The sequence below is a fragment of the Agrobacterium sp. DKPNP3 genome, from assembly GCF_052686535.1.
On record NZ_JBQYSN010000033.1, the window covers coordinates 1 to 45434 of the forward strand.

Here is a 45434-nt window from a genome sequence, read left to right on the forward strand (position 1 = left end):
CATCTATCCCGCCGGTTACGAGACCTTCGCAGACGTCGCCGAGAGATTGCCCAGGTTCATTGAAGATGTTTACAATGCCAAGAGGCTGCATTCAGCCCTTGGCTATCGATCGCCAGCAGAATTTGAAACCCAACTTGCCCAGCAGGCGGCTTAGTTTGAAGTGCGTCGCTGGTCCAGCCCGAAGGGTTCACTCCATTAGGCGTATAATTTCCATTGAGAATTGAGCCATGTGACCTTCCCCCCAACGCGGCAAGCGAGGGGGGCAACGGAGTGATCCACATGGGACTTTTAAACATAATCCGTCTGATGAAGCTGCGCGAGAAGCAGTCGATCCGCGAGATCAGTCGGCATACCGGTTTGTCGCGTAACACGATCGCGAAGTATTTGAACGCCGGTACGATCGAGCGGACGTTCACGGTACCGGAGCGGCCGAGCAAGCTTGCGCTTTTCGGCAAACGCCAGATCAGGCCTACTTCACCGCGCTGGCACCGATGATGGTGGGTGCATAAACGAGGTGGAAATCCACTTAGCGAAACGCCCAAAACTGCTCAATCAAACAGAGCCACCTCTGCCCGTGTTCAAAGCCGAAAGAGCGGGTGTTTCTATGCACGCCGTTCGAGAGAAGTTCGCAGCAATTCGATCAGGGGTGAGCGTTGTTCCTGCTTCAGTTTGTCGAGATTATACTGCCGCCAGCGGATGGCGGGAAGCTCAACAACGTGACCAATCTTCAGCAAGGACCAGTCCGGTTCTCCGCGCTCGAAGCCGATCAAAAATTCACGGTGATGATCCGGCATGCCGCCGATCAGCATCTCGATCATTTTATGCTGGGTTTGGACCAGTTCATCGATTGCGACAGTCTCCTCGGTCATGCCATCGAAGCCATTGCTGTATTCGTTTGCGAGGTCCTTGACGCGGCCTGATAGCACCTCGCCCATAGGGCGGTTGTGACTAAGCAGATAGACGATGAAGGCTTCACGGAGGTCGTCGCTCAGCCCTTCATGGGCGAGCAGACCTCGCACGTCGAAGAGATCGCGCGGATGCTGCCGGTCCAGTGCTGCAACCAGCTTGCCCGCAAACAGGTCCTCGAAGGAAACAACGCTGGTTTCCGCAAAGCCGAACGCCTCTTCGACCACCTCAGTGACAGGAATGGTGGAAGGTTCATGAACCACGCCACGCAATACGGGTGAGACTTCGATCTTGACCTGCGTGCCCTCCGCAATCACGAGAAGACGAAGGATGGCGCCTTCGTGGATATTTTCGGCGACGCGAGCGCCGGGCAGCTCCGCCAGAGCTGCCGCCTTGATGCGCTTCATTGAGGCATCAATCCCAGCCAAAGCCTCGGGCCTGTCATGTATCGGAAGATACATTAGATCGATATCGACCGAGAGGCGCGGTAGGTTGCGAACAAAGAGATTGATAGCCGTCCCGCCCTTGAGCGCGAAACAGGATTCGCGCGCCACGATGGGAAGAAGGCGCATGAGCAGCCGAACCTGAGCCTGGTACTGGTCACGAAACGGCATCAAGGTCCTCCGGCACGGTTATCAGATAGACCGGATCGAGCCTGCCTCCGGGAACAAGCATGCGTTTGCCCTTGCCCAGATCGATCGCATCCTTGTCTAGACGCTTGAGCCACGCATGACGGTGACGATCCGCGAAGAGGAAAAACAGGCGTTTCACCTTGACGCTGTCACAGTCCACTAGCAGCTTTCGCAGCCGCCTTGGGCTGAAATTTGCGGCACTCTGCATAATCATGTCGGCCTGATGGAAACTCTCATGCCGCGGCAATTCATCAAGCATTTCAAGATAGGCGCGCTCAGGCTGGGAAAGCGTCAATGGCCAATCCCATTGCCCCCAAACAAGTGAGGTCAGGCTATCGCCCTGAAAGCGGGTGAGATCCCGGCCTGTTCCGTCCGTAATACTCCAGGCAAGGCTGCCAAGCCCCTTTGTTGTGGGATCATTACGGAAGAGGGTCGCGCTGTTGTGATAGACAAAGCGCTGAGGAAGTTTCAGCTTGTCCAACCATGTCGGCGGCTTCTCCGGCCCGTAGATATGAATGGTCTTCGTCTCTTGCGAGAGGTAATGTGCAAAGCCCTGTAGCTCCAGTGCCGTGCGCCCACCAACGTAGAAAGGCGATCGCAAGAGCAGGGTCTGAAGAGAGATGACGACTTGCTGCCAGCTCAGCGTGCCGCGCGGCCTTTTGTAGACGCTACGCACCGGCTGTTCCAGCCAGCCGGCCTTGACGTAATAGGCCCGCAGATTGCTGGCGATGCCGCGCTCTTCCAGCCAAGCGGCATCCACGACCAGCCCTTCAGGAAGGTCTCTCTCAAGTTGGTTTAACAGTGAAGTAAATTGCTCAGCCATACTGAGCATATTAAACGACTATCAAACTCGTTTCAAGTTTGATAGTCGTTTAATATGCTCAACTGAACTGATTATATTCCATCATATTCAAACCACACGTACCTAGCGCCCGTGTTAGGAGGGCGCAACTTTTCCCCGGAACAAAGAAACCGCTCCTTAGGAGGCAGCTTCTTACTTGGTGCCAGCAACGCTCTGTAACCGCACCGGAAACTGGCGGCGGGCTGAGGGTGCGCGGCGGCGTGAGACTTCGCGCTTGTATTCCCCCAGCACCTCAAGTGATCAGCGGAAGCCCATAATGTGAGGGAGTTCAACCAAATTGCCTCGACTCAAGCGTTTCTAGCCAAATACGTCCGCATTAATTCACAGCGTGTTGGAGCATCCGCGACAGAGTAGCGGTTCAAAATGCAATCACTTCAATTTTGTCGAACGGCCAGACAGAGGGCCAGATCACCAAGCTGAAACTCATCAAGCGCCAGATGTACGGGCGCGGGAAACTCGATTTGCTTGAGGCACGTATCGTCGGAGCACCCTGATGTCATCGAAATTGCGTCAGACTTAAAATTGGACGCCGATCACCCCGCCAGAGGGGTCAATATTCCACACGATGGCGTAATTGCTAACCGCGTTTCCCAGCCTCCTGGTTGGTGGCAAACTGGTCCCATTAACAACGGGAGGACATCACAATGAAACAGTATGTCGGATTGGACGTCTCACAAAAGGAGACTGCCGTTTGTGTCGTTGACGAGACCGGTCGCCTGCTCTTCGAGGGCCGGGCGAAGTCGAATCCTGGCGCTCTGGCGGCGCTACTGGCGAAGAAAGCCCCTGATGCCGAACGCGTTGGCTTTGAGACTGGTGCCATGTCGAGCTGGCTCTGGCATGAACTGAAAAGGATCGGTATGCCGGTTGTCTGTATCGACGCGCGACACGCACATGCGGTTCTGTCCGTCCGGATGAACAATAGCGATGAGAACGACGCGCGCGGCTTGGCCGAGCTGGTTCGAATTGGATGGTATCGCGAGGTTGCGGTGAAGAGTGAGGCCAGCCAACAGGTGCGCTCGCTACTGATCGCACGGTCTCGGCTCGTGACGATGCGACGAGATCTCGAAAATCAGATCCGATCAATGTTGAAAGAATGCGGACTGATCTTTCCTCGCGCCATCGCCGGACAATTCCAGCGCTGCGTCATCGACTTGACCGGAGAGGGTCATGTGCTTTGGACTGTCTTGCTACCGCTCCTCTCCGTCCATGGCCATGTCTGTCGAGAACTTGAAGGGTTGGATCGCCAGATCCGGCAGATGGCTCGAACAGACGAGACGACAAGGCGGTTGATGACCGTGCCGGGCATCGGTGTGGTAACGGCATTGACCTTCCGCCATACCATCGACGACCCGTCGCGCTTTCGAAGTGCAACATCCGTAGGTGCCTATCTGGGCCTGACGCCGCGACGCAAGCAATCCGGCGAAACGGACACCGTCGGTCAAGTCTCGCGATGGGGAGATCGTTTGTTGCGAACCTATCTCTTCGAGGCGGCCAGTGTTTTGCTACATCGCACGAAGCGTTGGTGCTCCCTGAAGGCTTGGGGCCTTCGGCTGGCCAAACGTAATGGAATGAAAAAGGCGCAGGTTGCTGTTGCTCGCAAACTGGCCGTCATCCTGTACTGCATATGGGTTGATGGCACCTCATTCCAGTGGGGCAACGAACCGGCCTGATATCGAACTCAATCTGGAATCGCAGGGCTCCCTTGGGCCTGTGATGTCCCGCCGGGACGGTGGTTGCGGTGACCTCGTTGTTTCGGCTGCTGGCGAGTTTGATCGCACAGCGCTCCACACGTTGAGGCATCCGACCCGAACATCATCATGAGGCAGTGACCTCGAAAAGGACCATGACCTCGGCACGGACAAAACAGACTTGACTAAGTCCCGCAATTAAAGGGCCGAAACACAATTTAACGACGTTGGGGAAAAACTCCGCAGATTTTTCTCGCGCAACCACGACAGCCTTCAGTTGCCTTGAGGGAAGAGCTACGGTTTGTTCTTACGAATCGACAATGCCAAGACAGGCTAAATGATGGACGGACAGCTTATCAACATTCGAAATCTGTCGAACGCGATGCGCCGCGACTTCAATCCATCAAAAGATACGGGAATCGGCAGGACTGTACTTCTTACCGGGGCTGGCTGCTCTGTCAGTGCAAATATCCCATTGGCAAAGGATATCGCCCAAAACCTCGTTCGCAAACTGGCGAGTGACTACGGACTGACCGGTGAACGTGCAACACCCGAGGAAGCGCTTTCCAGGTTGGTGGATGGAGGCCATTTCGAGAAAACCGAGGTCTATCAGACAACGAATTCCGGGACGCCCAACCCGGTCTGGTCCGCCGTTTATGACCAGTTGTTTTCAAACCATTACAACTCACCGAAGGAAGTTCATCGCATCTTCGCCGACATCTTCGAGAAGAATGGCAAGGCGATCAATTGGACACATATTTGCATCGGTGAGCTGGTGCGGGTGGGGTTCATTTCCACAGTTTTGACAACCAACTTCGACCAGCTTGCACTGGAGGGGATTGCTAGGACTGGACGACTGCCCGTTGTTGCCGATGGCCTAGAATATCTTGGCCGAATTACCGGCGACGCCTTGCATCCCCAGCTTATTCAGATCCATGGCTCTCGCCACACTTACCACCTTCGCAATTCTATCGAAGACACCGAAGAGCTATCTCGGGATCATTCGGCTCGGCATGCAATCGACGAACTTTTTCGTACGGCACGAGTGTTTCTCGCGGTTGGCTACGGTGGACGCGAAAAAGGCATCATGGAGCTTCTGATCGAAGCCGGAAAACGCTATCCGGACACCCGAATATACTGGTGCACCTACGCGGAACCCGAAGATGAACTCCCGCCGCTGGTGAAGGCCTTCCTGGGCACCAGCAAGCACTCCAAAGTCATACATGGGTTCGATTCAGACCAGTTGTTCGATGAACTACTTGGACAGCTGAACATCAAAGCTCCGAAAGTCATAGACGACCCGCTCTACATCTTGCGGGAATTGACCGACAACATCGCAATCTCCGCAGACTCCGCGATATCGCTAAAAATCGGAGATCTGAAGAGCAAGACGTTGGAGTTGCGAACTGCCGAGGCACATGTTGGTGCACTTGACCCAAACCGCCAGCTCAAAGCCATGGAGCAACTAACTGCGGGAGTTGCTCACGATTTTAACAACGTGCTAACCTCGGTTCTGCTGTCAATCGACCACTTGCTTTTATTGCCGGAAAAAACAAACCAGCTCTCCACGGAGCTTCTCGAGATGAAACGGAACGCCAATCGCGCGGCTGTTCTTGTTCGCCAAATGCTTGCAATTACGCGAAAGCAGACTTTCAAGCCTGCAGTCCTTGACCTCGTCGAGGTTATAAGTGACCTGCGAATGCTGATTGATCGATTATTTTCCGGAACACATGTGAAATTACGACTGGACCACCAAGCACACATTTGGCCGGTAAAAGTCGATCTTGCCCAGTTCGAGCAAGTCCTTATCAACCTTGCAGTCAACGCCCGTGATGCGATTCCTGGAGAAGGTTTCCTCACCTTTCGTGCGAGTAACGTTCCTTCCGATCATCTAGCCGATCCATCTTTCGCCAGCGTGCCGAAGAAGGACTACGTCCTTCTGGAAGTCGAGGACACGGGCATCGGAATTCCTGCCGATCAGCTGGACAAGATCTTCGATCCCTACTTTACCACAAAGGATAACCACACTGGCCTAGGTCTTGCCATGGTCTATGGCATCGTCCGGCAATCCAAAGGACATATCTTTGTTGAATCAGAGACCGGTAGAGGGACAACATTCAAGATATTGGTGCCCAGAACGTCCGATTTACCGTCACAGCCGGCGGTGCAGCCTGACCTGATGCCGAAAGAAAACAGGAGCGAAGCTACCGGTACGGAGTTGATCGTCCTCGCCGATGATGAAGAGTCCATCCGCATTGGTATCACGAGGACTCTTCAGACCCGAGGATATATAGTTCACGATGCCGCCTCTGGGGCCGAAGCACTCGAAAAAGTCACGAGCCTGGAGAAGGCAGGTAAAAAGGTCGATCTCGTCCTATCCAACGTAACGATGCCCAAAATGGACGGTCCAACGCTCATGAACGAGGTTAAGAAGGCTCACCCCCACATCCGGTTCTTATTTATCTCCGGTTACGCGGAAGCGGCGTTTGCGCGGAAGCTTCCAGAACATAGTTTCGGATTTCTTCCAAAGCCGTTCTCTCTTAAACAATTAGCGACTGCTGTCCGAGAAGTTCTTGATGAACCAGCCACTGAAACAAAAGGGAAAACGAGACCCTAGGAAAATAGTCAGGGATCATAAGTGGTAAATTCCAGTTCAATATGGCTAAATTTATCGGGAGCGCGTCACAAAAGTCGAATGATGATTTGCAGTCCAAATTTTATTTTGACGAAATCGACCACCTGTCGAAAACGGAGCGCTGAATGTCAGTTCCCTTTCTGTAATCGGAAGAGTAGGAAATGGTGTGATGCCTGCGGTTGAGGGCGCTAGAGTATAAGTTGGTCCGGCGCGTAGATGGGCACAACGATTGGCTGGCCGGACTCGAAGCCGTCCTGTGTGCGGGCTTTGTGCAGCGGATCATAGTTCTCGATACCGTTAAAGTCGAAGCCCGTCGCATCTGCGAGATCACTAATAGAAATCTGGAACGTCCTGTAAGGGCCGAGAACAAATCCCTCTACTGCCTCCGCCCGGTGGCGCCTCTCAAGCAGATCGCGGATCAATTGTCCTTGGCTTAAGAGATAGGCCGTCGCATGCAGCGACTGTCCGGTCTCATCAAGAGTCACGACAACCTTCCAGAATTCGAGCGGAACCTTGACGCCTGCATCAAGCTGTGGATCGTTCTCCCGGTAGACGGGTGCGGTAAAAACGCAGGCTCGGAAGCCGTGTGTGCGCGAACTGTCGAGGATATAGTTTTCCAAGCCCTGCCACAAAGCCTTGCCCTGGTTAAGACTGGAGTGCTGCGGCGCGCAGTTGGTAAAATGGAATGTGTCATCATTGGCTTGGCGACTCTCAGCCTCGTTGCCCTCATCGCTCCAATTTGGATCTTCACGACGCACCATATGTCCCCGATCAATGGAAGCGTCGGCATAGGCGGGTTCACCCATCTGCTGCGTCGTGGGAATTCGGCCATCGAAAGCCCACTTATCTTTGCCGCGTTTGATACGAACCGACCTACTGCCGTCTATATTGACTGCTGTCAGCACCGGCAGTTTCTTTGCTGCCGACACGAGAACCCCAAAATGTGTATAACGGAGCTCATGCGGATTGGCTGGCTGCGAATCCGAAGGTATTGCGAGCTCTGCCTGCAGTTCTTCTGGTAGGCGAGGCCAGACAACAGTTCCCTTTTCGAGGAACGCAGGGTTATAGCCGGCGCGACCGACAAAGCTTGTAGCAGCGCTTACTGCCTCATTTACACTGATCTGGTCTACTATGGATGAGCCCGGCACGACGATACGGCCGTTCAGCAGCTTTTGCAGCGTTGGCGCGCTGACAGCACTGTTATGGCTGCCGTAAACCCCGGCAAAATGAAGGCCGATCGCTCCATCCTCTTCGAGGCTCAGCAATACCGATCCGGAGTTGCCGCCAAGTGTTGTTGCATCATGACCAAGGACGGCGTTGACAGCTGGTTTGATAACGTAACCCGGGGCTAAGCGTTTGACGTCGTAGATATCTCGGAAGTAGCGCGACATGGCCGCAGTATCATTGCGTGTATCGTAGGCGGGGTAGCCGACAAGAGCGATCCGTTCCCTGTCTCGTGCATTACGGTCGAGGAGATTGATCGCTGCCGGCATTTTGAGGTTGCCGCGATCGATGGTCAATTCAATGAGAGCCACGTCGGCGGCGGTATCATCAGCGAGGTATTTGATTTTCGTCACATGCACTTCGCGGCTGTCCTGCGCGCGTGCACCGGCTTCCTCGTTAAAATCGACGATCATCCCCATTAGAATGCCGGTCGGCGAACGCATGAACACGCCCGCGCCGGTCTCGGCACGGCGAGCAACAAGCTTGGCCACATGTCTGTTCGTCACGACGATGGCTTCCCCATCCGATACTCGGTGCACCACCCATCCTGTACCACCCCAGCGCATGTCGTGGTTGATGAATTCTACCCGACCGACGGAAGGCAACCACTTTTCAGCCGCTCTAATCCTTGCATCAGTATCCGACGGAAAATCCTCAAGGGGTTCCAGGACGACAGTATTGTTCTGAACGAGGAGTGGGGGGCGGCCGATCAAGCGCACTATCGCCTCCAAATCCCCTGCCACCGGAAAGTTGCTTTCCAGCACTTGACCAGGCTTTTTCAGAGCTTCAGCAACTTTGTCAACATTCAGTGTCCCGGCCAGTTTCGGTACGTTCCCCTTATCGATAGCGCGGAGCGCAGCCCGAACCATGTCAGGATTGCGCGCGGAAAACTCTTCGAATGTCTGCGTTCGTGTGTCGACCATGCTGATTACCCCGGGGCAAATTAGTGAAACAGAAGCGTGAGTGACAAGATCAGGACTCCCCACCCCGACCAAACTACAAATCAACGTTGGCAAAGAGAAGGATGGCAAGCGGCGGTATAAGCGCCGTAGGTACATTCATTTGCGAAAGAAGCCTGGCAGCAGCAAAGGCGTCGCCGCCTTTCTGTTGAAGGTTTGCACGCACTCGTTCCGTCTTCTCCGCCAAATGCCCGAACAGCAAGAAATCATGGGCATGATCTACAGAGAGCCAAGCGACGAGGCAGGCTTTGCTTGCACTGATCGGGTCCGCATGGTCTTCAAGTTCTCTGATACGATGCCAAAGCGTTGCGTCGACGCCATAGCGCCAGCCTCGCAGCCTAAAATTGCTTTTTTCAGGATCTGTCGGATACCGCCCTGCAGCGAATTTGCGCCAATATTCCGCACCTCTCGCAATGAGCTTTATATCACGGTTGCCAAAAAATGCGATCATGCCAAGCGCCTCAGCAAGAAGCCCGGCTTCGCTAAGGATAGATACTGGATTGAGTCGTTCGAGACTTCGTGGATCGAGGCTCTCCAGCCCGCCATTAATGGGCAGAGGCAATTGTTGGAGGGCTTTAATCAAGGCTCTTAACTCAGACATAGCCGGCCGGTCGGAACGTTCGCCAGGCATATCTCTTAGAGGTTCACTGTAAGGCGTCAACGCAGCGCATGCCCTCGCCGACGCCGCGGGATTATAAGGGTCCTCGAACGCACGCGGCAACAGTTGCTGGATGCGCTGCCAGCCGATCTGAGGGACTTTTGGACTTTTCGGCTCTTCCCAGCACAGATTGATATCTAGCAATTGGCCCCTCGGTGTATCGGCGCTCGTGAAGTTCAATGCCAGACCAAGACCTCCGAACGTCATTTCTGCCCCTCTTAACCTGTATACGGTCTCGGTCACGCGAGATCGAAACTCGGGCTCATTTATTACGCGAACCGCAAACGAGCTGACGCCGAACTCTGCCCGCATCTCCAAGTATACTAGCGCCTCAATCGGCCTGTAGTGGCCCCACTCGATATCGGTCCCGATCATACGATCCTGGCGACGAAGCGATCTCAGTGCAGTAGCCCAGCGTCCGGTTTTCCACTCGAACGTTCGCACCGCTCGACCCAGATCACCGGTTGGATCGAGCCGATCTCGGTCACCGATTTTGCTATAGATGTCGAAGGCCTCTCCCCAGTCACCCCGTTCCATCATCAAACTGAGGTCGACCGCAAACCGTTCGGTTCCGAATGCGGCGCTACGGCTGCTTTCGCTTCTTTCATGCCGCGTCAGTCGCAACATGTCCTGACCTATGACAGGAAGCTCGGATATCGTTTCCTCATCGAGACGATAGGCAGTCTCGGCCTTAATGGCTGGCGGCTTACCGCGACCACGCAGAGCCTGCAAGCCGTGATAAAGCGCATCAACGTCGCTCTCCGCAGTTCTCCTGCGTCCGAACCAAGTCGCAGACATGCGGTCGGACTTGGGAGCGCTGCGGGCGAAGGCGGTGTAATACTTTGGCAGGAGCAGCCGGCGAAACTCCGCCCGCATGCGCAAACCGTGGTCACTTGGCGTGCGGTTGAAAAGCCAGGTCATCTCCGCGAGTTCTTGATAGGCTTGTTGCGCCTCGGAACTTGTGGGTGCTGGCGCATTTGCTAGCTTCGGCCAAAGGGTCGCGATCGCGTCGACGGAAATTTCCCGTAGAAACAAACCATGTTCCGCCATTCGTCGTATGTTGGGGTCATGAAGACGGGCAAAGAGCCATCTGTTCAAGAAAGCCCGTGCGCTTTGTCCACCTTTTTCGTACAGACTAGATGGGTCATCCTTGGCCATTTCGGCGATAATCCGCAACATCATTGGATTGCCATCAGCTTGATTGCGGATCTCGGACCAAAGGTTAGGATTGACATCCGACTTAGAAAGTATTTCATCCATTTCGTTGTCGAGAAGGCCGGACAGGTCCGCGTCTTTGCCAATTCGATCGGGGATTTCCTGAAGCGGCTCGCCACGCCCAGCGGCGATAACCCGGATATTGGTGGAGACACCACGCGCCAGACGATCAATCCACTCGAAGAGTTGGTAAGGGTGGCTCAGGCCCCGCCCCCGCAGGGCCTCCAGCGTATCGAGAACTATTAGCAAGGTCGCGGAAGCACCGCCAAGCGCGTCTTGCAAAAGATCGCTGAGCTGTGTCTCCTGCAAATCGAAACGCGTGTCGCGGCTGCCTTTAATTCGCTGTTCACTCGCAATCGCCAGCCGCTTAGCTTTCAGATCGCCAGCGCGTTCCGGGGTTTGGATCGCAACTTGGCGGGCGAGCTCAAGGGTCAGGCCGACAGGGTCAAGCACATCGAGAACCGGCCGATCGAAGTCGAATCGCACCATGACGATGTTCAGCCCCTGGGAACGAAGACGCTGGTACGCAGCTTCCAGCAGTGCGGATTTGCCGATTCCAGGCAGACCACGAATAAGCAGGCATTGGGTCGGAAACCGCGAAGGATTTGTTGTTTTGATCCAATCAACGATGTCATCGATCTGAACCGCTCGACCTTGGAAGCGATCAGTAAGGATGGTATCGCGGCGCGTGTCATCGGCTTCACGATTTAACAGACCATAAAACCTCGGTAACATCTTATGACCCGGTGCTAATTCACCGAGACGTTCGAGTGTTGTAGCAATGCGTTCGATCGGTTCAACGTCGGCTTCACTGAGGCGAGTTGACCGCTCAAGGCGAGCCGCCAGGGTTTCAAGAGCATCGATCGCGAAGTCCTGCACGCCAGAAAGCGCAGATCCGAGATATTTCGCCTCTTGGTTGAATCCGATTTGTGACCGACGCATGTACATGGCGTTGATCAGTCCGTGCCGCTTGCTAAGCGAATTGAGAATCCATTGTCTCTCATTGCGCTTAAGCAACCACTGTTCTTTTCCGTCGAAATGAATAACGTCGCACAATTCGGACAACCTAGAAGCGATCTCGGACACTTCTGTAGGACGAAGATTCAGAAGATCGGCGGCATGAAGTGCCGTTGCGGGGGAAAATGCCCCCGACAGCGCCGCAAATTGCATCATTTTGCTGAAATCGCCGTCATCAGTCATCGTGACGCTGTCTCCGGTGCCTTCAAAAACTTCAGTCGAACTCGCGCTCGATCAGTGACCAGCTCGATGACTTGCATGTCATATCGGCCGTTCGTTTCTACAAGCCCCGCCACGGCATCAGCCGCTTCATCATCCGTCCACCCAGGCGCACGTTCAATTTTAAGATCTTCACCTGCGCGCCGGAAGAGCGTAGCCACATCGCTTTTTGTGAACTCGCCCATGTAGTCAATAACCACGTGCACAGGGCCGGCCTCAACGTATCGAGTCGTACTCTCCTCAAGAACCGGAGTGGAAATCGTTTCAAAGCCAGCAATGATTATTCGAAGATTGGGTTGATTGACGGTAGCTGCAAAGAATGCTTCAAACTGATAGCGTAGGATGTCCCTTATGCCACCCGGCGCATTCTCAAACAAAAACCAAAACGTCCGGCTACCGTCCTCGCTCAAGCTTTCTATATTGGCAGCGAGCATGCGCGCCGTCTCATTGATGGTTGCTTCGAGTGTGGTATCGATATGATCGGCACCGGGCATGGCCGGAGGAGATACGACAGGATGGCTGGCTGCTTCGAGCGCGCGTATGATGAGCGGAAAGAGCGCCTCGTCGCGGCCTTCAAATGAGATCCGAATGACGACGTTCCGTTTGGGATCTCGCGCAAGGATGGCACTGATCGCATCAAGAGAGAAATTGAGACCAACTTCTGAATTGAGGTTCGTACGCTTGATTCGAATACCACGTGTCCAAGAACGAGGCCGATTGGCAGCAGCCAATGCTTCAAAGAGTTGGTCGCGTGCTATTACAAGGCGCCCATCAAGCGTATCGTCAAGTGACCAAAGTGCCGTCGGGGCGAGGTCGTTGGCGACTGCGTCGGCCAGTCTTGCGAGGAAAAGGTGAGTGGGAACAAGTCTCTTTTCCCGTCCCCAGTTGCCCTGATGAATGCCTGCCAGAACGAACTTCGTGTTTACACAAGGGCCGCCAGATGAACCTGGCATTGCTCCTGCACCATACTTCCATCTCGCGGTGATCCTCCGGATCTTGCGCACAGAACTAAAGCTGACGCCAACATCCTCGCCTTGGGGATAATGCATTAAGCAAACACTATCATTGGGTCGAAGGACATGGTCAGGTCCTGGCAGATCCAAGAATCCCACTCGCTTTCCCTCTGCCGAGTCGAGCCGTATGACGGCAACATCGTTGAACCCGTGATAGCCGGCGTCGTCTAAAGGTGGCTTCCCATCAAGTTCCTCTGGACTACATTGCGACGTAAGGTCATCGACTACAGATCCGCCGATCGTTGCATTGAGCCGCCCGGCGCCGTCGGATTGTCGAAAGCGGACTTGGACGCGCCCATCATCAGCGTTGCGTATCACGTGCCAGGCAGTGAGTACGAGTGAAGGGCCGATTAGGCATCCAGAGCCCGCAGCCATGCCCATAACATCAATTCTACATTTTTGCCGCCCGGCGCGGCTCAAAAATGAACCAAGCTGGTTGTGGTCAAAATTAGTTTGTTGGACGATATCGGCTGGATCCATAGGACCGATCGAAACACCGCGAGCCCTCATCGCGTCAATGAACACGATGTCTAGGCCTAAGTTGGCAATTTGCTCTTCGGCAAATTCGTAGGGATCAGGCGCTGCAGAGTATTCGGCGGCAGCCAAGAGGCCGCCAATTGTTAGTCGCTGACGCCCACCTCGCACAGCAAGCAACGCTGACTCACTTTGAGGACGATAGAACTCGATCGCATCAGCAACGCTGCCGCAAGATTCAGTATTCACTGTGGTTTTCAGCTCCCCCAACACCCCAAGCCACCGTTGCGCAATTTAACCCCTTCGTACCGAAAGGGTTACGCACTAGTAAACTGGTCCCCTGCAAACCGGATCCCTCATAAAAGTGAATGTAGCAACTTATAAGGGTACCTACAACAATTAAACCGACCAGCAGCCGTTGCCTCGAAGAGAGTGTTCCAAGCCTTATTTGTATGCCTCAGATGCCTGGCGCATCTTATTGAATAGATGCCAAAGAACCTTTTCCATTCATTGGGCCGACCGGACATAGAGTCCATATCTCCCCTCGGGCTTAGAGATTAAAGTTAAGGTCACACTGTTGATTTCCACTGAGAGCTGACCCGGCGCACCCCCGCCGGGTCAGCTCTCAGTGGAAATCAACAGCCTGATCAACACGCTGCCGAATGCTGATATCATCTCCTCGCATCGCTGCGTCTTCTCTCTCGAGAGAAAACATGCGTTGGCGCCAGATCTATCGATTGACCTTTCTACTATTTGGTTTGTGGTCGAAGGAGAGGACGACGGATTTTCAGTTCGCCAATTTGAGGCCGTCCAAAGTTGCCGCCTCGACGGCCTGAATGCAATGGTGTCAAAGCGAACCAGGGTCCACTTTCTGAATGAAAACGAAGTGGTCTTGCCTCGCTCCATTTGACATCTGACACCATAGTTACAATGTTTTTGCAAATTCATTATAACTGGATCGGGCGATGAAACAGATTGACCTCGTTTATAGAACGGCGTTCGCTGAACTAGCCCAGCGGATATTCGATGCTCAGTTTCAGGCAGACTTTCCCCTCGAAGGCCGGTTTGTTTCCGTTCCGGTCAAGGGGCGCAATTACTGGTATTTTGATCTCCCTATCCCCGAGGGCAAGGACAAGAGACGGTATGTCGGCCCGCAGGATGACGCCGACATCACTGCCCGGGTGAAAGCCCACAGGCAAGTCAAAGACGACATCCGGGAGCGGCGCAAGTTCGTCGGCATGCTGCTGCGAAGCGGCGGCATGTCCGCCCCGGATCGCTTCGCGGGTGAAGTAACCAAAGTACTCGCTGACGCGGGCCTCTTTCGTCTGAGGGCACTCCTCGTCGGTTCTGTGGCTTTCAGCTGTTACTCAGGCCTCCTTGGCGTTCGTCTCCCTGGTACCTCTATGCAAACAGGCGACGCGGACTTCGCGCAGGACTTTGCGATCTCGGCGGAAGTCGAGGACAGCCTGCCTCCAATCCTCGATCTCCTGAGATCGATAGACAGCACGTTCAGGGCGGTCCCGCACCAGGCCGACAAGGCAAAGGTGTTGGCCTTTTCGAATTCGGTAAACTACCGCGTCGAATTCCTGACGACCAACCGTGGATCGGATGACTATACGGGCAAGCCATCCCCAATGCCTGCCCTTGGAGGCGCGTCTGCCGAAAACCTGCGGTTCCTGGACTTCCTGATCTACGAACCCATAAGGACCGTACTGCTGCACCGGGAAGGCGTAAGCGTGAATATCCCTGCTCCCGAGCGGTATGCTGTCCACAAGCTGATCGTTGCATCCAGGAGGCGCACGGATGCCCTCGGGCGAGCCAAGAGGGATAAGGACCTCGTACAGGCCTCGCTGCTGTCCGAGGCGCGCGTGGAGACGCGACAGAGTTATTTACTTGCCGATGCCTACCGCGAAGCGTGGGCGCGCGGAGATCGACATAGCGATTGTAAGAGGAGATTGGATCCTGTGGTCCGGCTCAGCCGGTGGCGTTCGCGGCCTGTTTGAGCTCTTCGATATGCTCGCGGCAAAGCGTCTCAACCAGCTTATGGAGTTCCGCCGTCCGCTCCTGAAGCCAGATGAGCGCATCTTCGGAAACCTCGAAACGCTTCGAATAGCGTGCCTTGACGTAGGCCTCATTCAGGATGTTGTACCACGTGGTAAATCGCTGACGGTCGCGCGGCCAGATGTCGATCAAGCGATGATCGCGACCTTCGGAAAGTCCTCGCAGGAATTTGAGATTGTGAGACGCGGGCGAATAGTTGGTCAGTGTGAGGAGGTAGCAGTTGTAAGCGGTCTCCACTGCTTGGTGGAGTGTAAAGGCTGCTAGATTGAGGTACCCTGACTTTAGGTAAAAACCGACACCTTCGAGGAATCCCGTTGCATTTTTGAACTGCTTTCCAAAATGCTCCTCTGCCACCCTTAGTGCATCGGCAGGCCTGAGCGGTTTCGGGTCGGCCAGCTGCCTATCGTCGAATTCGTAGAGGACGATCCCTTCACGGGCGAGATCAACAAAAAATGGCTGGCCGTCATTTAGGAAATTACTGATCTCGCGAGCGCCGTGCACGATCAGGCTAACCGGCGTCTCGATCTCCTTGTCCCACATCAGCCGGTCTGTTGTCTTATCCCAGTATTTGGGATCGGCAAGTTCCTTGTTGCTGACGATGACAAGAATGTCGAAATCCGATCGGTAGCCTTTCGACGTATGCGGTTCATCCACCCAGTTGCCACGCGCGTAAGAACCGAACAGAATGATTTTGAAAATCCGTCCATCCTTCTTGGCGTCAGACTTCGAGCGCTCGACCAGATCAGCAAACTCTTCCTGGATAATTCCGACGACGCGCGCGAGCTCGCGTTGCTTTCGTTCCGGCAAATGTTCAAGGCTGGTCTTCATGTCTGCTCCGTTTCTGACGGTATCCTGTATGGTCCATTGTAAACTTCTTTGAAACTCCGATTTTTGGCCGCCGCCAATCGAATGCCTGTCTTACGAGACCATCCGCTGCGCGTTACCTGCGCCCGCTCCTGTTCGCCCAATCGCGCCAGCAATCCTAATCGTCGTATCGTCCACCTTTCCTGTCCCTTATCCCCCGTCACTGATCAATCGTGCGATCGGTTTGCGAATATCGCCCTGCCCCGATTGATGCGTTTTGTCTCCCTATTCAAACACGAGCAATTGCCACTTGGCGACTACTACTTTTAGTAGTCGAAATCGCCGTTTGATGTTGCTAGCCTCGCCAGCGGTAAACAGACAAGGGCGCACTTACGACTTGCCGCGCATCAGAGCGCTGAATTTCCCCGTTTGCGGATCGGAGATTTCGGTTGGCGATTTATCATCTCAGCACCAAACCTGTCTCGCGCTCATCCGGCCGAAGTGCTGTGGCATCTGCCGCCTATCGTTGCGCGGTTCTCCTCACCAATCAGCGCGACGGCCTTGTTCATGACTTCACCCGTAAAGAGGGCGTGGAGCATAAAGAGATCGTATTGCCGGACGGTCTTTCTGCCGATTGGGCTTTGGATCGTTCGGCTTTGTGGAACGCCGCCGAGTTTGCAGAAAAGCGCAGGGATGCCCGCGTCGCCCGCGAATTCGAAATCGCGCTTCCGCATGAGCTGTCGCCAGAAGGGCGGCTGAAGGCTGCACGCGCCTTTGCCCAGGATCTGGCAAACCGCTATGGCGCAGCCGTGGATTTTGCCATCCATTCGCCCAGTGAGAATAGTGATATCAGGAACCACCATGCGCATGTGCTGATGACGACGCGACAGCTTGGCAAAACCCGTCTTGGCGAGAAAACTTATCTTGAGCACAAGAACGCACGGCTGCTGGCAAATGGTATGGCGACAACCGACATGCAGCTTCGCGATATCAGGCAGGCATGGGAAGGCATTGCCAACCGTCAGCTTCAGCGCGAAGGCCTGGATGTTCGCATCGATCATCGCTCGCATGTGGAGCGCGGTCTCGAATTGTCGCCGACCGAGCACATGGGCGTGCATGCCTCGCAGATGCAGCAGCAAGGATTGACGGTCGAGCGCGGCCGGCTGGATGACAAGGCGGCACGGCAAAATGCGGAACTGATCCGGCAAAAACCGGAACAGGTTCTGACGCTGATCAGCCATGAGAAGAGCGTGTTCGATCGGCACGATATTGCCAGAACCTTGCATCGCTATATCAACGATGACGCCCAAACGTTCCGGAACGCCTTTGCCGCTGTCATGGCGTCGTCAGCGCTTGTCGAACTTCAGGCTGATGGAATCGATCCAGAGAATGGCGAGGTTTCCAATGCGCGCTATTCGACGCGGGAGATGATCGACCTGGAACTCGCAATGGCGCGATCGGCGGAGCGGTTGCATCAGGCGCAGTCCCATGGCGTCGATCATCGCCATGTCGAGCGTGCCATGGAGAGGCAGGATCGCTCTCTTCGGACAAGCTCTGCCGGACCGTCGGCCGCGAGCGATCCTTCTTCAGGATTGTCGGACGAACAGCGTTATGCGATTGCGCATATTACCGGGCGAGAACGCATCGCTGCCGTGGTCGGTTTTGCCGGTGCGGGAAAGTCCACCATGCTGGCAGCAGCGCGTGAGGCGTGGGAGGCTCACGGCTATCAGGTCCATGGCGCGGCGCTTGCCGGAAAGGCGGCCGAGGGTCTTGAGGAAAGCTCTGGCATAGAGAGCCGCACGCTTGCGTCATGGTCTTACAGCTGGGACCATGGCCGGGATCTGATCGGCCCCCGCGACGTGTTCGTCATCGACGAGGCCGGCATGGTCGGGAGCCGCCAGCTTGCCCGCTTTATCGGCGAGGCCGAAGCGCGCGGCGCAAAGATTGTTCTTGTCGGCGACCATGAACAGTTGCAGGCAATCGGGGCCGGTGCACCCTTCAGGGCGATTGCCGAGCAGATTGGCCACGTCGAACTTTCCGGCATTCGCCGCCAGCGCCATGATTGGCAGCGAGAAGCATCGATTGCCTTTGCCACCCACAAGACGGCAGATGGCTTGGCTGCCTATCGCGATCACGGCGATATCCACCTTGCGGAAAGCCGCGACACGGCGATGGCAAAGATCGTGCGTGATTATGTCGCCGACAGTGCTGAGCGTCCGGATGGCAGCCGGGTTGCCATGGCGCATCGTCGTGCCGATGTGCGCGCCCTCAATACCGCTATCCGCTCCGAATTTCAGAACCGGCAAAGGCTAGGGAGCACTCAAGAGCTGAGCGCCGGTGCGGACTGTGGGGATGGTGAGAATGTTGGAGAACGCGTGTTCCAGACCAATAACGGCAAACGCGCCTTCGCCGCCGGTGACCGGATCATCTTCCTCGAAAACAACCGCGACCTCGGCGTGAAAAACGGCATGCTTGGCACGGTCGAGCATGTCGAGCCGAATAAGATCATCGCCCGGCTCGATAGTCGAGGCAGCGACAGTGTGAGCATTCTGACCGACAGCTACCAGGCGATCGACCACGGTTATGCGACGACGATCCATAAAAACCAGGGCGCGACGGTCGATCGCGCCTTTGTGCTGGCGTCCAGCACCATGGACCGGCATCTTGCCTATGTCGCCATGACAAGGCATCGCGACAGCGTGCAGCTCTATGCCGACATCACGGAGTTCAGCAATGCGGGCCGGCTGGTCGATCACGGCGTTGCGCCCTACGAGCATAATCCGCAGTCACGCGACAGCTATTTTGTAATCCTCGAGAATGACAAGGGCGATCATCGCACGGTGTGGGGCGTTGATCTCAAGCGAGCCATGCGAGAGGCATCACCAGAGATCGGAGACCGCATTGGACTGCAGCATGAAGGCGCCACGCCTGTGACGCTTCCGGACGGTACAAAGGCCGAGCGCAATGCATGGCGTGTCGTCAAGGGTGATGAACTCGCCTACCAAAAGCTGGCAAGCCGCCTGTCGCGTTCCGGCGCCAAGGAAACCACGCTGGATTACATCAGCGACTTTGCCGAGCGGCGCGGGATCGCAAGCGACAGATCGATCACCAGCGACCAAAGGATCGCGGAGCAGCTCGGGCTCAGGAGCGAGATCGAACTTGCTTCCCGCCAAAATGCGCGTCAAGACGTTTTGTCCCGTGCGGCCCAGCTGCAATGGGAGCAGCAGGATCGGCCATCAGAACGTCAGCAGGTTGACGAGGAACGTGCCAGCGATCTGGCCGGCCCTGTTCGTCGCGTATACCCTCGCAATTCGGTCGCCGGAAATATCGATGACGGACAGCGGGACGACCGGACAGAGGATAATAAAGGATATCGCCGCATCCGCTGGTCCGACCTCATGTCGCAAGACGGCGCCTTCCCTGCCCCCACAGAAACTGTCGGCCAGCAATCGTCACTGGAACCCGGTAAGCCAGCTCCGCTTGTGCCAGCAATCACCCGTTACGAAAGCAGCATCGAACAGGTGGCACAGATCAGGGCGATGTCCGTTATCGAGCAGCAATTCGATACGGTCGAATCTCTGGTGCGGCACGTGTTCCGTGATCCGGCCGAGGTCGCCGCAAGATTGCGCACCGCGATGACCGAGAAGGAAGGCAATGGCAAGATCATGGCGAAGGCCATGGCCGAGCAACCAGAGCGCTTCGGGGAGCTACGTGGCAAGTCAGGTCTGTTCGGATACAGCAGGGAGCGGAAGGAGGCGTTGCAATATGCCAGGCCTCTCTCTGCCCATATCGGCTATGTCTCCGAGGCATGGGAGCGCCGGCTTGGCGAAGAACGTCAAAGCGAACAATGGCAGCGCGACAAGCGTGACGTGATCGAGGTGCCAGGCCTCACGCCGCGTAGTGCCGAGATCATCAGCCAGGTGGAGAAAATGCCGGTCGAGAGGCGAAGCAAGTTCATCAAAGAACTGCGATCGTCACCTGAGGGCCGGACCGCGCTTGATGAGGCCACCCTGGTGGCTGAAGCGCTCGCGCGTCGATTCGGCAATTCCGATCCTCGCAGGTTCACCCAAGAGCTCGAGGCACGCCCCGAGCTCGCAAAACAGGCCGAGCAGATCAAGACGATCGCCCGCATGGTGGATCGTACACGCCATGCTGAGCTCAGCCATGACCACGCGCTGAAACAGCAACTGGTCCGGTCTCAAGGGCTTGGATTGAGTCGATAATAGGTACCGACGGCAAAATTGGCGTCATTAAAACGGCCGCGGTTGAAAGTGCGCCACGCTTCCAAATTTCCTAGGGGTCGCGGTGGACTTAATCCGTCGCGGCTGGAGAGAGCATTCCGCTTCTGACGTGTTTGCGTGTCGGGGTGCAGAAAATCTCGATGTAATCGAACATGGCCCTGACTTCGCGGCTCAATGTCTGCTCGCTCACGGACACGCAGAAACGGCGACGCCGCCCGCTATCGACAATATCCATACGGCTGACTTGCAGCCGCTTCTCTATCGTTAAATCCACGTTTCTCACACTGTCTATATTGACGTCCATATAGACAGAACATCCAGTTCGCCTCACTTCTCAGCAAGGCGGCCCTCCTCGGAGGAGTACCCTGCACCAGTTGAATAAATTGTGAAACTGCGCACCTTCCTCAGCACCTCCACATGCTTGCTCGAAAGCCTGTTCGAGGGCTGCTGACTAACATCATTCTCGGCATGGCCGTGCGTCGTGAAGGCGCGAAGAAGCCGAAAAAGAATGGGTTGCTTGTGTTGGACGAGTTTGTTCGCCTCGGCCGGATGGAAAAACTGATAGTAACGTTTCCAAAGGCGGGGTGGCTGCAGTTTAGGTCTCAGGCTCGCCAGCATGCCTGCTAATGATGTCCTGGATCTCGGCTGGCTTGAAGGCCACCGCGGCCGCCCAGAGGCCGAAGCCGCCGGCGCTGTTGATAGCCTTGATCCATTCGTCCAAGGCGTCGCGCTTGGCCTGGTTCTGCGGGCTGTCGATACCCTTGATTTCCAGCACCAACGTCCTGCCGTTTGCAAACCTGACAAGGAAATCTGGCAGATAACGGCGACGCGAGCCGCCCCACATGTAGTGGATCTGCAGACCCAAGTGATCGTTCTTGGCGTAACTTACAACTTCTTCTCGGGTCTCGAAGAGGTTTGCCGCATAGCCTTCCCAGGAGGCGTCGCCGACGAGATGACTGATATGGGAGCGGATCGCCGGAAAACAGGGCTTTGTCGTATACCAGGTCCGCATATTGGCGGTACTGCCGATCGGATTTTCCTCGTCGAAGACCGGTGCTAGCCGTTCGACATTCTGTTCGGTCACATGGCGCATGACGTGCTGGACCACGAGATCGATGTTGAGCGCTATCAGGATGCGGCGGCGCAAATCGTCGGAGTGGAAGAGCGAGGGAATCTCCAGGCGGTCAGATTGCAGGAAAGTCTCGACGATGCGGACGAGCTGGGCGCCTAAATACTCCTGGGTGCCGGAAAAACCGTGGCGCATCTGCGTAAAGGCCTTGCGGGCGGCCTGGAAGACCAGACGCTGCAGGCGAAAACCGTCAGGCAGCTTCTGCAGATCGATCGCCGAGATCTGGCCCATGTCGGCTGCGCCGCCCAGCGCCGGCGCCAATTCGGCGGTGATCGGCGTTGCTGCGGGATCGAGGAACAGGGTCAGCACATTGGTCCAGTCGACCGTCAGCTGCGGCCGGACGACCGTTTCGACACGCAAAATATTGGGCCAGCGGATTTCCAGGTTGCTCCTTTCGGGCAGGACCTCGATCTGGGTGCTGGCTTTGGGCGGTGGCGGGGCTTCACCACCTTCGCCGGTCTCGGCGATGGTCAGCGGCACGCCGAAGACGTTGACATATTCGGGCAGAAAGAGGCCGTTCTCGTCGGTGTCGTAGGAGACCCGGCGCAGACCGCGGCCAACGACCTGTTCGCAAAGCAATTGCGAGGTGAAGGCACGCAGACCCATGATGTGGGTGACGTTCTTGGCGTCCCAACCTTCTGAAAGCATGGCGACCGAGATGACGTTCTGCAGGTCCTGGCCGGCCGCACCGCGCTTGCCGACATTGTCGATGATCTCGCGGAGCAACTCTTCCTTCTTCAGTTCATTGAGGCGCTGTTTCCTAGTTTCCGGCAGATCGGTCGCCTCGACGATCGCCTTCAGCTTCGCCTCATAATGCTTGTCGGAGGTGGCAGTCTCGCCAAGCTCGGCCTTTTCCAAAACCCTGGAATCGACCCGCAGTGTCCTTTGCGGCGCGTGTAGCTCCGGCCAATGGGCATCGCCCTTGTTGAAATAAGTCTCGATGCGGGCCGCGGTCTCAGTTCTGTTGCAGACCGTCAACATCACGGGCGGGGAATGGTGGCCGGCGTCGCGCCACGCCCGTCTCGTTTCGCGCCAGTCTGCGCCTAGCAAAGTATAGGCGTCCTGGACGAGCTTTGGCAGCGGCTCATGGGGCTCGGCCTTTGCGCGGTTCAAGTCCTCAGAGACTGATGGATCGCGGTAGAGATGATAGAGTTTCGAGCGGAGCGTCTTTGCGTCGGGAAGCGCGTCGTCGCGGACGACGATGCGGGGGGTCTTGACCAGGCCCGCCTCGATTGCGTCGTTCAAACCAAAGTCGGAAACGATCCAGTCGAACAAGGCCGTTTCCGTGCTCTTCTTGCCGGTTGGGGCGAAGGGGGTGGCCGATAGGTCGAAACAGCGGTTAATCCGGCGCGTCTTGTGGATGCGATCCAGGCCTTCAATCCAGCGGGTCGCCTCGTCGAGGTCAATGCCTTGTTCGGCCGCCTGCTTCTTGCTGATCTTGGCTTCGGGCGGCTTCCGGTAGGCATGATGGGCCTCGTCATTGATGACGATGATGTCCTTGTGGCCAGCCAACTTGCCCAGGACGCGGCGGGTAAAGGCCTCGTCGGATTCGCGGCCCTTCTTTACCACCGACCGGTCCTGGTCCTTCAGGGGCATCAGGCTGTGCCAGTTTTCGATCAGAACCTCGGCCTGGTTCAGCTTCTGGCGCAAATCTTCGGAGGGGCAGAGGTCGAATTCGTCATAATAGCTACCTTCCGTCGGAATCAGTACCTGCAGGCGTTCCTTGACGGTCAGCCCCGGGGCTACGATGAAGATAGCGCGGCTGAAGTCGCCGGTGCGCTTCGGATAGGTCAAAGCGTTCAGGACCTGCCAAGTGATGATCATAGCCATGACAGTGGTCTTGCCGGCGCCGGTGGCCATCTTGTTGCAGAGCCGTTCCCATGGACCGCCATCGCCGGGAATGGCGATACCTTGTTTAAAGGCTGCACCGCCTTCGACCCACCATATCAGCGTTTCGATCGCTTCCAGCTGGCAGAAATAAAACGGATAGGGTGGCTCGGGCCTCTTGTCCTCCGACTCCAGAAGGCGGATGGTGCGGCCATGCCAGTGTTCCAGCAGCTTACGGGTGATGATGGTAATGCCGGGCCAGCCGGCTTCACGCCAGGCATCGACGCGGGCGCGGATGAGGTTGACGAGATCCAGGGTTTCGGTGCGCTTGGTGTTGTTGCGCGCGTCGAAGATCTCATAACTTGCCGGGCGGCGCTCGGGCTTGATTTCTAGACGGCCGCCCCTGCCGTCGATCCAGTGCTGCTGCGGGCGGACAAAGGGCGTGTTGATAATCAGCGACATTGTTTTCAGCCTTCCAACGTCATGATCTTCAGGGATTCGATCCCGCGATCATCGACAATCTTGACGGCGATACGGCGGTTGTCGCCGGCGGCGAAGGGCAGCGACACGGTTTTGTGGAACTGGCTCAAAAGGTCGGTGTCCAATTCAGCACGAACCGTGGCCTTCAGGCGATTCCATCCGCCCTTTGCATCGGCCATCGGGAAAAAGACCTGGTGGGGCATCAATGAGCGGTTGTCATAATCGGTATCGAGCGACCACATAGCGATCTGTTTTTTGCCGCCGGAGACGAGATCGCCCTCCTTCGGGTCGAAATAGTCGAAGCCGTTGACCTCTACTTCGAAAAGCCCGTCCTTTCTCTTGCGCAGCTCGATGTCGGGCTGGCCCATCAGCCAAAAGGACTGGTTGGACGAACGGCCTTTTTTCAAGTCCTCGGTCAGAAGGTCGGTGTTCATCTGGGCTTTCAGAAGGGTCACTCCTGGCCAGTTGATCTCGTCAATGTCTTTTGCTGCTTCAGGGTCGAAGGTAAATGCACAGAAGAGGATAAATTTAGGGGAAGGCCGCAGGGTCTCGGCTTCGGACAAAGCGAGTTCGACCTGTCGTTGTTCCAACGCTGCATGTTCGGGTCCAAAGCTTACAATGACACGTTCGCCGGTGTCGGCCAGCGAGCCGCTGGCATGGATATATTTCAGGCCCGGCAAAGTCTCGAATTCGGCAAATCGTAGGATCGCGCCGCCCTTTGCCCTGATACCGGTCTTCAACAACTCGTCACGCCAGAGCCCCTGTCGGGAGGTTTCGCCGGAGCGGGCAATTGTCTCATCGGCCTCCTGCGGCGAAAGGGTTTCGTCGAGCGAAAGGACGGTCGGCGCCGGTACCGCTTCGACAGAGAAAGGCCCACAGATGCGCATCTTGTTCGGGTCTTTGCGCGGCTTATCGTAGAGGGTTTCCTGCTCGGCATGATCGTCGATCGACTGATCCATGCGGCGCTGCATGGTCTGGCGCGCGGCATGAAAGGCGTTAAAGGGGAGCCGTGCGACTTCCGGCCAGTTATCACCTGTCTCTGGGGTGGGCCAGTCGAAGGGTACCTCCCACTCATGGAGTGTCTCGCCACGCGCAAAATTGACGGGCTCACCCTTGCGTAGTCCCTGCGGAGATATCAGCGGCCGAGGCGGTTCGGCCAACAGTGCCCGGTTTAGATCTTCGAGGGCAGCCGCAATTCGGGGGTGCTCATCCTCGTAGATCGCATCGATGTCCGGATTGTTGGCGATGCTCTTCAGGGTGATGTGAGGGACAGTCTCATAGTCGAAGCCACCCCTCAGCCCTTCATGGGGATAACGCAAAGTGTAATAATCGAAGGAGGCGGTCATCAGGCGTTGCTTGGCCAAAGTGATCGCCACACGGGAGGTGTCGCAGGTGACCCAGCGCCTGCCCCATTTCTCTGCAACGAAGGCGGTAGTGCCGGAACCGCAGGTGGGATCGAGCACCAGATCGGCGGGGTCGGTGGTCATTAGGACACAGCGCTCAATAACCCTTGACGTTGTCTGAACCGCATATACCTTGGGATCGGAGGCACTGGCACCACTGCTGACATCGTCCCATAGGTTATTGCGCGGCATAACGGGAAAATCCTCAAATAGTCTCCTGTACTTGAGAATTGACCCAGCCGGCAGAATACGATCTGACTTAATCAAGCGTGGAAAACCCGTCTCGCCGGTCTTCCAGTAACCAGAGCGAGGGCGAATCTCCTCCCCCATAAACGTTACCGGAAAATCGCCCGGGGGTCGTTGTGAGGTGATTGGGTGAGATGCGTATACTGAGCCTTCTGCAGAAAGAGCTTCGTATTCAGACCGCTCGTCCTTTCCAATGCGCCGCGCGCTTCCGTTTGGCAGCCGCAGATACTGGTACTCACCGCCACCCGCACCATCTAAGGCCTTGAGCTCATAAAGTTGTCGATACTTCACGACTGATTTGTTTTTAGCGAACCAAACTAGGTAATCCGCAGTATTCGAAATCAGTTCCGATGTGGCACCGCTTGTTTTTTGAACGGTAATGACACTGATCAGGTTCTCCCGACCAAATATCTCTTCGAGGATCTCGGTCACATGGTGAAGATTCTCGTCCGAAATCTGCACAAACACCGACCCGCTCTCGGTCAGTAGTTCGCGGGCCAACACCAACCGGTCGCGCAGATAGGTCAGATAAGAGTGAATGCCGAGCTCCCAAGTGTCCCGAAAAGCCTTGATCATCTCCGGCTCCTGGGTCAGATCGTCGTCGGATCTATCTTTGACGTCACGCTTGCTCGTAAATGGCTGAAAGTTCGAGCCGTATTTGATGCCATAGGGCGGATCGATGTAGATCATCTGGACTTTGCCGGCCATGCTCTCCTTGGTTAGCAGCGAGTTCATGACGAGCAGGCTGTCGCCGGCGACCAGGCGGTTCGACCAGCCCTTTTCGTGGTGATAGAAATCCAGCGCCTGGCGCAGCGGAAGGTTTTCGAAGGGGGCGGCGAAGAGGTCGGGCTGGCGCCATTGGCTCGGCCCATCCTTGCCCTTCAGGCGCTTTGCGACATTGGCCAGAATAGTTGCCGGGTCTACCCGTTCGTGGACGTGCAGCGAGACGGTGTCGACCTCGAAGGATGTGCGTTCAGACTTGCCGGTCCAGTTGAGATAGGGAGCCTGCAGCCGCTTCAATTCGAGCAGCGCGTCCTTCATGCGTTCGGGATCCCCGCTTTGCAGCGCGTCGTCGATCATGTTTTCAATGCCGGCACGGGCGCTGTCGAAATTCAGGACCGGATCGAGATGCGGGTCATAGGCCCAACTGGTCCTCGCGCCATCCGGATCGGTGCCGGCGTGGACCATGCCGACTTCCGGATTGTTGACCCGGGTCTCGCCATGGCGGTAACTCAGAATCTCGGTGGGTTCGCCCGACCGACGCGGGCTTGCCATACGGGTGATTCTTGCTTTCCTTGCGCCTTGCTGTTGCGGCTCGTCCTCTTCCTGTATTTCCAGGGTTAGGTCGGCTACGTCAGCCCGGTAGATCGATCCGCCGCGGCCCTTGCCCTTAGCCAGCAGACCTTCTTCAACCAGCGCGTCGCGTGCCGCGGCATAGTCTTCCTCTGTCAGGTCGAAGAGCTGATCGCGTAGCTTTGCCAGGACTGCCGCATTTCCAATCGAAGAGCCATCTTCAGGGGTCAAGGACAGGATCAGGTCGGCGAGGCTGTCGGACATGCGGCTCTATTCCCATAGTTGCAAAAGAATCTCATATGACAAAGCCATAGCGCGAACAGGCCAGGTTTGCACGTTTCAATCTTCAAACGGCGGATAGCGGCAGGTTGATCTGCTACTGAATTCAACCCCGTTGCCGCAGTAGGTCCACGTTCTGCTACATATCTGTCGCAGATGCTTTCGGCACAAACCCAACTCCGAACCCGAACAGCCGACCGATCTTTTCCAACGCTTCAAGCGTGGGATTCGCCGTGCCGGCTTCGATTTCGGTAACTTGGCGTCGAGTAAGTGCCAGCGTTTTGGCGAACTCCTCCTGGGTCATTCCGAAACCTTTTCGGATATCTGCAATGGCTTCAGGCAGCTTTAGATCACCATTGCGCGAACGCTCCGCCAGTGTTCGCCGGTTTTTGAGAATCTCATCTTTGGTGGGTTTCTTCCAACGAGCCATTCAGTTATTCTCCGGCATCATTGGCAGGTCGCCCAAACGCTATCAGTGGTTTCGATACAGCGTCCCATCGCACGGTACAGAATGTCCAGAGACGCTCCCATATCTTTCGCCATGGCCGGAGCCTGGCGCAGATGTTTGGCAAACTGGGAAAGCGCAGCCCCAAGCGCTTTCCACTCTATGGGATCGGGCAATCGACGAGGCCTTCCCGCGAGATGGTCGACTGCCTGGTACAACGTCACCTACTCATCCTCAGGAATGAAGCCACCAATCTGGCGTTTCCAGAGCCGAGCAAACAAACCTTCCTGCTCGATCAGTTCCTCGGGCCTTCCCTCTTCGACAATCCGGCCGTGATCCAGCACGATGATCCGGTCCATCCGCGCAATGGTCGAAAGGCGGTGCGCAATGGCAATCACCGTTTTGCCCTCCATCACCAGATTGAGCTTGTCCTGAATGGCGGCCTCCGACTCGCTATCAAGGGCGGAGGTGGCTTCGTCGAGGATGAGGATAGGCGCATCTTTCAACAGCACCCGCGCAATGGCGACCCGTTGTCGCTGTCCGCCGGAAAGCTTGATGCCTCGGTCGCCGACAAAAGCGAGATACCCTTTTCGTCCTTCGCTGTCGGCGAGATCGCCGATGAAGGCGTCGGCGTTCGCCACTTTCGCCACCTGCTCCACTTCCTCCTGCGTCGCATCCGGTCGACCGTAGCGGATGTTGTCGCCTACCGACCGGTGCAGCAGGGCCACGTCCTGGGCAATAACCCCGATATTGCGGCGCAGGCTCATCTGCGTCACCTCCCGAATATCGTGCCCGTCGATGCGAATGGCGCCCTCCTGAATGTCGTAGAAGCGCAGGAGTAGATTGACCAACGTCGTTTTTCCTGCACCTGACAGACCCACAAGACCAACTTTCTCCCGGGCGCGCACGGTCAGCGACAGATCATCTATCACCGGTCTGCCTGACTTGTAAGCAAAGCGGATGTGGTCGAAATCGATGTTCCCATGCGAAACGCTCAATTCCGCCGCGTCGGACCTGTCCGTAATCGTGGGCGGCGTTGTCATGACGGGCATGGCATCCTTGATTGTGCCGATCGCCTGGAATATCTGCTGGCCCATCTGCAGGAAGGTGAATGTGTGCCCTGAAAGCCGCTGCAATATATAGACCGCACCGACGAATTCTCCGACCGTGATGAAGCCCTTCACCAGACCGGAAAAACCCACCGACAGAATTGCCAGCCATAGCGCCATGTTGAGCGCAACCACGACTAGTTCGGACGCGCGATAGACACGCTGTTCACGATGCTGCGTCTGCACGGCTTTCATCAGGATGCGGCGGATTGCGCCTGCCTCGCTGTCTTCGGCCGCGAATTGCTTGATCATCTGCATGTTGCTGTAGAGATCGGTGATCGCCCCCGAGACAAGGCTCTTTTGTTTCGCCGAGCGCCGTGACCGCTCCGTGAAGACCGGGGCAAGTTTGACGGCGAGAACGACATTGAGCACGATCCAGAAGAACACCGGCAGCGCCAGTTGCCAGGACAAGGCCGCCAGGAGCGCAAGAGAGCCGGTCATTTGCAACAGGAAACGCGGTCCGATCTGAAACGCGTTGATAATCTGCTGCTGAACGGCTGACGAGACCTGCGAAAGACGCGAGGCGACCTGTCCCGCATAAAGCTCATGGAAAAACGCCAGATCCTGCCGCTCCACAGCCTTGTGACCCTGCCACTGTATGGCCGCCGGCATCGCGATGCCAAGGGTGTGCGAGGTGAGTGTGTTGAGAAGAAACGACGCTATCGGCATCGCGGGGAAAATCAACAGCCCAAGCAAGGTCAACAGCGGCCATTCCTTGCGCAGGAAAGCTTCTGCTCCCTGCGCCGTCACACCATCGACGATGACGGACAGCCCCCAGATGATCGACAGATTGATGGCTTCCACAGCCATCGACGACAAGGCAAGAGCAATGAGGACGCCCCGAAACATCCCTATGAAATGCAAAAGTACCGCCACGGGCCCCTTCGACGGCAGTGGCCGAAAGAGAATGTCGAGCGGCCGTATCAGCGTCTCGAAGGGGCGGAAAATCGTATCTGAAATCGACATGGGCCTCTCGGATCGCGGTTTGGCATCGACGGGGAGGAATCAGCTACGTGTCCGGCATGGAACCATGAATGGCGTTCAATCTCAATTAGCGGCTGTTTTTTTTGAGGATTGGAGCGCGTGGTCTGGGCTCGGTGGAATAGCTATCGGCCCAGTGAAAAAGCTTGGTACAGCCGCGTTTCGTGACAACGCGCGGACCGGATGTCACGCTGGCAAATGCATCCGATGCCCGACACTCAGTTGGACCATGAGACACACCTCCGCCGATCCCTGCTCTTGAACGGATATGAACCAGCGTTAAGAGAAATGGTTAAAAATATCGTGCAATTTCAGGAAGATAACAGGATCAGAGGTGTGATCCATCCTTCGAGCGCCGCAAGGGACTAAGCAAAAGGAGTCCCGCAGTATGAATGCCCCACTTCGCGGCGGCGCTCAGCCCGTCTTCTGACCTTTCTCATTCCTCATCGAACACCAGGAGGACCTCATTCAGTGAGATAGATTTTCACGGTTTCCCGCTCTTTGTCGGCCGTTAAAGCAGTCTGCCAGCTAAATTCCTCTTTCAGCTTCTGGTGAACAACGTCTTTGATGTCAGTCGCCTCTGGGGGAAGTTGTTCCTCCGTAAAGAAATCTCGCCTGCCTGAGCCGAAGATAAGCGTACCGTCCTCAAGATATTCGATGGCTCCGGTCTGCGACAATCTGGTCAGCTGGCTTGATGCCAACGACATCACGGTTTCAATCGCAACAGGGCCGCTTGAGACGGCTTGCAGAATTTCGGTGAAGATGCCGACATACAGGCCCGAATTCGCTAAACCGGGAAGCTCAATGAGCGAGTAGCCCTCTATCAGGTCGTTTCTGAAGCGACTTTGATCGGCCTCCAGAAACAGTGCGTAATTACTGCGCAGGATCTCGGCCGGAGCAACAGTCGCATCCCACCCAGCACCTGGCGGGTCTTGGATGTCACCCCTAATACCGCTTGTGCATAACGTCCAAACACATCCGCTTCTGGAAGTCGGCGCAAGACCATTCACCGTGTTGATAGCAGAAACCTGCGCCATGGCGTCGTTCATGGCGGAATTCATGGTGGAGGCTGTCAAGCGGCCCGCTCCGTTTCGGACTGACCGACCTTTGGATTCCAGAACATGAATGCCGCCGGGACCGAATGCGAATAGGTCAGCCTCCTGCCGACCAACTGTAAGCAGCGGAGCTTTGAGTGCCGGACCGACTGCGGGCAGCCAAACTGATCGCGATGCGTGCACAACCTTAGGAGCGTTCAGCATCTGGCAAGCAAATAGCTTGGTGAAGCCCTGTCCGATATAGTAAGCGGCATGCTTGCTTTCGCTATTGTCCACATCGAAGTAGTAGCTCGACAACGCCAGAGCGCCACCAGGACGCGTGTCCAGGAATGGGAGAACATTTCCTACGATATGGATCACCCTACGTGCCCAATCGGGACCGAAGTTTTTGAAAAAACCGTCATAACCGCATGACAAAGCCGCTAAAAACAGCTTCCATTTCGAACATCGAAGGCGTTTGCGACCATTCAATATGCTAAGTGAGCCGGTGAATCCGCTGCATTCGATTTCGATGGACATACTTTTGGACAGTATTTACGGAATGATTACCCGGTGTTTAGCTCATGAAGATGAATACATCATAAAAGGTGTTACGGAAATCCGTTATGGGACAACCTTGCTACGCAATAGGGTCAGGCATTGAGTAAAAACCACATCTGATCCACAAAGGTCACAGTTCAACCTCTTCAAATCCTTCGTCTGAGTATTCCGACCGAGGCCCCGACGCTCTTACCAGCGCGAAGGCGGTCGTGACATCCTCATCGCGCAGCTTCAAAGCAATACGAAAGTCGTCTTCCTCTGTGGCCGTCTGCACGAGCGATGCATCAAACAGCTCTGGCTCGACATCAAGGAGCCTTGGTCGCTTGCCCTGCTTTGCGTCACCATGTTTGACACAATTCACGATCATCCTCAGCCGGTCCAGGCCAGCTTCGTCAAATTGATACTCAGGTCGAGCTTTTGCAAGGCCGACCCATTCTTTAAACGTCTTGCCACCCAAACTGGTGCGGCATTGGTTTTCCCAGAAATGATAGATCATCATCGCAAACGCTTCTCGCAGCGTTTTCAACGACTGCTCGGCTTCCCAGTCAAGATCGATCAAGTGATCGACGTAATCCCGCTCTTCGTTATCGTTTGAAGCGGCCGCTATGGACGCTTGAATCTCGTCCATCTGGACCTTCACCGTTTCTTTCTCTCGCTCGAATGTTTTCCGGCTTTCCTGGTAAGCCCGCTCGATGCTTCGAAAGCCCATTTGAAAACCGATTGTCGCCCAAGTAACCATTGAAACCTCCAATATTCGTTTGTTTGCGGCTGAAAAGAAATGAACCGCCGACCAGCTCGTTGGATGATCCAAGGCGCTGTAAGCGCGTGATTTATCGGAAAGCAGCGGGAATGGTGACGCTGCGGTAAAATTTAGGTCTCACCCGAACGTCCTATCGACTTCCCTTCCCATCCACCATGGCGTCAGAAATACCGGTCAACGTCGTGATTTCTGGTGAAATCGGCTTCGTAGGCCGCGGAGACGGTCGAAGGGCTCTTGGCCCCCCACTCATCCCGTCCAGCCCACGTCGAAAAGGTACGATTGTCGGCTCAATAATCTTGTTCAGATCGGGATCGAGGCCTGTCGTCTCGACGTCGACCATTAAGCCCAGGCTCGTCTCCGCCGCGTCGTATCCTTCCACCGGCCTTCGCGGTCGAAGGCGCCGTAGTACCCGATAGTCTGAGCTGGCCTCTTGCGCCGCCGCTAACCCTTCCAATTTTGGGGCATCGATCATCAGTCGAATACGCCCCTTGCACCGACATTCTGGACAGATGACACAGCGATCCGAACCTGAGCTGCACGCCCCTCCTCGTGGAACCAGAGTTCCCCAATCTTCGCGTCATCACTTTTCGGAAGCGGTTTTGCTTCCCGCACCTTGAAGGTGGTCGGAAGGTTCACCGATGTTCCGAACACGAGCGCGTGCTGCTTCGGCAACGACGGCAAACGCTTCAGGACCGCTTCGGAAATGAATGGCGTCATCTGCCGGATCTGCGAAAGGTCATCCGGGTTCTGGATTCTATGGATCACAAAATTCGAGCATTGCGAGAGAATAGTTTTGGAAAGTTCGCTTGGTCGTTGCGAGGCGACCAACAGGAAAAGCCCGTATTTTCGCCCCTCTTTGGCAATGCGTTCATAGATCTTGCTGGCGTCGATCGCAAATTTCGAGGGCGTCTCGGAGACGTAGCGATGGGCCTCCTCAAGCAAGAGGTGAACAGGGAAACGGTTTCTTGGCTCGGCTTGCCGAAGCAACCGAAATGTCATGCGCGCAAGCACCGACGAAACGAGTTCGACCACCTCGTCCTCGACAGCGTTCATATCCACTATGATGATCTGATTGCGTTTTTTCCAATGCTCGCCATTTTTTGACAGCCCAAGTAACTGTTCGAGGAAAGCCTCCATTGTCGGGGTCGTTTCGCCCGGTTTGATGTCGTAACGCATGAAGGCATATTCGGATCTATCGCGAAGCGACTTGAACCGGGTAAACATCTGCGAGCAGTAATCACGAATTTGCCTGTTTCCATGCGCCTCTTCATAGAGGATCGCAAAATCCAAGCATTCTTCAAGATCATCGAACGTGAACGGCGTCCGCTTGTAGGACGGCAGATCAACATCTTCCCGAAGTTTTTTGCGAACTTCATCCAGAAATGGAGCCAGATTTCCCGCGGCGAAATTTCCGTACTGGTAGTTTGCTCCATATTTCTGGAGAAGATTTGTGTTCAGGTGTTTCGTTGGATACTTCTGCAACAACGATACGACGCGTTGAAACTTTGCGACGGGCGAGTCCCCATCGGCACCCCTGAAGCATTCAATGACACAGGTGGCGATAAAGTGCTCCTTGATCGCCAAGGCTTCCGGAGCGTTTTCCCGAAACAGCCCCGTCAGGCCCAAAGCTGTACGAAGAACCGGAATTTGCGTTCGCTCGCTGGCTTGCAGAAGCAGCTCCCATTCAGATTGTTCCAGGAACCAGTGCGGGAGACGGAATTTCCCGCTATTCGCAGTTCCGTCAAGCACGACATGGGCGACGCCAACGCCGTTCTCTTTGGCGAGCGGCATCAGCGCATTAGCGTATTCGCCGTTCACATCGAAAACCACGAACGTCGCCCCTCGGGCATGGAACTCGTCCGCCTTGTTGAACAACGACTGGAGTACCGAGGCCACGGTGCAGGATTTGCCGCTCCCGGTATTACCAAGGACAGCCGTATGGCCGCCGAAAAAGTCATCAATCCGGACTTTGACATCATAGCCCTCGAACACCACAGAGCGGCCGATCGACATGGCGCGAAAGCGCGTCGCATCTTCGGGTACTGGCGGCACACCATTGAGACCTGCAGCGGGTTCGCTCGGCTTGTCGGTCTCGAAAACGCGATCAAGCTCCGCATCAAGAGCATAGAGAGCATCTGCGTAGAGCGACGGAAAGACGGATACACCGAAGCGGAACTTCGCGCTGCGGTCTTGCGGGAGCATCCCGACCGGCACGACGTCGAGATATTTCGCGGACGCCGCCTTGTCCAGCTCCCCCTCGCCACGTCCGGCGCCGGCGATGTCCCGCTCTCGCAGGCCGACAACTTCCACCACGACATACCCCGTCTGAACCGGAATCATAAGGAACGAGCCGAGACGGGCAACATAGTGGACGTCATCGAACCCGACGACGGTGAAATTATCCGTACCTGCGTGCATCTCGACGACGAAGCGGTCGGCCGCGACGGAGACAACCTTGCCGATGGCGCGTTTGCGGTCGTCTCGGCTCATTCGCTGTCTCCATCTGTTGATGGAGCCTCAGCCTTCTTCGGGGACATCGCCTCCAGCACTTTCCGAATTGCATCGTCTATGCGCTCGCTCGGCCGCTGGGGCATGAACTCTTCAATGATCGTATCGAAATAATGCGCCTTGCGGTCGGTTTCCGGACCGCTGCCACCGATAATCCAGATGCGCGGATCGTTCAGGGCGCGGAGCTTGGCCACCTCTCCCTCCAGCGTCGGATCGACAAAGATTATCAGGCGGAACGTCGGTATGGTGAGCGCCTGATAAATGATATTGTTGATGTGTTCGTCGCCGAAGGCATATCCCATGGTGAAGAGAACGCTTTGCTCCCTCACGATCCGCGACTGAAACTCGCGGAACAGGTCGGCATAGGGCGATCCGAGGCTGGAGTTTTGCTTCGCAGGGGTGGGATAGATCATCACCTTTCCCGGTTCCTGCTCTTTCGAGACAGCCGTTTCGCGGATCGGGAACAGGCCGTGATCGTCTTCGGTCCAGCTAATCGACCCGTGAATCTTGCAGAGATAGACGAAGCCATCCACAGCCGACCATTTCCTATTGGTCAGATCGAGCTGCTCGGCAAGTGCGTAACGGAAGGTCGCCGGATTGAAGCGGCGTTCAACCACGCCGGAGAAGCCGTTGGCATAAGGCAGGCCGAGCCGGTCCATCGCCGTCTCGTTGAAAAGGTCGTAGTTGGTGGTGAAAATCCACGGACGCGGCAGCGAGCGGTCGCGCAGAACCAGCTTTCTGTAGAAGGTCTCGTAGAGCACTCCGACGGAGTGGTCGCCATTGGCGAACGCTCCGTTCGTGCATTTGTCCCAGAGGAAAGCCTGCACCTTCTGGATGATCGAATTGACGACCTTCAGATTGTCCTTTGCCTTGGGAAGCGTGCTTCGTGAGAGCGTGAACCGAAGGCTGAACAGCAGTTCCATCAAACGTTCAAGGTTGCGGGAATATTCCTTGTCCGCAATATCGATCCCGAACTCGTCGGCAAAAGCTTTCCGCTCGGCGGCAGTCGGGAACCCCGCCTCGTCAGCGGCCCGCGCCTTCGTGAACTCCTTGGCGAGCGGGGCCATGGTTGGGATGCCAACCTCCCGCCAGTCATCGCCGAGCAGATCGTCAGTTTCCTTGACATAGTACGACGAGCATCCTGCCCCAAGCAGGAATGCCACATTCTTTGCGTTCAGCGATTCCGACAACGCTTTCCTGACGACATCGGCGCCGGCTGGCCATTCAAGCTCACCGGCATCTGCCTCGACGCCCCGCAGAAATTTGAACATCAATTTCTCAGGTTCTTCTCCATCGGAATCCGCCACGAACACCCCCTCGTTTAAAAAATGTCTCAACATCCGCCATCGGCCGAAACAATTTCATCGGCTGATCCGGAAACCTAAAAAGCTTTCGCGACCGTAGAAACGCACGCTCGCATCTTGGCGTCCACAATGACCGCAAATGACGCGAACTCTCTACGCACGGCCTATTAGAGCATCCGCGAGTTGGAAGCGCTCACCCCCTTCGCTGCCAGAACCGATAGACACATACTGATGCTTGGCTTTCCAGTCTGACTGGCCCACTGGACCTAGGGGCCATTTGCAATCCATCGCTAATAAAATGCAACCCACTTCTGCAACCCTTTCAAGGGTATCCGAGGCTTCATTCCGGAACGGGTCGCACCCTCGAATTTAGAAAAAACTGGCGTGCCTCTCACTCTAAAGTAGTGGTGTAATTCTCGACCATATATCGGCAGCCACCTCCTCCTCGGCGCGGTCAGCATTCACTAGATGGCAGCGGTCGGGGTCGTTCGCCGCGGCCGAACGGAAGCCATCTGCAATCTGTACGAAGTTGCGCCTGTCCTCAGCCGGATCACCGGGACCGTCATTCCGGATTGTCCTGCGTGCCGCTGCCCTGTCTGGTGACAAATCTAGTATGATAGTCACATGCGGGCGTGCGTCACCGACAACTGCGTGCAGGGTGGCGTCGAATAGAGGTCTGAGATCCTCGGCCGCACCGAAGACTTGCAGGGCGTAGGTCGAATCGAAGTAGCGATCCGAGACGACCCAGTTGCCGCGGGCCAAAGCCGGGCGGATCACACTCTGGACGTGATCGTACCGTGCTGCATTGACCAGCAGCAGTTCCTCCACACGCTCCAGCTGCCGGTCGCCGTGGGTCAGGATGGCGCGGACTTCTTTTCCGAGCCGGCCGCCGTCGGGTTCCTTGGTTTGCACGACGCTCCTGCCTTCCACACGCAAGCGCTCGACAAGGCGTTTGACCTGAACGGATTTTCTGCTGCCGTCGATTCCCTCAATACTTACAAACGGCAAGTTGAACTCCTATATCACTAGCTGGCGCCGCAGGAAGGCAATTCATGGCTCGATCAAATGTTGTTGTCTTTGTTTCCGCGGGTATGTCCGCCCCTAAAAAGCGCGACCATTCGCTAGCCCGTCGACAGCTCTACCTTAACTACGGCGCCTTGTCGTTGGCAACGATGTTGCAACTTAAGGGCTATGAAACGCTTCTACTTCATGGGGAGCATGACACGCCGGCTGCGGCAATGGATCGCCTCTTAGCGATGGGGGCAATGCCCTCGTCCTTTCCACTGATGGTTTCCATCCCGAGCTTCTACGCCCTCGGCTGGGCCAAGGCCTTCTGCGCCCTCGCAAAGATGGTGGACCCCGACTGTCGCATAGTCGTGGGAGGCCGGTGGGTGGTCGGGCCTGATGTCACGTGGTTGCGAACCAAGCTGCCCGAAGCCGACATTTTCGTCGAGGGGCTTGGCGAACCCATCGTCGAGAGCCTTTTGAGCGCGAACCCCGACCTTCGCAGGCTCTCGGCGCCGACACCCGGGTTCACTTTAAATCATCTGCTCGTGGACGGCTACGAGCGGTATCAGCCTAGCTTAGAGGCCTCTCGCGGTTGCGGCATGAAATGTGTCTTTTGCGAGGAGCGCGATATTCCGCTGGAAAAGCTGCGCGATCCTGATGACCTCGCCGCATCGATGGCTCTCGTCCAAGAGCAGTACCGCGGAGCTGAGATTCACCCTTACCTGCAGGCGTCAATGTTCGCGCCCGGCCGCCAATGGAGCGAGCGCCTCGCTTTCGCCGTCCAGCGTTTGGGGCTCCGCATCGAATGGCGGACGGAGACCCGAGTTGATGCCATGACACCGGAAACGGTCGCGGCGCTGGCGCAGGCCGGATTGAAAGTCATAGACCTTGGGCTTGAGACAGCGTCTCCGGCCCAAATCTTGGCCATGGCGAAGTCCCGTGATCCTGACAGGTACCTAAGGCGTGCATCTGACCTCATCGAGGCGTGCAGCGAACACGGCGTGCGGGTTAAAACGAATGTGCTGCTCTACGCGGGTGAAACGCAGCAGACTCTTGAGGAAACATCGGCATGGCTCGACAACCATGCTTCGGCGATCACAGGCATCTCCGTAGGCCCGGCCATTGCCTACGGGCCACCGAAAACCGCGAACCCGCTACTGAGTGACTGGATGGAACGCGGGGCTAGGCCCGTAGACCCGGCAAGCGCCGAAGCAACCGGCATCACCTTGCTGCACCTCAGCAAGCACTTCGACGCTGAGGAGGCCGAGGCCGCGAGCCTTTCGCTTTCTCGTCGATTTATGGATACTAATTCCTATTTCGAGCTCAAAAGTTTTAGCTACTATCCACGGAACTACGGCCGCGCCGATTTCGATAGGGACGTAGCGGCTGCCGACCCAGCCCGGCTACCCTTTGCCTTGGAGCCCGGGTGAGTAACTGGCGATATGGGCGACCGACTGAGGATGTTCGATGCCCGTTACCTCGGCTCGTATACGGCAGCAACCTTAGACGGATTTTAATTCCGTATCCGCGGTTTACACAACTTTCCTCAGCGGCTACTAACGTAGCAGTTGTGGCGCGCAAATAGTTGGAGAAATCACGTGGATTGGCAGAACCTCCTCGACCGAAGGCGTTTGTGCGACACGAACTACGTTGAGAAACCCGACCGACCGACGTTCATTCAAGACGCGGACCGAATTACATTCTCTGCTCCCTTCCGTCGCCTTGCCAACAAGACGCAAGTCCATCCCCTGTACGAAAACGACCACCTACACCATCGACTGATCCACAGCGTCGAGACGGCGAGCGTCGGCCGCTCCCTAGGCATTGCAGTAGGCGATTGGCTCGAGAAAGAGCATGGCCTCGGCGCGGGCGAGAAACACGTCGTCGCCGGAATGACTCAGGCTGCTTGCCTCGGGCATGACATAGGGAACCCGCCCTTTGGGCACTCAGGAGAGGCGGCGATCGGAAGCTGGTTCGCGGAGCGCTTCGACGGTTCGTCAGAACTGTTCGGTGCGATCGGGGCGCCGCTTCGGTTAGAATTCAAGGATTTCGAGGGGAACGCCCAGGGTTTCAGAATCATCAGCAGACTGGAGATGTACCGGAACGAGGGCGGCATGCGCCTCTCGATGGGGGTGCTAGGCGCCTTCGCGAAGTATCCGGTGACCGCCAAGGTCCGCGCTAGTGCAACCCAACCATATCGCGGGCTCAAGAAATTCGGTGTGTTCGAGAGCGATGCCGAGCTGTTCGCCCAGGTCGCCGAAGCGGTGGGGTTGCCTGCGGAAACCATCGGCGCCGACCGCTGGTGGCGCCGCCACCCACTTGTCTTCCTCGTCGAGGCCGCGGACGACATCTGCTACAACATTCTCGACCTCGAGGACGCGTACGCGTCAGGCGACTTTCCTGAGGACGTGGTCCTGAAGCATCTTCAGTCTCTCGCCGGCATACCCAACGTCCCTCTAGCCGACAGAACGACTGACGAGATCATCGCCTATGCCCGGGCTCGCGCGATCGGGTCGGCCATTGATGCCTGTGTCGCGGCCTTCAAGGAAAACTATGAGGCGATCATGTCAGGCTCTTTCTCAGGATCGCTTATCGAGGTTTCCGCTCGAAGCGGGGAATTTGCCGCGATTGAGAAGCTCTCCAAGCAGCGCCTGTTCACCTCTCCCCGCAAGACGGAGCTGGAGGTCTTTGGCAGGAACGTCGTGCACCGGGTGCTTGATGGACTGATCGGCGTCTTCGAGCAGTTGCGCGCCAGGAACTGGGAACCGGCCGGGCTCGACGGTTACCACGAGCAACTTCGCCGGGCAGCCAATCTCGATTTACGCGACGTTAAAGACGAATACACAGCCCTTCACGCGCTTGCGGATTACGTGTCAGGAATGACCGACCGTTACGCCGTCAAGATCGCCAAGCTCGTGGCCGGGATCTAGGACCCGGCTGAACCCCGGATTATGTCGACCATCATTCCGCGAGTGTGATGTGGTTGACAAAGCCACAATCTAGATTCAACACTTGCCTGAGGCGTAGGGAGCGCGCTCCCGTCCGAGGTCCTTGGACCTTTGCGATCGAAAGACGCAGTGGTAGGAGGTTCCCTGCGTCTCACTTGCGGCCTAGCACATCCCGTCCCCTACGAGATTCGTAAATCGACCAAAAGCTGTAGTAGTAGTTTCCGACCGTGCCTCGCCGCCTCAAAATTAGCTTCACCATACAGGTTTGCCTGAACGGGAAGGTTAGAGCCACGCGCGCAATGACAAGACGCCCACCGTCAAATTCATCAGAAACCTCCAGCGCGGTTTCAGGCGTTGCCTCGATTACCCGACGGGTGCCTCCCAACAGGAGCATCGACTGCAGTTGCGATAGGCGTGCGCGAGACTGTCGGGTAATGTGGCGCCAGCCCTCCGAACTGAAATTGACCAATGGTCCACTTCCCCCCAGTCTCGGAGGATCAGCTCTCAGCTGTCGATAGAAGGCCTTTGCGTTGTTCTGAAGGTCCGTGGCACCTTTTTTCAGGTAGTCGAAGTCCGCGGTTTCAGTGTCGACACGCGCCTTTAGGAGATCGCGGTGAATGTTTCCACAGAGAATTGCGAGCCGCCGCGCACTTGATTGCCCAAAGCTGCACTTGGGGTCAACGAATACCTGACTTCCCTTTACCGCGCCAGGTTCAAGCAAATTGACCCAGTGTGTCGCATACGGAGGGGTAGGCGAAACATGAACCAAAATGGCGGCGCCTACAACCCGTCGCCACTGTTCGTAGTTTCGAGCAAGTCCCGCCTTCCTAAAGGAGACACAGATCCTGCCTTTACTATCCGTGCGAGAATCGTGGCACTTCACCTGAACATAGATGATTTGCCCTGTAGGTATTCCTCCCGATTCTACAAAGATGAGACCGTCGACGCCATCGTCGTTTGCAGCATCGAGTTGTTGCCAACGCCACCCCATTTCGAGGACAACTTTCTCGACCTGATTTACCCCAAGCTGTCCGCGACGCTGCGATGAGTACGTTGCCATGTCCCTCAAATCCGTTGGTGCCGGTTCTATTCAAGCCCTCAGATAACCTGCTCAGCTTTCGAGTCAAAGGAACGTTGACAACCCGGCTGCTCGGCATGCTGGCATAAGTGTTCCCCGCCATCTTTGCTGGCTCATGGGCTGAACCGCAATATTGTCAGCTTTTTTTTGATAGAAGTTGACTTTGTCAGATTTCATGTTAATATTACCAACATTGGAGGCGATGATGACCGACGGACCTTTCCGAAATTCTGCATTGAGCAATAAGTGGAAGCAGTATGGACGGGACCTCGTCAATGACGCGGCCTCGCAGGACGAGCGTGCTAAGCAGGCCTGTCACAGCGTTCTTGGTGCCATCGATATGAAGGCATTCGATCGGCTCTATCGTGAACTGGATTCTCGTGCATCTCGTGACCAGATGGATCTGGATTCAGTAGCCGCGACGGAGTCCATCTTCGACAACTACGAGCGCTCGTCTCTCAGCGACGCGCTCGAACGAAATCTACTCTGCAATCTCCGCGAGGGGATGTCGGAGAGAAAGTCACTCGATGCGGCCCTTGGAAGCGCTGTGAGTGAGCTTCTGGAGAACGCTAAGAATCGCATCCACGAGGAATGTCTTCGCGCCAGAGATGTTGGCGATATGAGCCGAGCGGATTTTGCAAAAGGCGTTCAACGAAATCGAGAAACCTTCGCGAGTATCGATGTTGGCGGCGTGTGCGCTGCTCTCGAAAATGGCAACAAGAACGCGTTCCGCCGGACCGCGCGCACGGATGTGAACGATGGACCAGATGAAGACTGAATCGCACTCTGAGGTCCATCACGAAAAACACCTTCTCGCTGTTGAGAAAGGCCGGGCCACTCGACATCCGGAGTTGGATAAAGCTGTCGTTGCTGAGATAGGCAAGCATATACAGTTCGTTCCAGATATTCTTGATACCTTTGACGTAAAAGGGTTTGCGGCCAAACACTATGACCTGATGGTCTTGGCAGCCGCGATCGAGTTCGCCGACCGCCGGTGGAGGCGACCGGCATCATGGCTGCGCAATCTGCATGTTACGATCCCTGTCATCGACCACGCATGTTGGTCGAGGCTTGAGGTGCAGTCGTCACTCCGAAGCGCCATGAACTTTCTGACCGGCGACAGCTGGCGTTTCACTTTTGTCAAAGCCGCGAACGCGTCCCCAATCGGTTGGCGGCAGGTCCCGCTTATGTTTGAGCAGCCGAAGACTTTCGCAATCGCCTACAGCAACGGATTGGATTCGCGTGCAGTATCTGCGCTGAGCGGCCCGGCCTCCGAGGCGCTATGTATCCGTGTTGCCAGCACCAAGCAGCGCCGGATGGATGGCGACAGCCACTTCACTCAGATTCCTTTCCGGGTGAAAGGCTTCAAGGGCAAGGAGAGTAGCTTCCGATCTCGTGGTTTCCAGTTCGCGGCAATGGCGACAATTGCTTCGCATCTTTCCAATATAAGCAGGATCATCGTGCCCGAGAGCGGACAAGGTGCACTCGGACCGGTTCTCGTGCCGCTCTACAATATCTACACTGATTACCGGAATTTTCCGGCATTCTTCAGAAAGATGGAGCGGTTCACTCGGGCCTTGCTCGACTGCAGCATAAAATTCGAACAGCCACGCCTATGGTCGACCAAAGGTGAGACGATGAAGGCGTTCCTAGGTTTGCCAGGCAGGAAACACCAGCATTTGATCAATACCCGTTCGTGCTGGCAGACGCGCAGGATCGTCAATGCCGAGCACCGGCGGCAATGCGGTCTCTGCGCTGCCTGCCTCTTGCGCCGAATGAGTCTTCACGCCGCAGAAATCGTAGAGCCGAGTGACACCTATGTCGTCTCGGATCTATCCGCTTCGGAAGTTGATTCGGCGCTCGCGAGCATCACCGACGACGCTGATCGCGATATCATGGTTGAATACGGAAGCGTGGGGGCTCGCCATCTCGACCACCTCGCCACGATGTCCGCATTGGCCGATGCAGCGTTACGGCCATTCGCTTCACAGATTGCCGCCGCGACTGGTGAGGCCTATGAGCAAACTCTTCGAAACCTGAGAATAATGTTGATGACGCATGCCCAAGAATGGCGGACCTTCTTGTCCGCGCAAGATGAAAAAAGCTTCTTGAACAGCTGGATGGGCGGAGGCCGCTATGACCGTTCTAAATGAGCTGAGCACGCAAGAAATCGGTCGCCGGCTCCGGATTGCCCGCGAGAACGCCGATGTTCGCCAAGATGACGCTGCGCAGTTCATCGGCGTCTCTCGACCGACGCTGGTCTCTATCGAGAAGGGCGCCAGGCGTGTTCGCATACAGGAGATCCAGACCTTGGCTCGCCGCTACGGCGTGTCGGTAAATGCACTGCTGCGACGCGAGGCCGTTCATACGGATCTGATGCCGAGGTTCCGCAAGCTCCGAGAGACGGAAGACGAACATACACTAGAGGCAATACGGCTGCTCAACGACCTCATCAAAGCAGACGTCGAGCTCGAAAACATTCTCGGTATACAGCGCCGCCGTAACTACCCTCCGGAGCGGGGCCTCAACGAGGGTGACGCGGTCGCATTGGGGGAAGCCCATGCGAGAGAACTTCGAAACTGGCTCGGGCTGGGATCAGGCCCCATCGCCGATATCTTTTCCATCGTGGAGCAAGGACTCGGAATTCGCCTTTACCAGCGGCGCCTTTCTTCGAAATCACGTGTAGCGGGCTTGTTCACTTACGATGATAACGTGGGCGCTTGCATTCTGCTGAACGCAAACCATCCGCTGCCTCGCCGGGTCCAGACCACGGCACACGAAACCGGGCATTTCTATGGGACGCGGCAAGTACCTGAGGTCCTCGAAGAGGATGAGAAATTTCTGTCGCGGGACGAGCGCTACGCAAATGCCTTCGGCCGCGCTTTTGTCACGCCGGCGGAGAGTTTTAGCGAGAGCTTTCGAGAACTGAAGGAGATCACTGGAAAGACGACGCGCCGCCTCGTCATTCTCCTTGCTGACCAATACGGGATTTCCCGCCAAGCCTGTGTTCTGCGTTTGGAAGAGCTGGGGCTTGTGAAGAAAGGAACGTGGTCCTGGTTCGAAGATAACGGAGGTATCACGGATGAGCACGCACGAGAAGTGCTCGGAAGCGCCGCAGACCGGCGCGACGCCGGTAAGGCTGATGCAGATCGGTTGATCTCGCAACGAATGAGTCTGATGGCACACGCGGCTTGGAAGCGCGAGCTAATGTCCGAAGGACAGCTTGCGGAACTCCTGAAAATCACCAGGCTGCAGCTGCGCGAGATCGTCGACGAAATCGAGCTCGAGGAAAAAGAGACGGATGACCTACTCAAATTCCCTGAGTGACGATACCGTCCCTTTGATTCTCGACACGAGCGTGCTCATCAACCTGCATGCCTCCAGGTGCGGGGTCGATATCCTTACTTCGATCCCCAATCCGATCGTCGTCGCGAACGTCGTAGCTGGTGAGCTTGAGAACGAGACGAGCCGTCGCAATGGCGAAGAGGCATTCCTACGAGCGCTTTCCGCAGCTGGACACGTCGCGGTGGTTGATCTGTCGGATCAGGAATTCGAGATGTTTTTCAAGCTCACTTCCGTATCGCCATCACTCGATGACGGTGAGGCGGCGACGATCGCGCTCGCAAGCGCGAGAGGCGTCTTCCCAGTAATAGACGAGAAACGCGGCCGTACTCGTGCCAAAGCGATCATGGGTGTCGAACCTGCATGGTCGCTCGATCTCGTTCTTCATCCGGTTACTGCTGAGAGCCTGGGGGCGGAGGGTCACAGGGAGGCCCTATTCCGGGCACTGCGCGACGGTCGAATGCGCATTCCTCCAGAAAGCACATCCCATGTTGTCGGTATCATCGGCATTGAAAATGCCGAATACTGCACCTGTCTGCCGGGTTACAAGCAGCTTTTCGCACGCCGCGGTCAGCGGCAACAGTCTGCGGACCGCTTGCTCCTTTAACACAGCGAACTTTCCTGAATCGACCGACTCAAATCCTCGACACCGCGCCGCGCGCAGTCGCCGACAGGCTAGCTACATCACTCCCCACGCCCGAAACCTCCCCCTCCCCGTCATTTCCCGCAGGCCCAGCTCCAAAACAATCCGCCGCGCCGCCTGCGGCGTGACCTCGAGCGTCTTCGCCACCATCGCGGCCGACACCAATGGTTTTGCCATCACCAGCTCGACCAGCTCCGGCAGCTTTGAAGACGTCCGGCGTCCGTCCAGCTTTCGCTGGAACATCGTGCGCGCCAACGCGAGCCGGTCATGTTCTTTCAGACCGATCTCCGCGGCCGCCAAAAACCCTTGGGTGATGGCCAGCAGCCGCGTCTCCTGGTCGCGATGGCGGCGCCGATCGACGGGGATGGTTTTGAGGCCGAGATTGATGGCGGCAAGATGCGCACCGGAGGTGAGCCCGGCCTGTCGCAAGATCGAGGCGGCGAACAAC

At 56.3% G+C, this 45434-nt stretch carries 32 protein-coding genes; 13 read left to right on the forward strand and 19 right to left on the reverse strand.

Annotated elements, in window-relative coordinates; genetic code table 11:
- Nucleotide 1: 1 nt before the first annotated feature.
- A complete protein-coding gene (locus ACUTJJ_RS11405; RefSeq protein WP_445542255.1) occupies nucleotides 2-154 on the forward strand; it encodes an IS3 family transposase in 153 nt (50 codons plus the stop codon).
- A 125-nt stretch (nucleotides 155-279) separates the two neighbouring features.
- The gene (locus tag ACUTJJ_RS11410; protein ID WP_445542225.1) at nucleotides 280-495 is read left to right on the forward strand and encodes a hypothetical protein; all 216 of its coding nucleotides are present in this window, start codon (nucleotides 280-282) and stop codon (nucleotides 493-495) included.
- 107 nt (nucleotides 496-602) lie between these two features.
- Here ACUTJJ_RS11410 and ACUTJJ_RS11415 read toward each other — a convergent pair whose 3' ends face one another.
- Both ACUTJJ_RS11415 and ACUTJJ_RS11420 read right to left on the reverse strand, forming a co-directional pair.
- The gene (locus tag ACUTJJ_RS11415) at nucleotides 603-1520 is read right to left on the reverse strand and encodes a nucleotidyl transferase AbiEii/AbiGii toxin family protein (protein ID WP_445542226.1); all 918 of its coding nucleotides are present in this window, start codon (nucleotides 1518-1520) and stop codon (nucleotides 603-605) included.
- The gene (locus tag ACUTJJ_RS11420; RefSeq protein ID WP_445542227.1) at nucleotides 1507-2361 is read right to left on the reverse strand and encodes a type IV toxin-antitoxin system AbiEi family antitoxin domain-containing protein; all 855 of its coding nucleotides are present in this window, start codon (nucleotides 2359-2361) and stop codon (nucleotides 1507-1509) included. The genes ACUTJJ_RS11415 and ACUTJJ_RS11420 overlap by 14 nt, the downstream gene beginning before the upstream one ends.
- A gap of 683 nt (nucleotides 2362-3044) precedes the next feature.
- Between ACUTJJ_RS11420 and ACUTJJ_RS11425 the strand changes: the two genes are divergently transcribed.
- Both ACUTJJ_RS11425 and ACUTJJ_RS11430 read left to right on the forward strand, forming a co-directional pair.
- Nucleotides 3045-4070: an IS110 family transposase gene (locus ACUTJJ_RS11425; RefSeq protein WP_445542228.1), complete on the forward strand. Its 1026-nt coding sequence runs from the start codon at nucleotides 3045-3047 to the stop codon at nucleotides 4068-4070.
- A 355-nt stretch (nucleotides 4071-4425) separates the two neighbouring features.
- Nucleotides 4426-6705, forward strand: coding sequence for an ATP-binding protein (locus ACUTJJ_RS11430; RefSeq protein WP_445542229.1), 2280 nt, complete (start codon nucleotides 4426-4428; stop codon nucleotides 6703-6705).
- Nucleotides 6706-6911: 206 nt separating this feature from the next.
- Here ACUTJJ_RS11430 and ACUTJJ_RS11435 read toward each other — a convergent pair whose 3' ends face one another.
- The 3 genes from ACUTJJ_RS11435 to ACUTJJ_RS11445 all read right to left on the reverse strand — a co-directional run bounded on the left by ACUTJJ_RS11435 (nucleotide 6912) and on the right by ACUTJJ_RS11445 (nucleotide 13751).
- On the reverse strand, nucleotides 6912-8870 hold the full coding sequence (locus ACUTJJ_RS11435; protein ID WP_445542230.1) for a DNA/RNA non-specific endonuclease: 1959 nt from the start codon (nucleotides 8868-8870) through the stop codon (nucleotides 6912-6914).
- A 73-nt stretch (nucleotides 8871-8943) separates the two neighbouring features.
- Complete coding sequence (locus tag ACUTJJ_RS11440; protein ID WP_445542231.1) at nucleotides 8944-11979, reverse strand: ATP-binding protein; 3036 nt, start codon at nucleotides 11977-11979, stop codon at nucleotides 8944-8946.
- Nucleotides 11976-13751, reverse strand: a complete 1776-nt coding sequence (locus tag ACUTJJ_RS11445; RefSeq protein ID WP_445542232.1) for a trypsin-like serine peptidase — start codon at nucleotides 13749-13751, stop codon at nucleotides 11976-11978. Before ACUTJJ_RS11445 ends, ACUTJJ_RS11440 begins: the two co-directional genes overlap by 4 nt.
- Nucleotides 13752-14130: 379 nt before the next feature.
- Here ACUTJJ_RS11445 and ACUTJJ_RS11450 point away from each other — a divergent pair, with 379 nt between their 5' ends.
- Together ACUTJJ_RS11450 and ACUTJJ_RS11455 are read left to right on the forward strand one after the other, a co-directional pair.
- Nucleotides 14131-14412: a hypothetical protein gene (locus ACUTJJ_RS11450; protein WP_445542233.1), complete on the forward strand. Its 282-nt coding sequence runs from the start codon at nucleotides 14131-14133 to the stop codon at nucleotides 14410-14412.
- A 55-nt stretch (nucleotides 14413-14467) separates the two neighbouring features.
- Nucleotides 14468-15505 carry a nucleotidyltransferase family protein gene (locus ACUTJJ_RS11455; protein WP_445542234.1) on the forward strand — a complete coding sequence of 346 codons (1038 nt, stop codon included), beginning with the start codon at nucleotides 14468-14470 and terminating at the stop codon, nucleotides 15503-15505.
- On the opposite strand, the gene ACUTJJ_RS11460 is transcribed toward ACUTJJ_RS11455, so the two are convergent.
- On the reverse strand, nucleotides 15477-16391 hold the full coding sequence (locus ACUTJJ_RS11460) for a nucleotidyltransferase and HEPN domain-containing protein (protein WP_445542235.1): 915 nt from the start codon (nucleotides 16389-16391) through the stop codon (nucleotides 15477-15479). The two genes, ACUTJJ_RS11455 and ACUTJJ_RS11460, sit on opposite strands and share 29 nt — an antisense overlap.
- A 425-nt stretch (nucleotides 16392-16816) precedes the next feature.
- Between ACUTJJ_RS11460 and traA the strand changes: the two genes are divergently transcribed.
- Nucleotides 16817-20590 (forward strand): Ti-type conjugative transfer relaxase TraA, encoded by a 3774-nt coding sequence (gene traA / locus ACUTJJ_RS11465; protein ID WP_445542236.1) that lies wholly within the window; start codon nucleotides 16817-16819, stop codon nucleotides 20588-20590.
- A gap of 88 nt (nucleotides 20591-20678) precedes the next feature.
- Here traA and ACUTJJ_RS11470 read toward each other — a convergent pair whose 3' ends face one another.
- From ACUTJJ_RS11470 to tmk, 11 genes are all read right to left on the reverse strand, one after another.
- Complete coding sequence (locus ACUTJJ_RS11470; RefSeq protein WP_445542237.1) at nucleotides 20679-20912, reverse strand: hypothetical protein; 234 nt, start codon at nucleotides 20910-20912, stop codon at nucleotides 20679-20681.
- 291 nt (nucleotides 20913-21203) lie between these two features.
- The gene (locus tag ACUTJJ_RS11475) at nucleotides 21204-24026 is read right to left on the reverse strand and encodes a BPTD_3080 family restriction endonuclease (protein WP_445542238.1); all 2823 of its coding nucleotides are present in this window, start codon (nucleotides 24024-24026) and stop codon (nucleotides 21204-21206) included.
- Nucleotides 24027-24031: 5 nt separating this feature from the next.
- Entirely contained in the window at nucleotides 24032-27250 is a 3219-nt protein-coding gene (locus ACUTJJ_RS11480) for a site-specific DNA-methyltransferase (RefSeq protein WP_445542239.1), read from the reverse strand.
- 154 nt (nucleotides 27251-27404) lie between these two features.
- Complete coding sequence (locus ACUTJJ_RS11485; protein WP_445542240.1) at nucleotides 27405-27695, reverse strand: helix-turn-helix transcriptional regulator; 291 nt, start codon at nucleotides 27693-27695, stop codon at nucleotides 27405-27407.
- A gap of 239 nt (nucleotides 27696-27934) precedes the next feature.
- Complete coding sequence (locus tag ACUTJJ_RS11490; protein WP_445542241.1) at nucleotides 27935-29785, reverse strand: ABC transporter ATP-binding protein; 1851 nt, start codon at nucleotides 29783-29785, stop codon at nucleotides 27935-27937.
- 479 nt (nucleotides 29786-30264) lie between these two features.
- A complete protein-coding gene (locus ACUTJJ_RS11495; protein ID WP_445542242.1) occupies nucleotides 30265-31374 on the reverse strand; it encodes a hypothetical protein in 1110 nt (369 codons plus the stop codon).
- A gap of 151 nt (nucleotides 31375-31525) precedes the next feature.
- The gene (locus ACUTJJ_RS11500) at nucleotides 31526-32134 is read right to left on the reverse strand and encodes a hypothetical protein (protein ID WP_445542243.1); all 609 of its coding nucleotides are present in this window, start codon (nucleotides 32132-32134) and stop codon (nucleotides 31526-31528) included.
- Nucleotides 32135-32285: 151 nt separating this feature from the next.
- Entirely contained in the window at nucleotides 32286-32627 is a 342-nt protein-coding gene (locus tag ACUTJJ_RS11505; protein ID WP_400157450.1) for an exonuclease domain-containing protein, read from the reverse strand.
- Nucleotides 32627-34468: an ATP-binding protein gene (locus ACUTJJ_RS11510; RefSeq protein WP_445542244.1), complete on the reverse strand. Its 1842-nt coding sequence runs from the start codon at nucleotides 34466-34468 to the stop codon at nucleotides 32627-32629. Before ACUTJJ_RS11510 ends, ACUTJJ_RS11505 begins: the two co-directional genes overlap by 1 nt.
- A gap of 173 nt (nucleotides 34469-34641) precedes the next feature.
- Nucleotides 34642-35934: an SIR2 family protein gene (locus tag ACUTJJ_RS11515; protein ID WP_445542245.1), complete on the reverse strand. Its 1293-nt coding sequence runs from the start codon at nucleotides 35932-35934 to the stop codon at nucleotides 34642-34644.
- A gap of 429 nt (nucleotides 35935-36363) precedes the next feature.
- Complete coding sequence (tmk, locus tag ACUTJJ_RS11520) at nucleotides 36364-36975, reverse strand: dTMP kinase (RefSeq protein ID WP_445542246.1); 612 nt, start codon at nucleotides 36973-36975, stop codon at nucleotides 36364-36366.
- 44 nt (nucleotides 36976-37019) lie between these two features.
- On the opposite strand from tmk, the gene ACUTJJ_RS11525 reads away from it, so the two are divergent.
- Nucleotides 37020-38405: a B12-binding domain-containing radical SAM protein gene (locus ACUTJJ_RS11525; RefSeq protein ID WP_445542247.1), complete on the forward strand. Its 1386-nt coding sequence runs from the start codon at nucleotides 37020-37022 to the stop codon at nucleotides 38403-38405.
- A 168-nt stretch (nucleotides 38406-38573) separates the two neighbouring features.
- Nucleotides 38574-39905 carry a dGTP triphosphohydrolase gene (gene dgt / locus ACUTJJ_RS11530; RefSeq protein ID WP_445542248.1) on the forward strand — a complete coding sequence of 444 codons (1332 nt, stop codon included), beginning with the start codon at nucleotides 38574-38576 and terminating at the stop codon, nucleotides 39903-39905.
- 169 nt (nucleotides 39906-40074) lie between these two features.
- Here dgt and ACUTJJ_RS11535 read toward each other — a convergent pair whose 3' ends face one another.
- Nucleotides 40075-40983, reverse strand: coding sequence for a DUF4365 domain-containing protein (locus ACUTJJ_RS11535; RefSeq protein WP_445542249.1), 909 nt, complete (start codon nucleotides 40981-40983; stop codon nucleotides 40075-40077).
- 223 nt (nucleotides 40984-41206) lie between these two features.
- Between ACUTJJ_RS11535 and ACUTJJ_RS11540 the strand changes: the two genes are divergently transcribed.
- Genes ACUTJJ_RS11540 through ACUTJJ_RS11555 form a run of 4 tightly spaced genes read left to right on the forward strand, consistent with a single transcriptional unit; the run spans nucleotide 41207 to nucleotide 44950 of the window.
- Nucleotides 41207-41779, forward strand: coding sequence for a hypothetical protein (locus ACUTJJ_RS11540; RefSeq protein ID WP_445542250.1), 573 nt, complete (start codon nucleotides 41207-41209; stop codon nucleotides 41777-41779).
- Entirely contained in the window at nucleotides 41760-43154 is a 1395-nt protein-coding gene (locus tag ACUTJJ_RS11545; RefSeq protein WP_445542251.1) for a 7-cyano-7-deazaguanine synthase, read from the forward strand. Before ACUTJJ_RS11540 ends, ACUTJJ_RS11545 begins: the two co-directional genes overlap by 20 nt.
- Nucleotides 43138-44328 (forward strand): helix-turn-helix domain-containing protein, encoded by a 1191-nt coding sequence (locus tag ACUTJJ_RS11550; RefSeq protein WP_445542252.1) that lies wholly within the window; start codon nucleotides 43138-43140, stop codon nucleotides 44326-44328. The genes ACUTJJ_RS11545 and ACUTJJ_RS11550 overlap by 17 nt, the downstream gene beginning before the upstream one ends.
- Nucleotides 44303-44950 carry a DNA-binding protein gene (locus ACUTJJ_RS11555; protein WP_445542253.1) on the forward strand — a complete coding sequence of 216 codons (648 nt, stop codon included), beginning with the start codon at nucleotides 44303-44305 and terminating at the stop codon, nucleotides 44948-44950. Before ACUTJJ_RS11550 ends, ACUTJJ_RS11555 begins: the two co-directional genes overlap by 26 nt.
- Nucleotides 44951-45022: 72 nt before the next feature.
- Here ACUTJJ_RS11555 and ACUTJJ_RS11560 read toward each other — a convergent pair.
- The coding region (locus ACUTJJ_RS11560) for a helix-turn-helix domain-containing protein (RefSeq protein WP_445542254.1) at nucleotides 45023-45434 on the reverse strand (412 nt) is incomplete at its 5' end.

Bases quoted from the DNA above. Each gene is read 5' to 3' on its own strand.
- ACUTJJ_RS11410 (WP_445542225.1), top strand. From the start codon at position 280: ATGGGACTTTTAAACATAATCCGTCTGATGAAGCTGCGCGAGAAGCAG.
- ACUTJJ_RS11415 (WP_445542226.1), bottom strand. From the start codon at position 1,520: ATGCCGTTTCGTGACCAGTACCAGGCTCAGGTTCGGCTGCTCATGCGC.
- ACUTJJ_RS11420 (WP_445542227.1), bottom strand. From the start codon at position 2,361: ATGGCTGAGCAATTTACTTCACTGTTAAACCAACTTGAGAGAGACCTT.
- ACUTJJ_RS11425 (WP_445542228.1), top strand. From the start codon at position 3,045: ATGAAACAGTATGTCGGATTGGACGTCTCACAAAAGGAGACTGCCGTT.
- ACUTJJ_RS11430 (WP_445542229.1), top strand. From the start codon at position 4,426: ATGATGGACGGACAGCTTATCAACATTCGAAATCTGTCGAACGCGATG.
- ACUTJJ_RS11435 (WP_445542230.1), bottom strand. From the start codon at position 8,870: ATGGTCGACACACGAACGCAGACATTCGAAGAGTTTTCCGCGCGCAAT.
- ACUTJJ_RS11440 (WP_445542231.1), bottom strand. From the start codon at position 11,979: ATGACTGATGACGGCGATTTCAGCAAAATGATGCAATTTGCGGCGCTG.
- ACUTJJ_RS11455 (WP_445542234.1), top strand. From the start codon at position 14,468: ATGAAACAGATTGACCTCGTTTATAGAACGGCGTTCGCTGAACTAGCC.
- ACUTJJ_RS11460 (WP_445542235.1), bottom strand. From the start codon at position 16,391: ATGAAGACCAGCCTTGAACATTTGCCGGAACGAAAGCAACGCGAGCTC.
- ACUTJJ_RS11470 (WP_445542237.1), bottom strand. From the start codon at position 20,912: ATGGACGTCAATATAGACAGTGTGAGAAACGTGGATTTAACGATAGAG.
- ACUTJJ_RS11475 (WP_445542238.1), bottom strand. From the start codon at position 24,026: ATGTCGCTGATTATCAACACGCCCTTTGTCCGCCCGCAGCAGCACTGG.
- ACUTJJ_RS11480 (WP_445542239.1), bottom strand. From the start codon at position 27,250: ATGTCCGACAGCCTCGCCGACCTGATCCTGTCCTTGACCCCTGAAGAT.
- ACUTJJ_RS11485 (WP_445542240.1), bottom strand. From the start codon at position 27,695: ATGGCTCGTTGGAAGAAACCCACCAAAGATGAGATTCTCAAAAACCGG.
- ACUTJJ_RS11490 (WP_445542241.1), bottom strand. From the start codon at position 29,785: ATGTCGATTTCAGATACGATTTTCCGCCCCTTCGAGACGCTGATACGG.
- ACUTJJ_RS11495 (WP_445542242.1), bottom strand. From the start codon at position 31,374: ATGTCCATCGAAATCGAATGCAGCGGATTCACCGGCTCACTTAGCATA.
- ACUTJJ_RS11500 (WP_445542243.1), bottom strand. From the start codon at position 32,134: ATGGTTACTTGGGCGACAATCGGTTTTCAAATGGGCTTTCGAAGCATC.
- ACUTJJ_RS11505 (WP_400157450.1), bottom strand. From the start codon at position 32,627: ATGATCGATGCCCCAAAATTGGAAGGGTTAGCGGCGGCGCAAGAGGCC.
- ACUTJJ_RS11515 (WP_445542245.1), bottom strand. From the start codon at position 35,934: ATGTTCAAATTTCTGCGGGGCGTCGAGGCAGATGCCGGTGAGCTTGAA.
- ACUTJJ_RS11525 (WP_445542247.1), top strand. From the start codon at position 37,020: ATGGCTCGATCAAATGTTGTTGTCTTTGTTTCCGCGGGTATGTCCGCC.
- ACUTJJ_RS11535 (WP_445542249.1), bottom strand. From the start codon at position 40,983: ATGGCAACGTACTCATCGCAGCGTCGCGGACAGCTTGGGGTAAATCAG.
- ACUTJJ_RS11540 (WP_445542250.1), top strand. From the start codon at position 41,207: ATGACCGACGGACCTTTCCGAAATTCTGCATTGAGCAATAAGTGGAAG.
- ACUTJJ_RS11545 (WP_445542251.1), top strand. From the start codon at position 41,760: ATGGACCAGATGAAGACTGAATCGCACTCTGAGGTCCATCACGAAAAA.
- ACUTJJ_RS11550 (WP_445542252.1), top strand. From the start codon at position 43,138: ATGACCGTTCTAAATGAGCTGAGCACGCAAGAAATCGGTCGCCGGCTC.
- ACUTJJ_RS11555 (WP_445542253.1), top strand. From the start codon at position 44,303: ATGACCTACTCAAATTCCCTGAGTGACGATACCGTCCCTTTGATTCTC.